The 56,407-nt window shown below is 72.7% G+C and carries 48 protein-coding genes and 1 tRNA gene (2 of these 49 only partly in view); 25 read left to right on the top strand and 24 right to left on the bottom strand.

The window, feature by feature from the left end; genetic code table 11:
- Positions 1-662 carry the 3' portion of a class E sortase gene (locus R4Z62_RS16205; protein ID WP_491520138.1) on the top strand. The gene continues 85 nt to the left of window position 1, outside the view, so 662 of the gene's 747 nt are visible here — the last part of the coding sequence; the start codon falls outside the window, past its left edge; it ends in the stop codon at positions 660-662.
- 127 nt (positions 663-789) lie between these two features.
- Here the strand turns inward: R4Z62_RS16205 and pknB are convergent, their stop codons facing one another.
- The 7 genes from pknB to R4Z62_RS16170 all read right to left on the bottom strand — a co-directional run bounded on the left by pknB (position 790) and on the right by R4Z62_RS16170 (position 10,780).
- The gene (gene pknB, locus R4Z62_RS16200; RefSeq protein WP_491520137.1) at positions 790-2,796 is read right to left on the bottom strand and encodes a Stk1 family PASTA domain-containing Ser/Thr kinase; all 2,007 of its coding nucleotides are present in this window, start codon (positions 2,794-2,796) and stop codon (positions 790-792) included.
- A gap of 91 nt (positions 2,797-2,887) precedes the next feature.
- Positions 2,888-3,892: an RNA-guided endonuclease IscB gene (gene iscB / locus R4Z62_RS16195; RefSeq protein WP_382845628.1), complete on the bottom strand. Its 1,005-nt coding sequence runs from the start codon at positions 3,890-3,892 to the stop codon at positions 2,888-2,890.
- Between the two features lie 536 nt (positions 3,893-4,428).
- Positions 4,429-5,913 carry a penicillin-binding transpeptidase domain-containing protein gene (locus tag R4Z62_RS16190; RefSeq protein WP_382845626.1) on the bottom strand — a complete coding sequence of 495 codons (1,485 nt, stop codon included), beginning with the start codon at positions 5,911-5,913 and terminating at the stop codon, positions 4,429-4,431.
- Between the two features lie 235 nt (positions 5,914-6,148).
- Positions 6,149-7,609 (bottom strand): FtsW/RodA/SpoVE family cell cycle protein, encoded by a 1,461-nt coding sequence (locus R4Z62_RS16185; protein ID WP_064534127.1) that lies wholly within the window; start codon positions 7,607-7,609, stop codon positions 6,149-6,151.
- A 27-nt stretch (positions 7,610-7,636) separates the two neighbouring features.
- Positions 7,637-9,226, bottom strand: a complete 1,590-nt coding sequence (locus tag R4Z62_RS16180) for a Stp1/IreP family PP2C-type Ser/Thr phosphatase (RefSeq protein ID WP_355476601.1) — start codon at positions 9,224-9,226, stop codon at positions 7,637-7,639.
- Positions 9,227-9,366: 140 nt separating this feature from the next.
- Positions 9,367-9,891, bottom strand: coding sequence for an FHA domain-containing protein FhaB/FipA (locus R4Z62_RS16175; RefSeq protein ID WP_018569163.1), 525 nt, complete (start codon positions 9,889-9,891; stop codon positions 9,367-9,369).
- A gap of 10 nt (positions 9,892-9,901) precedes the next feature.
- Complete coding sequence (locus R4Z62_RS16170; protein ID WP_064534131.1) at positions 9,902-10,780, bottom strand: FHA domain-containing protein; 879 nt, start codon at positions 10,778-10,780, stop codon at positions 9,902-9,904.
- Between the two features lie 710 nt (positions 10,781-11,490).
- Between R4Z62_RS16170 and R4Z62_RS16165 the strand changes: the two genes are divergently transcribed.
- Together R4Z62_RS16165 and R4Z62_RS16160 are read left to right on the top strand one after the other, a co-directional pair.
- Positions 11,491-11,574: transfer RNA gene (locus R4Z62_RS16165), tRNA-Leu, on the top strand.
- 271 nt (positions 11,575-11,845) lie between these two features.
- Complete coding sequence (locus tag R4Z62_RS16160; protein ID WP_385490598.1) at positions 11,846-13,267, top strand: FAD-dependent oxidoreductase; 1,422 nt, start codon at positions 11,846-11,848, stop codon at positions 13,265-13,267.
- On the opposite strand, the gene R4Z62_RS16155 is transcribed toward R4Z62_RS16160, so the two are convergent.
- Genes R4Z62_RS16155 through R4Z62_RS16140 form a run of 4 tightly spaced genes read right to left on the bottom strand, consistent with a single transcriptional unit; the run spans position 13,254 to position 17,284 of the window.
- Complete coding sequence (locus R4Z62_RS16155; protein ID WP_385490601.1) at positions 13,254-14,663, bottom strand: NAD(P)/FAD-dependent oxidoreductase; 1,410 nt, start codon at positions 14,661-14,663, stop codon at positions 13,254-13,256. The genes R4Z62_RS16160 and R4Z62_RS16155 overlap by 14 nt on opposite strands.
- Positions 14,656-15,903, bottom strand: a complete 1,248-nt coding sequence (locus tag R4Z62_RS16150) for an MAB_1171c family putative transporter (RefSeq protein ID WP_385490604.1) — start codon at positions 15,901-15,903, stop codon at positions 14,656-14,658. Before R4Z62_RS16150 ends, R4Z62_RS16155 begins: the two co-directional genes overlap by 8 nt.
- Positions 15,904-15,953: 50 nt before the next feature.
- A complete protein-coding gene (locus R4Z62_RS16145; RefSeq protein WP_064534139.1) occupies positions 15,954-16,634 on the bottom strand; it encodes a hypothetical protein in 681 nt (226 codons plus the stop codon).
- 17 nt (positions 16,635-16,651) lie between these two features.
- A complete protein-coding gene (locus R4Z62_RS16140) occupies positions 16,652-17,284 on the bottom strand; it encodes a hypothetical protein (protein ID WP_079158991.1) in 633 nt (210 codons plus the stop codon).
- A gap of 382 nt (positions 17,285-17,666) precedes the next feature.
- Between R4Z62_RS16140 and R4Z62_RS16135 the strand changes: the two genes are divergently transcribed.
- Positions 17,667-17,972 carry a hypothetical protein gene (locus R4Z62_RS16135; protein WP_355476592.1) on the top strand — a complete coding sequence of 102 codons (306 nt, stop codon included), beginning with the start codon at positions 17,667-17,669 and terminating at the stop codon, positions 17,970-17,972.
- 97 nt (positions 17,973-18,069) lie between these two features.
- Here R4Z62_RS16135 and R4Z62_RS16130 read toward each other — a convergent pair whose 3' ends face one another.
- On the bottom strand, positions 18,070-18,939 hold the full coding sequence (locus R4Z62_RS16130) for a carbohydrate-binding protein (protein WP_385490609.1): 870 nt from the start codon (positions 18,937-18,939) through the stop codon (positions 18,070-18,072).
- Between the two features lie 490 nt (positions 18,940-19,429).
- Here R4Z62_RS16130 and R4Z62_RS16125 point away from each other — a divergent pair, with 490 nt between their 5' ends.
- The 3 genes from R4Z62_RS16125 (at position 19,430) to R4Z62_RS16115 (ending at position 22,440) form a co-directional block, all read left to right on the top strand.
- Entirely contained in the window at positions 19,430-20,902 is a 1,473-nt protein-coding gene (locus R4Z62_RS16125; RefSeq protein WP_385490612.1) for a DUF2252 domain-containing protein, read from the top strand.
- 222 nt (positions 20,903-21,124) lie between these two features.
- Positions 21,125-21,979 (top strand): hypothetical protein, encoded by an 855-nt coding sequence (locus R4Z62_RS16120; RefSeq protein ID WP_064534145.1) that lies wholly within the window; start codon positions 21,125-21,127, stop codon positions 21,977-21,979.
- A 113-nt stretch (positions 21,980-22,092) separates the two neighbouring features.
- Positions 22,093-22,440 carry a rhodanese-like domain-containing protein gene (locus tag R4Z62_RS16115; protein ID WP_355476586.1) on the top strand — a complete coding sequence of 116 codons (348 nt, stop codon included), beginning with the start codon at positions 22,093-22,095 and terminating at the stop codon, positions 22,438-22,440.
- A 142-nt stretch (positions 22,441-22,582) separates the two neighbouring features.
- Here R4Z62_RS16115 and R4Z62_RS16110 read toward each other — a convergent pair whose 3' ends face one another.
- Genes R4Z62_RS16110 through paaA form a run of 5 tightly spaced genes read right to left on the bottom strand, consistent with a single transcriptional unit; the run spans position 22,583 to position 26,223 of the window.
- Positions 22,583-23,653 (bottom strand): 2Fe-2S iron-sulfur cluster-binding protein, encoded by a 1,071-nt coding sequence (locus R4Z62_RS16110; protein ID WP_385490615.1) that lies wholly within the window; start codon positions 23,651-23,653, stop codon positions 22,583-22,585.
- On the bottom strand, positions 23,653-24,201 hold the full coding sequence (paaD, locus tag R4Z62_RS16105) for a 1,2-phenylacetyl-CoA epoxidase subunit PaaD (RefSeq protein ID WP_385491074.1): 549 nt from the start codon (positions 24,199-24,201) through the stop codon (positions 23,653-23,655). Before paaD ends, R4Z62_RS16110 begins: the two co-directional genes overlap by 1 nt.
- Positions 24,198-24,932, bottom strand: coding sequence for a 1,2-phenylacetyl-CoA epoxidase subunit PaaC (paaC, locus tag R4Z62_RS16100; RefSeq protein ID WP_355476582.1), 735 nt, complete (start codon positions 24,930-24,932; stop codon positions 24,198-24,200). Before paaC ends, paaD begins: the two co-directional genes overlap by 4 nt.
- Complete coding sequence (paaB, locus tag R4Z62_RS16095) at positions 24,929-25,216, bottom strand: 1,2-phenylacetyl-CoA epoxidase subunit PaaB (protein WP_018569147.1); 288 nt, start codon at positions 25,214-25,216, stop codon at positions 24,929-24,931. The genes paaC and paaB overlap by 4 nt, the downstream gene beginning before the upstream one ends.
- Positions 25,213-26,223 (bottom strand): 1,2-phenylacetyl-CoA epoxidase subunit PaaA, encoded by a 1,011-nt coding sequence (paaA, locus tag R4Z62_RS16090; protein ID WP_385490619.1) that lies wholly within the window; start codon positions 26,221-26,223, stop codon positions 25,213-25,215. Before paaA ends, paaB begins: the two co-directional genes overlap by 4 nt.
- A 957-nt stretch (positions 26,224-27,180) precedes the next feature.
- On the opposite strand from paaA, the gene R4Z62_RS16085 reads away from it, so the two are divergent.
- The 3 genes from R4Z62_RS16085 to R4Z62_RS16075 are packed head-to-tail and all read left to right on the top strand — an operon-like array spanning position 27,181 to position 29,788.
- A complete protein-coding gene (locus tag R4Z62_RS16085) occupies positions 27,181-27,819 on the top strand; it encodes a DUF5819 family protein (protein WP_491520136.1) in 639 nt (212 codons plus the stop codon).
- On the top strand, positions 27,816-29,030 hold the full coding sequence (locus tag R4Z62_RS16080) for an HTTM domain-containing protein (protein WP_491520135.1): 1,215 nt from the start codon (positions 27,816-27,818) through the stop codon (positions 29,028-29,030). The genes R4Z62_RS16085 and R4Z62_RS16080 overlap by 4 nt, the downstream gene beginning before the upstream one ends.
- On the top strand, positions 29,027-29,788 hold the full coding sequence (locus R4Z62_RS16075; RefSeq protein ID WP_385490623.1) for a TrmH family RNA methyltransferase: 762 nt from the start codon (positions 29,027-29,029) through the stop codon (positions 29,786-29,788). The genes R4Z62_RS16080 and R4Z62_RS16075 overlap by 4 nt, the downstream gene beginning before the upstream one ends.
- 38 nt (positions 29,789-29,826) lie before the next feature.
- On the opposite strand, the gene paaN is transcribed toward R4Z62_RS16075, so the two are convergent.
- A complete protein-coding gene (paaN, locus tag R4Z62_RS16070) occupies positions 29,827-31,518 on the bottom strand; it encodes a phenylacetic acid degradation protein PaaN (protein WP_491520134.1) in 1,692 nt (563 codons plus the stop codon).
- A gap of 193 nt (positions 31,519-31,711) precedes the next feature.
- Between paaN and R4Z62_RS16065 the strand changes: the two genes are divergently transcribed.
- Together R4Z62_RS16065 and R4Z62_RS16060 are read left to right on the top strand one after the other, a co-directional pair.
- Positions 31,712-33,226, top strand: a complete 1,515-nt coding sequence (locus R4Z62_RS16065) for a 3-hydroxyacyl-CoA dehydrogenase (protein ID WP_491520133.1) — start codon at positions 31,712-31,714, stop codon at positions 33,224-33,226.
- Positions 33,223-33,813: a TetR/AcrR family transcriptional regulator gene (locus tag R4Z62_RS16060; RefSeq protein ID WP_064534161.1), complete on the top strand. Its 591-nt coding sequence runs from the start codon at positions 33,223-33,225 to the stop codon at positions 33,811-33,813. Before R4Z62_RS16065 ends, R4Z62_RS16060 begins: the two co-directional genes overlap by 4 nt.
- 48 nt (positions 33,814-33,861) lie before the next feature.
- Here R4Z62_RS16060 and R4Z62_RS16055 read toward each other — a convergent pair whose 3' ends face one another.
- A complete protein-coding gene (locus tag R4Z62_RS16055; protein ID WP_064534163.1) occupies positions 33,862-34,362 on the bottom strand; it encodes an Lrp/AsnC family transcriptional regulator in 501 nt (166 codons plus the stop codon).
- Positions 34,363-34,553: 191 nt separating this feature from the next.
- On the opposite strand from R4Z62_RS16055, the gene pdhA (R4Z62_RS16050) reads away from it, so the two are divergent.
- The 7 genes from pdhA (R4Z62_RS16050) to R4Z62_RS16020 all read left to right on the top strand — a co-directional run bounded on the left by pdhA (R4Z62_RS16050) (position 34,554) and on the right by R4Z62_RS16020 (position 43,357).
- Entirely contained in the window at positions 34,554-35,693 is a 1,140-nt protein-coding gene (gene pdhA, locus R4Z62_RS16050; protein ID WP_064534165.1) for a pyruvate dehydrogenase (acetyl-transferring) E1 component subunit alpha, read from the top strand.
- On the top strand, positions 35,690-36,694 hold the full coding sequence (locus tag R4Z62_RS16045; protein WP_064534167.1) for an alpha-ketoacid dehydrogenase subunit beta: 1,005 nt from the start codon (positions 35,690-35,692) through the stop codon (positions 36,692-36,694). The genes pdhA (R4Z62_RS16050) and R4Z62_RS16045 overlap by 4 nt, the downstream gene beginning before the upstream one ends.
- The gene (locus R4Z62_RS16040; protein WP_491520132.1) at positions 36,694-38,211 is read left to right on the top strand and encodes a dihydrolipoamide acetyltransferase family protein; all 1,518 of its coding nucleotides are present in this window, start codon (positions 36,694-36,696) and stop codon (positions 38,209-38,211) included. Before R4Z62_RS16045 ends, R4Z62_RS16040 begins: the two co-directional genes overlap by 1 nt.
- 387 nt (positions 38,212-38,598) lie before the next feature.
- Positions 38,599-39,678 carry an NTP transferase domain-containing protein gene (locus R4Z62_RS16035; protein ID WP_491521884.1) on the top strand — a complete coding sequence of 360 codons (1,080 nt, stop codon included), beginning with the start codon at positions 38,599-38,601 and terminating at the stop codon, positions 39,676-39,678.
- Positions 39,675-41,174, top strand: a complete 1,500-nt coding sequence (locus tag R4Z62_RS16030) for a molybdopterin molybdotransferase MoeA (RefSeq protein WP_491520131.1) — start codon at positions 39,675-39,677, stop codon at positions 41,172-41,174. The genes R4Z62_RS16035 and R4Z62_RS16030 overlap by 4 nt, the downstream gene beginning before the upstream one ends.
- Positions 41,171-42,268: a potassium channel family protein gene (locus R4Z62_RS16025; protein ID WP_491520130.1), complete on the top strand. Its 1,098-nt coding sequence runs from the start codon at positions 41,171-41,173 to the stop codon at positions 42,266-42,268. The genes R4Z62_RS16030 and R4Z62_RS16025 overlap by 4 nt, the downstream gene beginning before the upstream one ends.
- A 108-nt stretch (positions 42,269-42,376) precedes the next feature.
- Positions 42,377-43,357, top strand: coding sequence for an NAD(P)H-quinone oxidoreductase (locus R4Z62_RS16020; protein WP_491520129.1), 981 nt, complete (start codon positions 42,377-42,379; stop codon positions 43,355-43,357).
- 51 nt (positions 43,358-43,408) lie between these two features.
- Here R4Z62_RS16020 and R4Z62_RS16015 read toward each other — a convergent pair whose 3' ends face one another.
- Positions 43,409-44,074 (bottom strand): hypothetical protein, encoded by a 666-nt coding sequence (locus R4Z62_RS16015; protein ID WP_491520128.1) that lies wholly within the window; start codon positions 44,072-44,074, stop codon positions 43,409-43,411.
- Between the two features lie 221 nt (positions 44,075-44,295).
- Between R4Z62_RS16015 and R4Z62_RS16010 the strand changes: the two genes are divergently transcribed.
- On the top strand, positions 44,296-44,838 hold the full coding sequence (locus R4Z62_RS16010; protein WP_018569131.1) for a bacterial proteasome activator family protein: 543 nt from the start codon (positions 44,296-44,298) through the stop codon (positions 44,836-44,838).
- A gap of 111 nt (positions 44,839-44,949) precedes the next feature.
- Here R4Z62_RS16010 and R4Z62_RS16005 read toward each other — a convergent pair whose 3' ends face one another.
- Positions 44,950-46,623 (bottom strand): protein kinase domain-containing protein, encoded by a 1,674-nt coding sequence (locus tag R4Z62_RS16005; RefSeq protein ID WP_491520127.1) that lies wholly within the window; start codon positions 46,621-46,623, stop codon positions 44,950-44,952.
- A 402-nt stretch (positions 46,624-47,025) separates the two neighbouring features.
- Between R4Z62_RS16005 and R4Z62_RS16000 the strand changes: the two genes are divergently transcribed.
- Positions 47,026-48,642, top strand: a complete 1,617-nt coding sequence (locus R4Z62_RS16000; protein ID WP_491520126.1) for a protein kinase domain-containing protein — start codon at positions 47,026-47,028, stop codon at positions 48,640-48,642.
- A gap of 101 nt (positions 48,643-48,743) precedes the next feature.
- Here the strand turns inward: R4Z62_RS16000 and R4Z62_RS15995 are convergent, their stop codons facing one another.
- Entirely contained in the window at positions 48,744-49,760 is a 1,017-nt protein-coding gene (locus R4Z62_RS15995) for a phosphotransferase (protein WP_491520125.1), read from the bottom strand.
- A gap of 538 nt (positions 49,761-50,298) precedes the next feature.
- On the opposite strand from R4Z62_RS15995, the gene pdhA (R4Z62_RS15990) reads away from it, so the two are divergent.
- The 3 genes from pdhA (R4Z62_RS15990) to R4Z62_RS15980 are packed head-to-tail and all read left to right on the top strand — an operon-like array spanning position 50,299 to position 53,967.
- Entirely contained in the window at positions 50,299-51,525 is a 1,227-nt protein-coding gene (gene pdhA / locus R4Z62_RS15990) for a pyruvate dehydrogenase (acetyl-transferring) E1 component subunit alpha (protein ID WP_491520124.1), read from the top strand.
- A gap of 1 nt (position 51,526) precedes the next feature.
- Positions 51,527-52,504, top strand: a complete 978-nt coding sequence (locus tag R4Z62_RS15985) for an alpha-ketoacid dehydrogenase subunit beta (protein WP_491520123.1) — start codon at positions 51,527-51,529, stop codon at positions 52,502-52,504.
- Positions 52,505-52,515: 11 nt separating this feature from the next.
- Entirely contained in the window at positions 52,516-53,967 is a 1,452-nt protein-coding gene (locus R4Z62_RS15980; protein ID WP_491520122.1) for a dihydrolipoamide acetyltransferase family protein, read from the top strand.
- Between the two features lie 83 nt (positions 53,968-54,050).
- Here the strand turns inward: R4Z62_RS15980 and R4Z62_RS15975 are convergent, their stop codons facing one another.
- The gene (locus R4Z62_RS15975; RefSeq protein ID WP_491520121.1) at positions 54,051-55,007 is read right to left on the bottom strand and encodes a BRO-N domain-containing protein; all 957 of its coding nucleotides are present in this window, start codon (positions 55,005-55,007) and stop codon (positions 54,051-54,053) included.
- 215 nt (positions 55,008-55,222) lie between these two features.
- Positions 55,223-56,125, bottom strand: coding sequence for a D-alanyl-D-alanine carboxypeptidase family protein (locus R4Z62_RS15970; RefSeq protein WP_064534188.1), 903 nt, complete (start codon positions 56,123-56,125; stop codon positions 55,223-55,225).
- Positions 56,126-56,334: 209 nt separating this feature from the next.
- Between R4Z62_RS15970 and R4Z62_RS15965 the strand changes: the two genes are divergently transcribed.
- Positions 56,335-56,407 carry the 5' portion of a GntR family transcriptional regulator gene (locus tag R4Z62_RS15965; RefSeq protein ID WP_064534190.1) on the top strand. The gene runs 578 nt beyond the window's last position, so only the first 73 of its 651 coding nucleotides appear in the window; it begins with the start codon at positions 56,335-56,337; its stop codon lies off the right edge, out of view.

Raw genomic sequence — 56,407 nt, 5'->3', positions numbered from 1 at the left:
CGCTCGCCGTCAGCGTGTTCGGTGAACTCCTCATCACGGCCGGCCTGGTGCTCGGCCTGTTCGTCGTCTACTCCCTGTGGTGGACGAACGTCATAGCGGACCGCAAGGCCGACCGGCAGGGCCACAAGGTCCGCGACCAGTGGGCGCATTCCGCGCCCGGCCCCGGCGCCCTGGACACCAAGGACGGCATCGGCTTCCTGCACGTCCCGGCCATGCACAACGGCGAGGTGCTGGTGAAGAAGGGCACCTCGACCGACATCCTCAACGACGGCGTGGCCGGCTACTACACGGACCCCGTCGCCGCGACCCTGCCGGTGACCGGCAAGAAGGGCAACTTCACCCTCGCCGCGCACCGGGACGGGCACGGCGCGAAGTTCCACAACATCGACAAGATGCGCGAGGGCGACCCGATCGTCTTCGAGACCCGGGACAAGTGGTACGTCTACAAGGTCTTCGACATCCTCCCGGAGACCTCGAAGTTCGACGTCGGCGTCCTGGACCGGGTCCCGGAGAAGTCCGGGGTGAAGAAGCCGGGCCACTACATCACGCTGACCACCTGCACGCCCGTGTACACCTCCCGCTACCGGTACGTGGTCTGGGGCGAGCTGGTCCGCGTGGACCCGGTCGACGGCAAGCGCACACCGCCGAAGGAACTGGACTGAGCCCGGTCTCTCCCCCCTCCCGCGGTCTCTCTCCCCCTCCCCCTCCCCGGCTTGCCGAGGCGGCACAACGGAGCCCCGGCCCTCATGGACGAGGGCCGGGGCTCCGTTCACGGGACGGGCCGGTCGATCAGGGGAAGAAGCCGCCGTGGTCGCCGCCGTTCCCGCCGTTGCCGCCGTTCCCGCCGCCCGGACCGCCGACGGTGGTCAGCGTGATCTGCGTGCCGCCCGGGTTGTCGGTCTGCTGGCCCGGCTGCGGGTCCTGGTTGATGACGAACGCGTTGTCGTCGCCGCCGCTGCCCGCGAACTGGATGTTGGTGAAGCCGGCCGCGTTCAGGAGCTGCTTGGCCTCCGAGACCTTCTTGCCCCGGACAGAGGGCACCTGGGTCTGCTGCGGCTGCTCGACCTGCTTGCCGATCTGGATCGTCACCTTCGAGTCCTTGTCGACCTGCTGGCCGGCGCCCGGGACGGTGTTGATGACCTTGCCGGCCTGGTCGGGGTCGCTGTTGTCGACCTCGACGCAGTCGCCCTGGAGGCCGTTGGCCTGCATCTGCTGCTTGGCGGCGTCGCAGCTCTGGCCGTTGACCTGGGGGACGGTGGCCTTCGCGACGGGCTTGGCGACCGTCAGGGTGATCGTCGCGCCCTTCTCGACCTCCTTGTCGCCGCCCGGGTCCTGCGAGATGACGACGCCCTCGGGGCGGTCGGCGGACTCCTGCTCCCGCTTCTCGACCTTGAGGTCCTTGTCGGTCAGCTGCGCGGAGGCCTTGTCGAAGGTGAGGCCGGTGACGTCCGGGACCGTGACCTTCGGCGCCCCGGTCGACATGACCAGGTTGACCGTGTCGCCCTTCTTGACGTCGCTCTTGGGCGCGGGGTCCTGCGAGCAGACATGGCCCTTGGGCTGGTCGTCGCACTCCTTGTCGGTGAACGCCAGCTTCAGGTTGACGTTGTCCGCCGAGGTCTGCGCCTCGGTCTTGGTCTGGCCCACGAAGTTCGGCGCGGGGATCGAGTCACTGGTCGCCCCGTGGCCGGTGAAGACGTACTTGCCGATCAGGATGGCGCCGATCAGGACCAGCACGGCGGCGACGATCAGGAGGATCGTCGAGGTGTTGGACTTCTTCGGCGGCCGGCTGCGCCGGTCGGGCCGGTCGTCGTAGCCGTAGCCGCCGTCGTCCGGGTTCATGGGCGGCAGCATCGTGGTGGCGGGGGCCCCGGCGTCGGAGCGCAGCGCGGTCGTCGGCTGGTCGTCCGGGTAGCCGCCGTAGCCCACCGCGCCCATCGCGGCGGTGGCCGCGACCGGCTGGCCGTCGAGGCACGCCTCGATGTCGGCGCGCATCTCGTCGGCCGACTGGTAGCGGTAGTCGGGGTCCTTGACCAGCGCACGCAGCACGATCGCGTCCATCTCGGGCGTGATCTCGGGATCGAAGACGCTCGGCGGCTGGGGGTCCTCGCGGACATGCTGGTAGGCCACCGCCACCGGGGAGTCGCCGACGAACGGCGGCCGGACGGTCAGCAGCTCGTACAGCAGGCAGCCCGTCGAGTACAGGTCGGAGCGGGCGTCGACCTGCTCGCCCTTGGCCTGCTCCGGGGAGAGGTACTGGGCGGTGCCGATGACCGCGGCCGTCTGCGTCATGGTCATACCGGAGTCGCCCATGGCGCGGGCGATGCCGAAGTCCATCACCTTGACCTGGCCGTTGCGGGTCAGCATGACGTTGGCCGGCTTGATGTCGCGGTGCACGATGCCGCTGCGGTGGGCGTACTCCAGGCCCTGGAGGATGCCGATGGTCATCTCCATGGCCCGCTCGGGCAGCAGCTTGCGCCCGCTGTGCAGCAGCTCACGGAGGGTGGAGCCGTCGACGTACTCCATGACGATGTACGGGATCGAGACCCCGTCGATGTAGTCCTCGCCCGTGTCGTAGACCGCGACGATCGCGGGGTGGTTGAGCGAGGCGGCCGACTGGGCCTCCCGGCGGAACCGGGCCTGGAAGGAAGGGTCGCGCGCCAGGTCGGCGCGCAGCGTCTTCACCGCCACGGTGCGGCCCAGGCGGGTGTCATGCGCGAGGTACACCTCCGCCATGCCACCACGGCCGAGCACATGGCCCAGCTCGTACCGGCCGCCGAGGCGACGTGGCTCTTCCATCAGAATCCTTGCGCGGTTGCCTCTCGCCGTCAGGCTGGAGGCCGATGGCTCCGTGTTCCGTGCTCAGACGTAGAACACCCACGGAACCCTTCTAAGGCCGCGCGTCCTCCTTCCTCATGGTGTAGGCGTATCCGTCGCCTCGTTGAAGAAGGCGCAGGTTGCTGTGGCTGGTGTCGGCGTACCCGCCAGGGATGGAGATGCGGTGGGTGCCGGAAGCACGCACAGCAACGCGACCGGTGTGTGTACCTCGGTACTTGCCGCGCGGGATGTGGGCCCGGACGAGATCGCCAGTCGCAAAACCGTGGTGCTGCTTCTGACGTGGCAGGTAGAGCCTGGGGAAGCCGTGCTTGTCCGAGCGCGTGCGTGCGTAGGAGCCGCGCCCACACGCTGAGGTGACCAGTACTGTGCCGGGGTATCGGACAACCCGGGTGCTGGGGCCGGCCTCGCCGACCGCGAGGGCATCGAGTGTGTGCGACTTCGCGAGGCCCTGCATCGACCGGTTGTACTTGGTCCGCCCGCCGGACCACGCGGACAGAGGCAGCCCCAGGCTCTCGAGATCAAGGCCCAACGCCGCGGTGTCGAAAGCAGCACGCTCGACATGGAGTTCAGTGACCGGGAACCATCTTGTGAGCCGAGCGACGGTACTCAGGGTCGTGTCCACCCGGTGCTGCAGGGACGGGGCAAGCCATCCCTTGGGACGTGACCGGTTGAGAAATCGGGGCGCCCGGAAGCGTAGATTCGCGCCGCGTCGCCTGCGGCGGTGATCCGCCCGCTGTCGCATGCTCTTGTGGATCTGTGCGCCACGGTGCTGGAGTTCCGTTGCGTGCAGCCCCCGGCGACTTGTCGTGACCTCACCGCTGACCCGGTCGGAGCACTCGACATCGGCGGTGACGGCGATGCCCGTACCCTTCGAACCGGGGTCGATGCGTACCGCAACGCCGGATACCTCGGAGCTCTCCGCAACGCGGTCTTTCAGACGGATGACGAACGGTGCGGTTTTCACTACGACCGCCCGGCCACCGGCCATGAGTCTGCGGGCTCGAGCGGGATGGCAGGGCATCAGCGGACACCCGTTCCTGTCGAGGACGGCGACCATTTGTGCCCCTGCCCTCGGTTGACTCGCTCCTGCCTGCGGAATGCTGCTCTCACGAACAGCCTCTCCTCCCTTCACTACCGCGGACGCGGCAGCGTCGGGGTGTCGCCGTACGCCGGGAGGTGACGTGCGTACGGTCTCCCCTCGCCCATGTTCCATACCGGCTGCATCACCCTGGCGGGTGATGCGCTCACGGCCCGTTTCGTCCCAGCTCCCGGGGTTGTCTGCAGCCGTGGGTTCCAGAGCCTGCCGCTGAGGAAGTACGGCAGGGTGGGTCTGCTCACCTGTATGAAACGTAGTCATCGAACACCTCCGTTCACCGATGACTCGGGCTGGTCAACCAGGGACTCGCCCACTAGGGGCGGGCGGACCCCGGCCTCTTCGGCCGGGGAGCGGCTGACAGCTACCTACCAGCCCTTTCGATTGGTGTTGTCCGGGCCTACCGTACCCGGCTGGTTCTGTGGGATCCGGCCAAGCCCGTCACCCGATACAGGACCGGTACCGCACCATGCACCGTTGTGAAGGACCCGTGACGGAGATCACCGCTTGGAGTTGATGACCGCCTGCATGACGCTCTTCGCGATGGGCGCCGCGAGGCCGCCGCCGGAGATGTCCTCGCGGCTGGCCTGCTCGTCCTCGACGACCACGGCGACGGCCACCGGCGCGCTGCCGTCGCTCGTCTTGGCGTAGGAGATGAACCAGGCGTACGGCTTGCCCTTGTTGTCCACGCCGTGCTGGGCGGTACCGGTCTTGCCGCCGACGGTGACGCCGCCGCCGATCTGCGCGTTCTTGCCGGTGCCCTTCTCGACGACCGTCTCCATCATGTCCTGGAGGATCTGGGCGTTCTTGGAGGTCAGCGGCCGGCTCAGCTCCTCGGGCTGGGTCTGCTCCAGCGTGTCCAGGTTCGGCGACTGGAGCTTGTCCACCATGTACGGCTTCATCAGCTTGCCGTCGTTGGCGACCGCGGAGACGACCATGGCCATCTGGAGCGGGGTGGCGGCGGTGTTGAACTGGCCGATCGAGGACTGCGCGACCTGCGAGGGCTCCATGTTGTCGGAGAACACCGAGGCGTTGGAGCGCACCGGGGTGAACTGCTCGCTGGTGAAGCCGAACTTCTTCGCCTCGTCCAGCATCTTCTTGTTGCCCAGGTCGGCGCCGATCTTGCCGAACACGGTGTTGCAGGACCAGCGCAGCGCCTCGCGCATATTGGCGTTCTTGCAGGGGATCGGGCCCTCGTTGGGCAGCGGGGTGGTGGTGTGCGGCATGATCCACGGGTCCGGCGAGTTGGTGTTCTGGTCGGCCGAGGTGTACAGCCCGTTCTCCAGCGCGGCGGCGGCGGTGACCACCTTGAAGGTGGAGCCCGGCGGGTAGGTCTCGCGCAGCGCCCGGTTCAGCGTCGGGTCGTCGGGGTTGTTCTCCTTCAGGAGCTTGTTACGGGCCGCCGCGTCCGCGTTGGAGGCGCCGGCGAAGGAGCCGGGATCGTAGGACGGGAAGGAGGCCAGCGCGAGGATCTTGCCGGTGGACGGTTCGAGCGCGACGACGGCGCCCTTGCCGCGGCCCTTGAGCCCGTCGTACGCCGCCTTCTGCGCGGCCGCGTTCAGCGTGGTGACGACGTTGCCGCCCTGCTTGGGCTTGCCGGTGAGCATGTCCAGGGTGTTGCGGAAGAAGAGCCGGTCGTCGTTGCCGGTGAGGATCCCGTCCTCGACCTTCTCCAGCAGGTTGGCGTCGAAGGCCTGCGAGGCGAAACCGGTGACGGGCGCCCACATGGGGCCGTCCTTGTACGTCCGCTTGTACTTCAGGTCGTCGATCGCGCTGGTCTTGGTCTCCACCGACCCGGTGATCGGCGAGCCGCCGACGATGATGTCACCGCGCGGGTGCGCGTAGCGGGCGATGGTGACGCGACGGTTGTTGTCGTCGTTCTTCAGGCTGTCGGCCTTGGCGTACTGGAGCCAGTTGTCGCGGATGAGCAGCGTGAGGACCAGCAGTCCGCAGAAGATCGCGATCCGGCGCAGGGGCTTGTTCACATCCGGCCTTTCCACAAGCTGACAGGTGCGCCTGCCGCTTCAGTCTCTCGGTGCCGTCGGTGCTGGCGCTCATCCATGGCCGGCCCCAGTTTAGAGGCAGTGCCTGTGCCTCCCGGACGGGGCCGTCCGCTACCACTGGTCCATAGACGCGGCCGCGGCACGGCGGGTTCCGGAAAACCGCGGACGGCTTCCGGAACGGGGCGGGTGCCGGTTCCGGAAGCCGTGGCGGGCGAGGTCACTCCACGGGCCCGGCGCCGCCGGGGCGGACCACCTGGGTCATCTCGGCGTCCGAGTTGGAGGCGGGCGCGGGCGCCGGGCGGCGGGCGGTGTCGCTGATCCTGATCAGGATGCCGATCAGGGCCCAGTTCGCGATGACGGAGGAGCCGCCGTACGCGAGGAAGGGCATCGTCATACCGGTCAGCGGGATCAGGCCCATCACACCGCCGGCCACCACGAAGACCTGGAGCGCGAAGGCACCGGACAGGCCGACGGCGAGCAGCTTGCCGAACGGGTCGCGGGCGGCGAGCGCGGTGCGGATGCCGCGTTCCACGATCAGGCCGTAGAGCAGCAGGATCGCCATGACGCCGGCCAGACCCAGCTCCTCGCCGAAGGTGGCGAGGACGAAGTCGGAGTTGGCGGCGAACCGGATGAGGTCGGAGTGGCCCTGGCCGAGGCCGGAGCCGAGGGTGCCGCCGGAGCCGAACGCCCACAGGGCCTGCTGGAGCTGCTCGGAGTGAAAGCCGGGAGCGCCGGAGCGGCTGAGCCGGTACTCGTTCATCGGGTCCAGCCACGCCTGCACGCGCTGGTGCACGTGCGGCTCGAAGCTGGCCACGCCGAACGCGCCGGCCCCCGACATCAGCAGACCGAAGACGATCCAGCTGGTGCGCTCGGTGGCGACGTACAGCATGACGACGAACATGCCGAAGAACAGCAGCGAGGTGCCGAGGTCCGTCTCGAAGACCAGGATGAGGATCGAGATGACCCAGACCACCAGGATGGGGCCGAGGTCGCGGCCGCGCGGCAGGTACAGGCCCATGAAGCGGCGGCTGGCCAGGGCGAGCGCGTCCCGCTTCACCATAAGGTAGCCGGCGAAGAAGAAGGCCAGCACGATCTTGGCGAACTCGCCGGGCTGGATGGAGAAGCCGCCGACGTGGATCCAGATCTTGGCGCCGTAGACGGGCAGCGCGAGGCCGGGGACCAGCGGCAGCAGCAGCAGGACCAGCGCGCCGACCATGGAGATGTACGTGTAGCGCTGAAGGACGCGGTGGTCCTTGAGAAAGATCAGCACGACCGCGAAGAGCGCGATGCCCATCGCGGTGTACAGCAGCTGGGTGGGCGCCTTGTCGCCGGCCGCCTTGATGTACTGGAGCAGTTTCGATTGGTCCAGCCGCCAGATGATGACCAGGCCGAGCCCGTTGAGCAGTGTGGCCAGCGGGAGCAGCAGCGGGTCGGCGTAGGGCGCGAACTTGCGGACGACGAGGTGGGCGACGCCCGCCATCAGGCCGAGGCCCAGTCCGTAGCTCAGCAGGCCGGCCGGGATCTCGTTGTTGATGGCCAGGCCCACGTTGGCGTAGGCGAACACCGGGATGGCGACCGCGAAGACCAGCAGCGCCAGTTCGGTGTTGCGGCGGCTGGGCGCTCCGATGGCGCCGATCGTGGACGTGTGGTGCGTCGGTGAGTTGGTAGTACTGCTCATCGTGTGACAGGGCCTCTCACGGCTTGCCTACTGCTTACCGCACAGCGAGACGACCTTCTGCTCTTCCTCCGAGAGAGTGGGGCCGGGGCTGGACGTGGACGCGGTCGCGGTCGTGGACGTGGACGGAGCCTGGGACGAGGGGGACGACGGGGTGCCGGACGTCGAGGGGTTCGGCGTCGACGCCGTCCTGGACGTGAAGGCGGCCGGGGTGGTTCCCGAGGTGCCGCCCTTCTTGCCGTCGCCGCTCTTCCCGCTGCTCCTGCCCTGGTCGGCCTTGTCGCCGTTCTTGGCCTCGGCGGCGCGGCGCTCGGACTCCTTGCGGCACGCGGAGGCCTGCACCGACAGCTCGTCGACCTTCTTCTGCGCCTCCTGGAGGCCGCCCTCGGCGATGGTCGCGGTGACCTGCTTCTGCTGGTACGGCGGCAGGTCCTTGAGCGCGATCTCGGGATGGTCCTTCTCCACCTCGGACAGCTTCACCCAGGCCAGGTCCTGGCTGATGCCCCGGTAGAGCGCCACGTGGTCGTCGTTGGTGCCGACGTAGTACTGCGTCTGCGTCCAGCGGTAGCCGCCGTACAGACCGCCGCCGATGACGGCGAGCGCGAGCACGGTGTACAGGGAGACCTTCAGCCACCTGCGGCCCCGGCGCGGCTTGACGAAGTCGTCCTCGTCGTAGTCCAGGCCGTCGGTGGAGATGAAGCCGGTGGTGTCGCCGGAGCCGGGCGGGCCGAACTCGCCGCCCCCGCCGCCCTGGCCGGGCACCTGGCGGCCGAGGCCGGAGGCGCGTCCCGCCGGGGTCTGCATGATGCCGTTGTCGTGCAGGTGGTGCTGGTTCTCGGCGACCGCGCCGACGACCACCGGGGTGTCGGAGAGCTGTCCCGCGAGGGTGTCGCCGGTGTCCAGGTCGAGGACGTCGGCGACGATGACGGTGATGTTGTCGGGGCCGCCGCCGCGCAGCGCGAACTGGATCAGCTCCTGCACGGTCTCCTGCGGGCCCTGGTAGCTGGCGAGGGTCTCCTCCATCGTCTGGTGGGAGACCACGCCGGACAGGCCGTCGGAGCAGATCAGATACCGGTCGCCGGCCCGCACCTCGCGGATGGACAGGTCGGGTTCGACGTGTTCGCCGCTGCCGAGGGCGCGCATCAGGAGGGCGCGCTGCGGGTGGGTGCTGGCCTCCTCCTCGGTGATGCGTCCCTCGTCGACGAGGCGCTGCACCCAGGTGTGGTCCTGGGTGATCTGGGTGAGCACGCCGTCGCGCAGCAGATACGCGCGCGAGTCGCCGACGTGCACCAGGCCGAGGCGCTGACCGGTCCACAGCAGGGCGGTGAGCGTGGTGCCCATGCCCTCCAGCTGGGGGTCCTCCTCGACCATGGCGCGCAGCTGGTCGTTGGCGCGCCGCACGGCCGTGCCGAGCGAGGTGAGGACGTCGGAGCCCGGGATGTCGTCGTCGAGGGGCACGATGGTGGAGATCACCTCGGAGGAGGCGACCTCGCCGGCGGCCTGGCCGCCCATGCCGTCGGCGATGGCCAGCAGCCGGGGACCGGCGTAACCGGAGTCCTCGTTGCCCTCGCGGATCATGCCCTTGTGCGATCCGGCGGCGAAGCGCAGTGACAGACTCATGCGCACCTCGCCCGACGGCTCCGGGTACAGCCGATCGTGTCGAGCCACACTGCCCACCCTCCGGTCGGGAGCGCGCCGCGGCCCTGGGGGCCGGCCGCCGCCGCGTGCTCGCTCCGCTCGCGCTCATTCATGACGTAGCACTACTTCCGCAGCTCGATGACGGTCTTGCCGATGCGGATCGGCGCGCCCAGCGGGATCGGTGTGGGGGTCGTCAGCCGGGACCGGTCCAGGTACGTGCCGTTGGTGGAGCCGAGGTCCTCGACGATCCACTGGCCGTTCTGGTCCGGGTAGATCCTGGCATGACGGCTGGAGGCGTAGTCGTCGTCCAGCACGATCGTGGAGTCGTGCGCGCGGCCCAGGGTGATCGTCTGTCCCTGGAGCGCGACCGTGGTGCCCGTGAGGGTGCCTTCGGTCACCACGAGTTTGGCGGGGGCGTTGCGGCGCCGACCGCCGCCCTGCTGGCCGCGCTGCTGCGGCGGTGCGGCCTGCTGGCGCGCGGCCTGCCGGCCGGTCTGCTGGGGCCGTGCGGCCTCCCGGCGGGACCCCCGCTGGGTGACGCGCGTACCGAACAGGTCGCTGCGGATGACCTGCACGGCCACGATCACGAACAGCCACAGTACGGCCAGGAAACCCAGCCGCATGACCGTGAGGGTCAGCTCTGACATTGCCCCCGGTTCACCCTTCGGCTTGCCTATAGATAACGGTGGTGCTGCCCACGACGATCCGCGAGCCGTCGCGGAGCGTAGCGCGGGTGGTGTGCTGCCCGTCCACCACGATGCCGTTGGTGGAGCCGAGATCCGCGATCGTCGAGGGCGTTCCGGTCCGGATCTCACAGTGCCGGCGGGAGACGCCGGGGTCGTCGATCCGCACGTCGGCGTCGGTGCTGCGGCCCAGCACCAGCGTCGGGCGGGAGATCTGATGGCGGGTGCCGTTGATCTCGATCCAGTAGCGGGTGCGGCCGCCGGCCGCCGGGGCCTGCGGGGGCCGCTGGGCGGCGGCGGGCGGGTAGCCGTGGCCGCCGGGCGGCGGTGCCGCGGGCATGGGGGGCGCCGCGGCGGGCGGTGCGGCCGGCGGGTAGCCGTAGCCGCCCGGCGCGCCGGGGCGGCCGGGTGCCGCGGCGGGACCCGGCGGGGGTCCCTGCGGCGGGGCCGCCTGGGGCGCCTGGCCCTGCTGGCTGCTGGAGGAGGCGAGCGTACGGCTGCGCACCCGGTACAGACCGGTGTCCAGGTCGTCCGCCTTCTCCAGGTGGACCTTGATCGGGCCCATGAAGGTGTAGCGCTGCTGCTTGGCGTAGTCGCGCACCATGCCGGCCAGCTCGTCGCCGAGCTGTCCGGAGTAGGGGCTGAGCCGCTCGTAGTCGGGCGCGCTCAGCTCCACGATGAAGTCATTGGGTACGACCGTGCGGTCGCGGTTCCAGATGGTCGCGTTGTTGTCGCACTCGCGCTGCAGCGCGCCCGCGATCTCCACGGGCTGGACCTCGGACTTGAAGACCTTGGCGAAAGTGCCGTTGACCAGACCTTCGAGGCGCTGCTCGAACTTCTTCAGGACTCCCATGGGGCACCTCCTCCGTCGTGGCCGTCGCTTCTGGTCCTGCCGGTGTTGCGGATGTTGCGGGTCTTGCCGTCGTGCTGATGCGTCCTGCTTACCTGGTACTGCTTACTGATCGTATCCACGCGCCGGTAAATCGGCTGGTTCCCCCTGTCGGGCCCGTCGACGGGTCGTCGACACCTGGTGGTCGGCTCGTACCGCTGAGTACTCCTTCGGGTCCTTCGGGGGAGTACCCCTCCGTACTTCTGCTCCGTACTCCTGCCCAGGATCGTAGAGGCGGCCACGGACCAGTGTCCCGCACCCGGCGCCGCTCGGCCCCGGCTCCTTGGGAGACGGGCCGGACCGGTACGAGGTTGATACGCGAACAAGCACTGGTCGATACGGACGGACGGGCGGGCGGATGGACGGGCGGGCGCTACCGGCTGCCCGGGGCGGCGACACGGCGGTGCGGCGAGGGTGCCGTGGGGCTGGGCTCGTCCGGGTCGTGGCCACGCGGGGGCAGTGGCGGTGCGGGAGGGGCGGTGGTCGGCCGTCGGGCGGGCGGGGTCCGGGGCAGGGCCGTCGGCCCGAGGTCTCTGACCTGGTGGTCCCCCGGCCCGGCAGCCCCGTCTGCCCCCGGGAAAGGGATGTGAAACCACCCGGCGCGGCGTGCTAATGTTCTGCATGTCGGAAGGCGCCGGGCCCGCAAGGGAGCGGAGCCGGAGGACACACCCAATGCGCGGGTGGCGGAATAGGCAGACGCGCTGGATTCAGGTTCCAGTGCCCGAAAGGGCGTGGGGGTTCAACTCCCCCCTCGCGCACAGCTGAAAGCCCCACAGGTCTCGGACCTGCGGGGCTTTCGCATTGCCTGGGAAGTTCCGTGGGCGGGGCCGGGGTTGCGGCCGCGCTGTGAGGAAGGTCTCAGGTCCGGCGGGCGCGGTGCGCGTCGCCGGGGCCGCCTCCGGCCCGCCGCCCGGTGGCTGACGAGCGCTCGTTGAAGCGAGCCGAAGCCTCTCGCTAGCGTGGCGTGAGCACCTCATGATCACGAACGTCCCCTCCAACAGGCCCGCGCGGCCCGGAAGGCAGTGCGTCATGACGGAGACCTGGCGTCCGGGCCGCGCCCGTGTCGTCGTCATCGGAAGCAGCATCGCCGGCCTGCTCGCGGCTGCGGCCGTCAAGGACCGCGCCGAGGCGGTCGAGATCATCGAGGCCCAGGACGCACCGGTGGGTCCCGGACCGCGGGCGGGTGTTCCCCAGGCCGCCCACATCCACCTCCTGCAGACCGGTGGGGCCGAGGCGCTCGACGCGCTCCTTCCCGGCTGCACGGACCTGCTGCTGGCCGCGGGCGCCCACCGCATACCGGTGACCACCAACATGGTCGTCTGCTCCCCCGAGGGCTGGTACCGGCGCTGGAAGCGCTCCACGCACCATGTGATCACCGCTGGCCGGGACCTGACCGACTCCGTCGTCCGGGAGCGGGTCCTCGCGGACCCCCGGGTCGGGGTGCGTGCCAGGACCAGGGCCGTGGGGCTGCTCGGCGACCGCGGAAGGGTCACCGGAGTGCGGGTGCGCGGAGCGGACGGCACGGAGTACGCGCTCGGCGCCGATCTGGTCGTCGACGCCTCCGGGCGCGGCACCCGCATGCCCCAGTGGCTCGCCCGGCTGGGTGTCCGCGGCCTCGAAGAGGCCACGATCGACTCCGGCCTGGCCTACGCCAGCCGTGTCTACCGCGCCCCGGTGCCCACCCGCGGCTGGCCCGTCGTCGCCGTGCAGGCCGACCCGCGCCCGGACCGGCCGGCCACCTCGGGAGGCATCCTGCCCATCGAGGACGAGCGCTGGCACGTCAGCCTGATGGGCGCACCCGGTGCGCGGCCCGGCCGGGACCCGGCCGAGTTCGAGGCGTTCGCGCGCGGTCTGCGCCACCCGCTGATCGCGGATCTCCTGGCCCGCGCCGAACCGCTCACCGACGTCACCGTCACCCACAGCACGGTCAACCGCCGCCACTACTACGAGCGCCTGGGCACCTGGCCCGAGGGCCTGGTCGCGCTCGGCGACTCCGTGGCCTGCTTCAATCCCGCGTACGCGCAGGGCATCACGGTGGCCGCCCAGGGCGCCGTCGCGCTGCGCGAGGCGGCCGCGGCCGGGCCGGGGCCGGGGTGGGCGCGCCGCGTCCAGCGGGCGATCGCCCGCCCCGTCGACGGCGCGTGGGCCCTGAGCACCGGCCAGGACATCCACTTCCCCACCACCCGGGGCAGGCGGCCGAACCCCGCCGACCGGCTGCTGCACCGCTACGTCAGCAGGCTCTCCCGTACGGCGACAGGGTCCTTCCGCGCGGCCACGGCCCTGACCGACGTCCTGGCCCTCCAGGCGCCGCCGGCGTCGCTCGTCAGGCCGAGTGTGCTGCTGGCGGCTCTGGCCGGGCCCCTGCGGACGCCGCTGAGCGGGCCTCAGTTCACCCGGGCCGAACGCGAACTGCTCGCGGGCGCCGGCGTCTTCGGGGTCAGGGCGCGGTGAGCGATATGCCCGCGTCGCGCAGCAGCCGGTGTTCCCCCTCGGTGAACACCGGGCCGTCCACCGGCGGACGCAGGGGCCCTGTCACGGCCGCCAGGAGGATGTCCGGGCGGAGCAGGACGGGCGGCGCGGCCTGGAGGGTGAGGACCTCGGTCAGGGCCGTGGCGACGCGGAAGCTGCCGACCGCGGTACGGGAGAGCCGGCTCACGTAGTGGTGCAGCAGCCGGTCCGCGGGGCTCGGCCGCCTGCCCCGCACGTCCGGACGGTGGATGTCCTGCCCGACGGCGAGGGACCACGCGAGGCCGACCGGCCGGGCGACGGCGCGCTGGGCCCGCCGGGACAGGCCGTCGGAGAGCCCGCCGGACGTGAGCCGGTGCAGTGCGAGGGCGCCCTGGGCCGCCGCCGACATGCCGTGGCCGTAGACGGGGTTGAAACCGGCCACGGAGTCGCCGAGCGCGACCAGGCCCTCGGGCCAGGCGCCCAGGCGCTCGTAGTAGTGGCGCCGGTTGACCGTGCTGTGGGTGACGGTGACGTCGGTGAGCGGTTCGGCGCGGGCCAGGAGATCCGCGATGAGCGGGTGGCGCAGACCGCGCGCGTACGCCTCGAACTCGGCCGGCTCCTTGCCGGGTTGGGCGCCCGGAGGGCCGAAGAGGCTGACGTGCCAGCGGTCCCCCTCGATGGGGACGATGCTGCCCGCCCCGCCCGGCCGCCGGGGATCGGCCACGATGTTGACCACGGGCCAGCCGCTGGTGGAGAACGGGGCGCGGTAGATCCTGCTGGCGTACGCCAGACCGGAGTCGATGCGGTCCTCGGACAGGCCGGTGATGCCGAGTTCGGCCAGCCAGTGCGGGGTGCGGGTCGAGCGGCCCGAGGCGTCGACGACGAGGTCGGCGCTCAGCTCCGTCTCCGTGCCGTCGGCGTCGCGGAGGCGGACTCCGGTGACCCGGCCGGCGTCGCCGAGCAGGCCGGTGGCCCGGCAGTGCGGGCGGACCGTGACCCGCGGGTCCTTGAGGACCCGCTCGCGGACGACGGAGTCGGTCAGGTCGCGGCTGGCGGCCACCAGGTACTGGGTGTGCCTGCGCCAGCGCCGGTACCAGCCCTCGGGAGAGAGGTAGACCATGTTCGTCGTCATGGGCACCCGGTGCGCACCGGAGGCCACCAACTGGCCGATCGTGCCCGGCAGCAGGGCCTCGATCGCGTCCGCGCCGCCCGAGAGCAGGGGATGGATGTGAGCGGCCTGGGGGACGCCGGCGCGCGGCTCCGGGCCGCTCGGCAGCGCGTGGGCCTCGATGACCTCGACGGTGTCGACGCCGTCCTTGACGGCGGCCGCGGCGAGCATGCCCGCGAGACTGCCCCCGATGACGACGGCACGGGTGGATGTTCTGAGGCGGTCAGTCATGGGGGCTGCTTTCTGCGGGGATGCCGGGGTGCTCTCGAAGGCCCGCCACGACGGGCGACGACAGCGCCCGGGACAGCGGAACCAGGTCATGCGGGCGCCAGGGGGCCGGGACCGGTGCCGTGTCCGGTCCCGGCCCCGGTCCCGTTCCCGCGCTGTGCTGCCGCGTCCGCGCCACGACGACCATCGCCGCGTCCGCGGTGGCGTCCGCGGCGGCCCGGTCCTCGCCGCGGCCGAGCGCGGCGCGCAGGGCGCGCTCGCGCACGCCGGCGTCGCAGTACGGGGCCAGGGCGAGCAGCGCGTCGTAGATGCGGGTCTTCTGGCGGGTGAGCCGTACGGCCGGCGAGGACCACCAGGGCAGGGAGGTGCGGATCGCGCCGGGGGTGGGCACCTGGCGCAGTTCGCGCCACAGCGGGGACAGGTCGCGCAACTGCCGCAGCGAGCCGGTGGTGTGGGCCAGCCGCGGCCCGGCCAGCGGGAGCAGGAAGCCGCAGACGACGAGCGCCGCGGACGGCGCCGCGGTCTGCGGAGCCACCCGGTCGATGAGGAAGTCCCACCGGTGCCCCGTCCACAGTCCGGCGATCGCGACCAGCTTGACGACGTCGTAGCCCACGTGGAGCAGATAGCCGGGGGCCAGCAGGCGCAGCCCCGCGCGCAGGGAGCCGTGGACCTCCGTCGACCAGCGCCAGCACAGGACGCTGGTGGCCATGGTGCCCACGCCGTGTGCCACGAGGTAGGTCAGGATCATCTCCCGGATGAAGGGAGTGCGGGCGTAGTAGCCGTCGAAGAGGGTGAGCTGCTCCACCGGGGCGTGTCCCAGCCAGAACAGGACGTTGATGGCGGCGACGACGAGCAGATAGGCCGCGATGCACACCCGGGAGGCGCGCCGTGTCTGCTCCGGCGGCGCCGGCCGCCAGTTCGTGATCAGCAGCAGGCTCGCGCCGGCGAAGGTGACGATCGCCGAATACGCGACCGGGGCGGCGAAGTTGGGGATACCGGTGGCGCGGTTGAGCGCGGCCAGGGAGTCGGGCGCCGCGAAGAAGAAGACCAGCGCGCCGTCGAAGAGCAGCAGGACCACGGCGCCCAGCAGCAGGTCGCTGCGGCGGCGCAGCAGCGCGGGGACCTTCAGCAGGCAGATGAGCAGCAGTGACACACCGCAGACGTAGAAGACGGTGTTGTCGGGTCCGGGTCCGGGTCCGGGTCCGGGCCCGGATCCTGGTGCGTGGCTCGCGGCGAGGTGCACGGCGGGGGCTCTCCTGGGAGGTGTCGGCGGGCGGCGTGGTCGCTGCCGGGTCAGGAGCGGCGGATGCGGTGCGCCATGGAGACCTGGATGCGGCCGGCGAGGTGCGCGGGGTCCGCGGCGGTGCGCGCCTGGGCCAGGGCCTCGCGCACTCCGGTGGCGAACCGGTAGCCGAAGTACTCGGCCTCTTCCTCGTGCCGGCCCGCGGCGGTGTGCCCGGCGTTCTCGGCGGCCCGGGTGCGCGGGGTGCCCTGGATGTTCTCGGTGGCCCGGGTGCTCTGGGGGGTCCGGGTGTTCTGGGTGCGCTCGGCGCGGAGGGCGATGTGCAGCCGGAGGTCCGTCCTGGTCCCGGGCGGCTCCCCGGCCGGGTCGTCGGCGCAGACCGCCGCCACCAGGGCCCGCACGGCGTCCGGCACCCGCTGCTCGGCGGCGCGCGAGGCGGCGGGACCGTGCGCGGTGGGGGCGCCGTCGTGCTCCTCGAACATGTGCCAGATCTCGTGCCCGATGATCACCAGCTGGTGTTCCAGGTCGGTGTGCCGCTCATAGGCGATCACGTCGTGGGTGGCGCGGTCTATCCATAACCCGCTGGCGATGCCGGGCGGGAAGGGCACCGCGTGCAGCCGGACCGGACGCCCCCGGACCCGTTCGAGGGCCGCGCCGATGGCCGGGACGACGCCGGCCTCGCTGTCGGGCAGTTCCAGGGCCGACAGCAGGCGGGCGCTGAGCCGCCTCATGGCCCGCGCTCCCGCGCTCACCGCTGCGCCTCGGCGTCGTCGAGTTCCAGCAGCGCCTTCAGCGTCGCGTTGAGCACGTGCCACCGCTCCGGTGGCAGGTCGTGCGCCTGCCGGAGGGCGACGCCGCGTACGTCGCCGTACCGCGACAGCGCCCCGGCCAGCACTCCGGCCAGTGGGTCGGCCAGCGGGTCGGCCGACGGATCGGCCGGGCTGCGCGCGGGCCGCAGTGCGGCGAGCACGGGCAGCAGCGCGCGGTTGAGCGCGTCGGGCGCCGGGGCCGTGAAGAACGCCTCGCCGCCCTCGACGCCGAAGAACCCCACCAGCCCGTGCAGCAGTTCCACACTGGGGACCTTCTCGCCGGAGCACACCTGCCGCGCCCAGAACGCGGAGACCCCCAACTGCCGCGAGATGTCACCGGCCAGGTCCGACATGCGGGTGCCGGTCCGCTGCAGACGGGCGTCCGCGAGGGCCTTGATACGGGTGCGCACCCGCTCGTTGACGGTGTCGGCGGGCGGTTCACCGCCGTCGAGCAGCGTGCGGACGGTGGCTTCCGGCAGGGCTGTCCCGGCGGCCAGCGCTTCGGGGTCGAGCGGGTCCGGATGGGCCGCGCCTCGCTCCAGGACGAGCGCCCGGAGCCGTTCGAGCGTCACGGGCAGAGGCGGGACAGGATCCACCGGGATGCTCCAGGGTGCGAAACCGATCATATTGGCGTGCCCATGGCACTGTACCGCCCGGCCGCACCGGCATCAATGATCGTTTACCGCGGACTCGGCGATCGCTGCCGACGGTGCTCAACGAACGGTGAACAGCTGAAAACGATCGTTGACGAACGGGGCTCCGCGGAGCACGATCGGTCGCGGCGAGGGGCCGTACCCGCGGCACCGGCCGTACCCACAGCACCGGCTGTACCCGCGGCATCGGCCGTACCCACAGCACCGGCCGTACCCGCGGCCCCGCCCGCCCCGATCGCCCCGGGCGCCCGGCGGCCCCGCCGTCCGTGTCCGCCCCGACGAACCCATGGAGATTCCCGGTATGCGCGTCCCAGTCGCACGGCGTGCGGGTCAGCTCACCGATTCCGACTTCTCCGAGGAGGACGTGGCCCGGTTCCACCGTCTGATGACGGAGCTGGTCGATCTGTGCGGCGAGATCGGGGCACGCCGCACTCCGGACGGCGCGTGGGCCCCGGCCTCCTCCGGTCTTCTTGAGCAGTTCGGTGAGTCCACGCAGCTGATCGCGGAGATCTCCAGGAAGCTCAACAGGACGCGCGGCGGCATCCGCAGGATCCATGGCAGGGCGCGGGAGCGCGGGTGGCTCAGAAGCCACGGCAGAATCAGGTGAACGCCCGGCCGGGAAGCCCGGCCGGGCGTTCTGCGCGGTGTCGTGCCTGTGCGGTCCCGCGCCCGTACGGGCCCGAGACGTCCTGGGAGGCGTGGGGTCAGCCCGCGCGCCACAGGGCGGGGACGTTCGGGGGCTCCCAGCCGGCCATGGAGGTGTGCGCCTGAACGCAGGTGTAGCTGGTGCCGTTGTAGGTGACCCGGTCGCCCGCCGTGTAGGAATGCCCGGCGGCCCAGGTGCCGCTCGGCGGGTCGGTCGGCGGCGGGTCGCTGGGGCCGCCGGGGGTTCCGTCGACGTTCAGGACGAAGTCGAAGGTGCCCTCCTTGCCGCTGCCGGCGCCGCGGACGTTCATCAGCAGCGCGGGGTCGTAGAGGGTGTCCGTGTTGTTGCGGGGCTCACCGGGGAAGTACAGCTGGGTGGTGAGCACGGGCTGGTTGGGGGCCTGCACCTTGACGTGGATGTGCCGTGTGCGGCCCGGGTAGAGCCCCGGCACGATGGTGGTCAGGGAGAAGGCGCCCTTGGCGTCCGAGAACTGGTGCCCGCGCAGCGTGAAGCCGGACATGTCGTAGTTCCCGGCGTCGTCCGCCTGCCAGAAGTCCAGCAGGACGCCGGATATCGGGACGCAGTTGCGGCCGAAGACATAGCCGCTGACCGTCAGCGGGGTGCCGTTGATGCCCGAGGTCACCAGATTGGTGCGCAGCGGCGAGTTCGGCTTGAAGTACGGGCCCTCGATCTGGTCGTGGGTCGGGCCGTCGCCGTCGTCGCAGTCGGGGGTGGCGGGCAGGGCGCGTCCCTGGCCCGCGGCGTCCCGGGCGAGGGCCACCGTGCCCGTGAGCAGCGGGATGGCGGCACCGGCGGCGACGGCCGCCCTCAGCAGGCTCTTGCGGCTGATCCCGCGGCCGGCCGCGGAGTCGGAGTCGGGGCTGGAGCCGGAGCCGGAGCCGGGGCCGTCCGGAGCGGTTGGTGTCATGGCGGGTTCCTCGGTCTCCTCGGTGGGGGAAGAAGGACGGGACGTGCATGACACGGAGCGCGCCCGCCGCGCGGGGCAGGCTGATGTCGGGCGGACGCGCTCCGGTGGTGATCGCGGACGACTGTAATCGCGCTGGTGACGGGCGTGCAGATACCGTCCGGCCCCCTGCACGGCGTTATGTACGACGTTCTGTACGAGGTCATGTACGAGATGGCGTACGAGGTGGCGTACGGGGTGGCGTAAGGAATGGTGTGTGGTGCGGTATGCGATCCGGCGGGATGTGGCGCGTGAAGTCGTGTGCGATGTGACCCCCCCGGGACGGCGTGCGAGGTGGTGTACGGAGCGAGCCGCGCCGGGAAGCGGGCCGGGTGCGGCGGGGTGGCGGGTCGGTGTACGCGGGGTGCGGGGCGCTGTAGCGTCGGGGCGCGTCGCGGCGGGGGTTCGCCGCGCGCGGAAACAGCGTGGACTGGGCGGGGAGGGGCGGTTCTTGATGGCCGAGGTCACCGAGGTCGGTGCGGGGACGGGCGCGGGTGCGGACGTGGGTGCGGCGGACGGCGGGCGCGGGGGGCGTGCCGGGCGGGTGCCGTCGGTGCCCGGGTTCGCGCGGTGGCCCGTCGCGGGGTCGCCCAAGGCGGAGGGCAAGGCGCTGCGCGGGCGGGTCCCGCGCTCCGCGCACGCCGGGTTCACGCCGGACGCGGGGCGGCCGGACGCGGTCGGCGCCGTCGAGGAGTCCAACCACGGCCGGATACCCGAGCTGATACCGATCCGGGTGGGGCGGATGGCGGCGACACCGTTCGCCTTTCTGCGCGGTTCGGCGGGCCTGATGGCGTACGACCTCGCGCGCACCCCCGTGACCGGCGTCGCCGCCCAGCTCTGCGGTGACGCCCACGCGGCCAACTTCGGTCTCTACGGCGACGCCCGCGGCGGCCTCGTCATCGACCTGAACGACTTCGACGAGACGGTGCGCGGCCCCTGGGAGTGGGACCTCAAGCGGCTCGCGGCCTCCCTGGTGCTGGCGGGCCGGGAGGCGGGCTGCGACGAGGACGACTGCCGCGAGGCCGCGGGGGACGCGGTGGGCGCCTACCGGCGGACCATGCGGCTGCTGGCCCGGCTGCCGGTGCTGGACGCCTGGAACGCCATCGCCGACGAGGAACTCGTCTCCCACACCGACGCCCACGACCTGCTCGGCACCCTCGAACGCGTCTCGGAGAAGGCGCGCGCCAACACCAGCGGGCGGTTCGCGGCCAAGTCGACCGAGCGCACCGAGGACGGCGGACGCCGCTTCGTGGACGCCCCTCCGGTGCTGCGGCGGGTGCCGGACGCGGAGGCCCGTGCGGTGGCGGCCTCGCTGGAGCAGTATCTGACCACCCTCTCCGAGGACCGCCTTCCGCTGCTGGCCCGGCACGCGGTGCACGACGTGGCCTTCCGGGTCGTCGGCACCGGCAGCGTCGGCACCCGGTCGTACGTGGTGCTGCTGCTGGACCACCGCGGTGAGCCGCTGGTGCTCCAGGTGAAGGAGGCCAGGCCGTCGGCGCTGCTGCCGCATCTGGAGACCGCGGGGTTCACGGTGCCGGCGCCGGGGGCGGAGCACGAGGGGCGCCGGGTGGTGCTCGGGCAGAAGCGCATGCAGGTGGTGAGCGACATCCTGCTGGGCTGGACGACGGTGGACGGACGGCCTTACCAGGTACGCCAGTTCCGCAACCGCAAGGGCAGCGTCGACCCGGCCGCTCTGCCCGCCGACCAGATCGACGACTACGGCCGGATGACCGGCGCGCTGCTGGCCCGCGCCCACGCGCACAGCGCCGACCCCCGGCTGATCGCCGGCTACTGCGGCAAGAACCAGGAACTGGACGAGGCGGTCGCCGCGTTCGCCGTCGCCTACGCGGACCGCACCGAGGCGGACCACGCGGACCTGGTCACGGCGGTGCGGGCGGGCCGGGTCGCCGCGGAGATGGGGGTGTAGGGACGCGGGTCGCCGCGGAGATGCGGGTGTAAGGACGCGGTCGCAGGGCCAGTGCCCCCGGTCACGGTCGCAGCGGGTCGCCGTCCCGGAGGATGTCCGGGGACGCCGGGGGGCGCCGGGGGACGCCGAGGAGCGCCGGGGAGCGCCGGTCACCGGCGTGCGGGCGGGGCGCGGCGGGGCGCGGCGGGCGGGGTGCCGGTCGCCGTGGCCTACGCTGGTCGGGTGACGACCCCGGAAGCTGAGCAGGGTGGTGTCGCCGGAGCGGACCGGGCGACGTCCGAGAGCGCCGCGCCGCGGCCCGAGGAGCGGCTGGAACGGGCCGTGCGCGCCGCCGAGCAGGCACTCATCGAGTACGAGATCGCGGTGGAGACCTTCCGGGTCGAGATCGAGAACTTCTCCCGGCTGCACCACCAGCGCCTCGGCCCGCTCTACGCCCGCCTCGACGAACTGGACGCGCTGATCGCCGAGGCCCGCGCGGCGCGCACCGGCGACCCCGGGGATCTGCGCGCGGCGCAGGAGGCGCGGGCCCGGGTGGCGCCGATCCCCGGCGTCGAGGAACTGCTGCACGGCTGGATGGACGGCGACGGGCTCTTCCCGGAGGCCGCGGCGATGCTCACCGGCCAGGCGGTGCGGCCCCCGCAGCGGGTACGACCGAGCGAGGAGGCCCGCGGGCTCTACCGCGAGCTGGTGCGCAAGGCCCACCCCGACCTGGTCCAGGAGGACGGCGAGCGCAAACGGCGCGAGGAGTTCCTCACCCGGGTCAACGCCGCCTACGCCCGGGGCGACGAGAAGGAGCTGCGCGAGCTGGCCGAGGAGTGGGCCGCCGGGCCGCTCCCCGCGGAACAGGCACCCAGCCGCGCCGAGGAGCTGTACGAGCGGCTGGAATGGCTCGCCCGGCGCAAGGAGATGCTCACCCTGGTCGCCAAGGAGCTGGAGGACGGCGCGATCGCCGGGATGCTCCGGCTCGCCCCGGACGACCCCGACAGCCTGCTCGACGAGATCGCCGCACAGCTGCGCACCGACCTGGCGGAGCGGGAGTCCCAGCTCGCGGTGTTGCAGGGCGGCGCCGACGCCTGAGGCCGCCCGGCGGGCCCTGGACCGGTCCGGCGGCGGCCGGAAGTGACCGGGGCTCTGGCCCGCGCGCCCCTCGCGGCGACTGCTCCGGGGGAGTGTCGGGTAGCGTCGGATCCATGCGTTTCGGAGCGGGTGTACCCACGGTCGAGGTCACGGACCTCAAGGACGGCGACTTTCTGCTGGACGTCCGCGAGGACGACGAATGGCAGGCGGGACATGCCGAGGGGGCGCTGCACATCCCCCTCGGCGACTTCGTCGCCCGCTACGGCGAGCTGACCGAGGCGGCCCCGCAGGACGGGCGGGTCCATGTGATCTGCCGCTCCGGCGGCCGCTCGGCCCAGGTGACGATGTACCTGGTCCAGCAGGGCGTCGACGCGGTGAACGTCGACGGCGGCATGCAGGTGTGGGCCGCCGCGGGCCGCCCCGTGGTGACCGACGAGGGACAGCCCGGCCACGTCCTCTGACAGCGGCCCGGCCACGTCCTCCGACAGCGACCCGGCCACGTCCTCCGACAGCGGCGCGCCCGCCGGGTGCGGGCGGTCGGGCACCCGGGGGTGCGGCGCCCGGGGCGGGGTGCCCGGGAGGCGGGGCGTCCGTCGGTGGGCGTCAGCGGTCGAAGTCCAGCTCCACCTGCTCCGTCGCCGGGTGCGACTGGCAGGCCAGGACGTATCCCGCGTCCGTCTCCTCCGGCTCCAGCGCGAAGTTGCGGTCCATCCGCACCTCGCCCGTGACCAGGAACGCCCGGCACGTCCCGCACACGCCGCCCTTGCAGGCGTACGGCGCGTCGGGCCGGTTGCGCAGCACCGTCTCCAGCAGGGTCTCGCCCTCCTGGACCGGCCAGGTGCCGCCGCGGCCGTCGAGCCGGACGGTGACCGTGCTGTGCGCGGGTGCCGTCGCGGACGGCGCAGGACCGGGCTCCGTACCGGCGTCCACATGGAAGATCTCCTCGTGGACCCTGGCCCGGGGCACGCCCAGGGCGCGCAGCGCCTGCTCGGCGCCCTGCACCAGCCCGAAGGGGCCGCACAGGAACCAGCCCGCCACCTCGGACACCGGCAGCAGCGCGGGCAGCAGCTCGCCGAGCCGCGACCGGCCCAGCCGCCCGGAGGGCAGCCCCGCCTGCTGCTCCTCCCGGGACAGCACCGTCACCAGCTGCAACCGCTCGGGGTAGCGGTCCTTCAGGTCGGCGACCTCCTCCAGGAACATCGTCGACGCCGTCGTGCGGTCGCTGCGTATCAGACAGAAACGGGCTTCGGGGGCGCGGGCCAGCAGGGTGGTGGCGATGGACAGCACCGGTGTGATGCCGCTGCCGCCGACGACCGCCGCGTACAGGCCGGGTGCGGGCTCCAGGGTGAAGCGGCCCGCCGGGGTCATCACCTCCAGCTCGTCCCCGAGGTTGATCTCCTTCAGGGCGTACGTGGAGAAGGCGCCGCCCTCCACCAGCCGCACGCCGACCCGCAGGGTCCGCGGTCCCTCGCCGCCGGGGTCGGGGGCCGGGGAGCAGATCGAGTACGTCCGCCGGACTTCGGTGCCGTCGGCCGACCGGCGCAGCGCGAGGTGCTGGCCCGCCGCGTGCCGGTACTCCTCGCGCAGCTCGGGCGGCACCGCGAAGGTGAGGGCCACCGAGTCGTCGGTGAGCCGCTCGACCGCCGTCACGGGCAAGGGGTGGAAGCGGGCCATCACACCTCCTTGAAGTGGTCGAACGGTTCCCGGCAGGACAGGCAGCGGCGCAGCGCCTTGCACGCGGTCGACGAGAACCTGCTGAGCAGCTCGGTGTCGGCCGATCCGCAGTGCGGGCAGTGGACCGGGTCCGCGGGCGTCCCCTGCGCGCCGGCCGGGGCCGGGTGGGTGCGGGTCGGGCCCAGCTCCAGCGGGACGGGGGTGGAGGGGGTGCGGACGCGCGGGGGCGCTATGCCGAACTCCCGCAGTTTGCGGCGGCCTTCGGCGGTGATGTCGTCCGTCGACCAGGCCGGGGCGAGGACGGTGCGCACGGTGACCTCCCGCACGCCGTGTTCGCGCAGCACCCGCTCGATGTCCAGCGACATGGCCTCGATCGCCGGGCAGCCGGTGTAGGTGGGGGTCAGCTCGACCTCCACCGCGTCCGTGCCGTGCAGGTGGAGCGCGCGGACCACGCCCAGCTCCGCGAGGGTGAGCACGGGCAGCTCGGGGTCGGGCACCGAGCCCGCCAGGCGCAGCAGTTCCGTCTCCAGCGGGGTCGTGGTGGTCACCATGTCGCCCCCGGGTGGCTGCGGTGCAGATGCTGCATCTCGGCGAGCATCGGCCCGAACGGCTCGGTGTGCAGGCCCTGCCGGCCCGCGCCCGCCGACCACGCCCCGGAGCGCGGGCCCTCGGGCAGCTCCAGCGTGGCCCGGTCCAGCACGGCGGTGACGGACTCCAGCCAGGCGGCCTCCAGGGCGGCCAGGTCGACGTCCAGGCCCTCCACCGGCTGGAACATCTCGCCGGTGAACCGCCACAGCGCGGTGCAGGCGCGCCGCATGCGCTCATGGCTGACGTCGGTGCCGTCGCCGAGCCGCAGCGTCCACTGCTCGGCGTGGTCGCGGTGGTAGGCGACCTCCTTGACGGCCTTGCCGGCGAGCGGGGCGAACACCCCTGATCCCGTCGCCAGTTCGGCGTACAGGAGGTGCTGGTAGGTGGAGAAGTAGAGCTGGCGGACGATCGTGTGCGCGAAGTCGCCGTTGGGCTGCTCGACGAGCTGGAGCTGGGTGAAGGCGCGCTCCTCGCGCAGATACGCCAGCTCGTCCTCGTCACCGGCCATCGACAGCAGGACGCGGGCCTGGCCCAGCAGGTCCAGGGCGATGTTGGAGAGGGCGACCTCCTCCTCCAGGACGGGCGCGTGACCGACCCACTCTCCCAGGCGGTGGGAGAGCACCAGGGCGTCGTCACCCAGGGCCAGGGCGGCGGTGGTGGCGGGGGCGGGGGCGGGGGCCGTGGCCGTCACAGGTGCTGCACCCCTTCCGGGATCTCGTAGAACGTCGGGTGCCGGTAGGGCTTGTCGGCGGCCGGTTCGAAGAAGGGGTCCTTCTCGTCCGGCGAGGAGGCGGTGATCGCGGCGGACGGCACGACCCAGATCGAGACGCCCTCGCCGCGCCGGGTGTACAGGTCGCGCGCGTTGCGCAGGGCCAGCTCCGCGTCCGGGGCGTGCAGGCTGCCCGCGTGGGTGTGGGAGAGGCCGCGCCGGGAGCGCACGAAGACCTCCCACAGGGGCCAGTCGGTGCTTGTCATTCCTGTCCCGCTCCTGTCGTGCCGGTGTGCTTGGCGGCGTGGGCGGCGGCCGCCTCCCGCACCCAGGCGCCCTCGTCGTGGGCCCGTCGGCGCTGGGTGATGCGCTGTTCGTTGCAGGGGCCGTTGCCCTTGAGGACGCCCTGGAACTCGGTCCAGTCGATGGCGCCGAAGTCGTGGTGGCCCCGCTCCTCGTTCCACTTCAGGTCGGGGTCGGGCAGGGTGAGGCCGAGGGCCTCGGCCTGCGGGACGCAGATGTCGACGAAGCGCTGGCGCAGCTCGTCGTTGGAGTGGCGCTTGATCTTCCACGCCATCGACTGGGCGGAGTGCTGGGAGGCGTCGTCGGGCGGGCCGAACATCATCAGGGACGGCCACCACCAGCGGTCCACGGCGTCCTGCGCCATCGCGTGCTGCTCGGGTGTGCCCCGGCTCAGGGTGAGCAGCAGCTCGTACCCCTGGCGCTGGTGGAAGGACTCCTCCTTGCAGACGCGGACCATCGCGCGGGCGTACGGGCCGTAGGAGCAGCGGCACAGCGGGACCTGGTTGGTGATCGCCGCGCCGTCCACCAGCCAGCCGACCGCGCCGACGTCCGCCCAGGTGAGGGTGGGGTAGTTGAAGATCGAGGAGTACTTCTGCCGACCGCTGTGCAGCTTGTCGAGCAGCTCCTCGCGGCTGACGCCCAGGGTCTCGGCCGCGCTGTACAGATACAGGCCGTGGCCCGCCTCGTCCTGGACCTTGGCCATGAGGATGGCCTTGCGGCGCAGGGACGGCGCGCGCGTGATCCAGTTGGCCTCCGGCTGCATGCCGATGATCTCGGAATGCGCGTGCTGGGCGATCTGCCGGACCAGTGACGCGCGGTAGGCGTCGGGCATCCAGTCCCGTGGTTCGATGCGCTCGTCGGCGGCGACCGCGGCGTCGAACGCACGCTGGAGGGCGTCGGCTCCCGCCGCTGCGCCCGCTGTGTCGCTCGCCAGGACGCCTGCCGTCTGCTGCGCGGCTGCTGTCGCCATGCGGTCCCCCTCGACCTCGGCTCTCGGGATTCTCCCGACCGATCGTTCGGTTCGGTGAATTCCATGGTGCGGTCCGCCGCCGTAGGGTGTCAACCGCTGTGGACAACTGCGGGCGCCTCCTGTGGACAGACCGCGGAAAGGCCACGGAAAGGCCCCGGAAAGGCCCCGGAAAGGCCGTGGAAAGGCGGGGGAAAGCCCGCGAGAGGGCCGCGGACCGGTCGCGGAGGGCCGCGGACGGGGCGGACCGGCCGGGCGGGCGACGGCTCGGAGGCGGCCGGAGCGCGAACGGTCCTCGGTACCGGCGTCGGCGGGGCGCACACTCCCGGGCGCCGAACGGGCGAAGGGTGACAGAGCGGCATGAAACCCGGCCGGGCCGGGCAGCCCGCGGGACCGGGGTCTGTGCCGTGCGGGTGGCCCTGGGTACCGTTCCGTGCGGCGCCCGGGAGCGGGCGACACGGGCAGGTGCCGCGGCGGCGCCGGGCGGCCTCCGGTGGGCCGGGCGGGTGACGGCGGCCGGTCGTGCAGCCGGGACAGGACCGGAATCGGGAACGGGGCGGAATGGAAGCGTACGACGGGGATGCGAACGCCCCGGGCGGACCGGACCGGACGGTCGGCTCCGCGAGGCCGGGCCCGGACGGACCCGACACATCCGAGGGGGCGGGTACGTCCGAGAGGCCGGATACGCCGGGCGGGCCGGGTGAATCGGACGGCCCGGATGGGGCGGACGGTCCGGGTGGGGTGGACGGATCCTCCGTGCCGGGTCCGCGAACGGGCGTGCACGGCTCGGCCGTTCCCCCGTTCCCTCCCCTCCTCTCTCCTGGATCGGCTCCTTCCCCTCCCTTCCCGGGCTCCCCGGTCGCTTCCCTTCCGGGCTCCCCGGCCGCCCCCGCGTCCCCGGGCTCTCCGGATCCGGATGCCTCCGCGGAAGGCGGCGGCGACGGCGATCCGCCCGGCCGGGTGGCCGGGCTGTCCCTGCCGTACCAGGTGGGGGCGGTGCTGGCGCTGGCCGCCGTGGTGGTGGTCGCCTGCGTGCACGTCACGATGGTCTTCCTGCACGTCGCCCCTTCGAACACGGTGACGAAGCAGCACGGCAAGGCCGTCGACCAGTGGATCTACCCGGAGTTCGAGCAGAACTGGAAGCTGTTCGCGCCGAACCCGCTCCAGCAGAACGTCGCCGTGCAGGCGCGCGCCGAGACCCTCGGCGCGGACGGCACCAGCCGCACCACCGGCTGGTACGACCTGTCCGCGCAGGACGGCCGGGCCATCGACGGCAGCCTGCTGCCCAGCCACACGCAGCAGAACGAGCTGCGCCGCGCCTTCGACTTCTACGCCGCCTCCCACGACCGGCAGAACCGCGCGATCGGGCTGCGCGGCACGCTGTCGGAGCAGTACGTGCGCCGCATCGTGGTGATGCGCCTGGACCGTGACCGGGTGGCGGGTCCGGGCGGGACCGTCGAACGCATCCAGCTGAGGGTCCGCACGTCAGCGGTGGCCCCGCCCGCGTGGAGCGGGGAGAAGGCGTCGAACTCGGTCTCGTACCGCACGCTGCCCTGGTGGACGGTCCCGGCCGGCGAGGCCGGCGGAGGTGTGAAGTGAACGGTTTCCCGCGCTCCGTCTCCCGGGGCGTCACCCGGGTCACCGAAGCGGCACTCGGTCCCTACCAGACGGCCGTGATACGCATCGGCTTCGCCGGGACCTGGCTGCTGTTCCTGCTGCGCGAGCTGCCGAACCGCCAGGAGCTGTACGGGCCCGACGGGCCGTGGAACTGGGACCTCGGCCGGCAGCTGACCGAGAGCAACGGCGCCTTCACGGCCCTGATGTGGTTCCGGGGCCAGTTCTGGTTCGAGACCGTCTATCTGCTCGCCGTGCTCTCCAGCCTGCTGCTGTTGCTGGGCTGGCGCACCCGCACCGTGTCCGTGCTGTTCATGCTCGGTGTGCTCTCGCTCCAGAACCGCAGCGTCTTCATGGGCGACGGCGGGGACAACGTCCTGCACCTGATGGCGATCTACCTGGTCTTCACCCGGTGCGGGCGGGTGTGGTCGCTGGATGCGCGGCGGGCCGGACGGACCGAGGCGGCACGCGCGCGTGGGGAGCGGGTGGCCGACCGGATCGGGCCCGTCCTGTGGGGCGTGCTCGGCGCCGCGCTGATCGCGGTCACCGCGGCGGGCCGGGTCCAGGGCGAGTGGCTGGTGCCCGCCCTGCTGTGGTGCGTGTGGGTGGCGCAGGGGCTGTACTGGCTGGTCGGACAACGGGCGCGGTCGGCCGGGCCGCGGGTCCTGCTCGACGTCGTCGCCGACTTCACGCACAACGCCGCGCTGTTCGTGATCATGGCCGAGGCGTGCCTGATCTACTCGACGGCCGGCTGGTACAAGATCCAGGGCTCGCGCTGGCAGGACGGCACCGCCGTGTACTACCCGCTCCACCTGGACTACTTCTCGCCCTGGCCGGCGCTGTCGGATCTGCTGTCCGCCAGCGGCACGATGATGACGGTCGTCACCTACGGGACGGTGATCGTGCAGGTCGCCTTCCCGTTCACGCTGTTCAACCGGCGGGTGAAGAACGTCCTGCTGGTGGCGATGATGACCGAGCACGCCGTGATCGCGGTCGTGCTGGGGCTGCCGTTCTTCTCGCTGGCGATGATCGCGGCGGACGCGGTGTTCCTGCCGACGGCGTTCCTGCGCAGGCTCGGCGGCGCGGCGGCACGCGCGCGTGCCCGGCTGCCGCGGCGCCCGGACCACCGCCCGGTGGCCGAGCCGTCCGGCGCCGCGGAGGAGGGCGAGCCCGCGGGCGTAGGCTTCCCCGCATGAACGACCCCGTGGCCGCCGTGTCCGCCTGGCACCGGCTCGCCGGTGGCGCCGTGCTCCTGGACGGCTTCCACGCCCTCAAGCACGCCGTGCGTTTCGGGGCCGAGGTGCCGGTGGCGGTCGCCGCCGACCGGCGGGCGGCGCTCGCCCTCGCGCAGGAGCTGGCCCCGGACGTGCGGGACGCGCTGGACGCCCTGCTGACCGAGGTGCCGCACGGGACGTACGCCTCGCTGGTGCCGCGCCCGCATCCCACGGCCGTGGCGGCGCTGGCCGTACGGCCCTCCCGCGAGGCGGGGCTGCGGGCGCTGGCGCACACGCCCCGCGGCGCGCCCGTCGTGGTCCTGGACGAGCCGCGCAACCTGGGCAACGCGGGCGCGGTGATCCGGCTGGCGGCCGGTTTCGGTGTGACCGGGGTGGTCACCACGGGCACCCTGGACCCCTGGCACCCGACGGTGGTGCGCGGCGGGGCGGGGCTGCACTTCGCGACCGTCGTGGAGCGGCTGAGCGTGGAGACGCTGCCGGGCGGCCCGCTGTTCGCGCTCGACCCGGAGGGCGAGGACATCCGCGGGCTGAAGCTGCCCGACGACGCGGTCCTCGCCTTCGGCTCCGAGCGCAGCGGGCTGAGCGCCGCGCTGCGGGAGCGCACCGACCATCTGGTGGCGCTGCCGATGCGCCCCCAGGTCTCCAGCTACAACCTGGCCACCAGTGTGGCCATGACGCTGTACCACTGGAGTCTCACCGGGGGCGCGCCCGTGGCCTGAGGGCCCCGGAGCGGCCGGGGCCCTCGGCAGCCCCGGGATCACGCGTCGCGGCGGACCTCCACCACCCGGAAGCGGTCGGCCACGAACGCGCCGTCCGTGAGGGCCGCGTTGGCCGCGGGGTTGCCGCCCGAGCCGTGGAAGTCGGAGAAGGCCGCGGTCTGGTTGACGTACACCCCGCCGGTGAGGTTCAGCGACAGCTGGGCCGCCTCCTCCAGACACACCTCTTCGATCGCCCGCTCGACCTCGTCGTCGGTCGTGTGGGCGCCCACCGTCATCGCGCCCTTCTCACGGACGGTGCGCCGCAGCAGCTCCACCGCGTCGGCGGCCGAGTCGACGGCGACCGCGAAGGAGACCGGCCCGAAGCACTCGCTCAGGTAGGCGGCCTCGGCCTCCGGCTTGGCGCCGTCCAGCTTCACGATCACCGGGGTGCGCACCACGGCGTCCGGGAAGTCGGGGTTGGCGATCTCGCGGGAGGCGAGGGCGACCTCGCCGAGCGCCGCCGCGGCCTCGAGGCGGGCCTTGACGTCCGGGTTGACGATCGCGCCGAGCAGGGCGTTCGCCCGAGCGTCGTCGCCGAGCAGGCTGTCCACCGCCTTGGCGAGGTCGGCGGCCACCTCGTCGAAGGACTTGGGGCCCTGGTCGGTGCGGATGCCGTCCCGGGGGATCAGCAGGTTCTGCGGGGTGGTGCACATCTGGCCGCTGTACAGGGACAGCGAGAAGGCCAGGTTGGCGAGCATCCCGTTGTAGTCGCCGGTCGACTCCAGGACGACCGTGTTGACCCCGGCCTTCTCCGTGTACACCTTGGCCTGGCGGGCGTTGGCCTCCAGCCAGACGCCGAAGGCCGTGGAGCCGGTGTAGTCGATGATCCGGATCTCGGGGCGGGTGGCGAGGGCCTTGGCGATGCCCTCGCCGGGCCGCTCGGCGGCCAGCGCCACCAGGTTCGCGTCGAAGCCGGCCTCGGCCAGCACCTCGCGGGCGGTGCGCACGGTGAGGGCGAGCGGCAGCACCGCGCGCGGGTGCGGCTTGACCAGGACCGCGTTACCGGTGGCCAGGGAGGCGAACAGGCCCGGGTAGCCGTTCCACGTCGGGAAGGTGTTGCAGCCGATGACCAGGGCGGTGCCGCGGGGGACCGGGGTGAACGTCTTGGTGAGGGCGAGCGGATCGCGCTTGCCCTGCGGCTTGCTCCACTCTGCGGTGCCGGGGGTGCGCGTCTGCTCCGCGTACGCGTACGCCACCGCTTCCAGGCCGCGGTCCTGGGCGTGCGGGCCGCCCGCCTGGAACGCCATCATGAAGGCCTGTCCGGAGGTGTGCATGACCGCGTGCGCGAACTCGTGCGTCCGGTCGCTGATCCGGTGCAGGATCTCCAGGCAGACCGCGGCCCGCAGCTCCGCGCCCGCCTCGCGCCAGGCCGGCTGTCCGGCGCGCATGGCGGGCAGCAGCACGTCGAGGTCCGCGTGCGGATACGTCACGCCCAGCTCGATGCCGTACGGCGAGATCTCGCCGCCCACCCAGTCGTCGGTGCCGGGCTGGCCGAGGTCGAGGCGGGTGCCCAGCAGGGCATCGAAGGCGGCCTTGCCCGCCGCGGCGTCCAGGCTGCCGTGCTCCCCGTAGGCCTTGGGGTGCTCGGGGTGGGGCGACCAGTACGCGCGCGTGCGGATGGCCTCCAGCGCCTGGTCGAGAGTGGGCCGGTGGCGGGCGATCAGCTCGTGCGCGGTCGGTGCGGCGGCCATGCGGGACCAACTCCTTGTCCGGAGGACTCTTCGTCGAGCTCATGACCTGGCGGAACCATGGGCGTGGACGGCCGGTCAGGGTTAGAGTAACCGAACGATCGGTCGGGACAAGGGGGTCCGCCGCATCTGTGGAAAAGTCGGGCCAGGGGGGTCCGCCGCGTCCGTGAAAACGCCGTGCGGGAGGATCGCGCACATGACAGCACTCGACCTCAGCAGCCCCGTGGCCGTCGTCGGCACCGGCACCATGGGCCAGGGCATAGCCCAGGTCGCGCTGGTCGCGGGCCACGTCGTACGTCTGTACGACGCTCTGCCCGGGAAGGCCGCCGAGGCGGCCGCCGCGATCGGCGCCCGGCTCGACCGGCTCGTCGAGAAGGACCGGCTCACCGGCGCCGAACGGGACGCGGCCCGCGCCCGGCTCGCGCCCGCGGAAGGCCTCGCCGAGCTGGCCGACTGCGCCCTCGTCGTCGAGGCCGTCCTGGAGGACCTGGACGCCAAGCGGGCCCTGCTGACGGAGCTGGAGGGCATCGTCGCCGACGACTGCCTGATCGCCACCAACACCTCGTCCCTGTCGGTCACCGCCGTCGGCGGTGTGCTGCGCAGCCCCGGCCGCTTCGTCGGCCTGCACTTCTTCAACCCGGCGCCGCTGATGCCGCTGGTCGAGGTGGTCTCCGGCTTCGCCACCGACGTCACCTCGGCCACGCGCGCGTACGAGACGGCCCGCGCCTGGGGCAAGACCCCGGTCGCCTGCGCCGACACCCCCGGCTTCATCGTCAACCGCATCGCCCGCCCCTTCTACGCCGAGGCGTTCGCCGTCCACGAGGGGCAGGCGGCCGACCCCGCCACCATCGACGCCGTGCTGCGCGAGTCCGGCGGTTTCAGGATGGGCGCCTTCGAGCTGACCGATCTCATCGGCCAGGACGTCAACGAGTCCGTCACGCACTCCGTATGGCGGTCCTTCTTCCAGGACGTGCGCTTCACCCCCTCGCTGGCCCAGCGGCGCCTGGTGGAGTCGGGCCGGCTCGGCCGCAAGAGCGGCCACGGCTGGTACGAGTACGGGGAGGGCGCCGAGCGCCCCGAACCGCACACCGCCGAGCCCGCGCAGCCGCCCGCCTACGTCGTCGCCGAGGGCGACATGGGACCGGCGGCGGAGGTGCTCACCCTCGTCCGCGAGGCGGGCATCCAGGTCCGCGGGGAGGACGAGGACCACGGCACCCGCCTGGTGCTGCCGAGCGGCGGACAGCTGGTCCTCGCCGACGGTCAGAGCTCCGTGGAGTTCCGCGACGTCGTCTACTTCGACCTCGCCCTCGACTACCGCCGCGCCACCCGGATCGCGCTGTCCGCCTCCCAGGACACCTCCCCACGGACCCTGTCCGAGGCCATCGGCCTCTTCCAGGCGCTCGGCAAGGCCGTCAGCGTCATCGGGGACGTCCCCGGCATGATCGTGGCGCGCACGGTCGCACGGATCATCGACCTGGCGCACGACGCCGTCGCCAAGGGAGTGGCCACCGAGGAGGACATCGACACCGCGATGTGCCTGGGCGTCAACTACCCCCTGGGCCCCTTCGAATGGAGCCGCCGCCTCGGCCGCACCTGGGCCTACGGACTCCTGGACGACCTGCATCTGCGCGATCCGTCCGGACGCTACGCCCCGTCCCTCGCGCTGTACCGCCACGCGTACGCCACCGACAAGCGGGAGGCCGCCTCATGACCACGGCCAGACGCGACACGTACACGCCCCAGACGCTGCTGTCGGTGGCCGTGCGGGTCTTCAACGAGCGCGGCTACGACGGCACCTCCATGGAGCACCTGTCCAAGGCCGCGGGCATCTCCAAGTCGTCGATCTACCACCATGTCGCCGGCAAGGAGGAACTGCTGCGCCGGGCGGTCACCCGGGCGCTCGACGGGCTCTTCGGGATCCTCGACGAGGAGCACGCGCGCGTGGGCGGCGCCGCCGAGCGCCTGGAGTACGTCGTACGGCGCATGGTCGAGGTGCTCACCGCCGAACTGCCCTATGTGACGCTGCTGCTGAGGGTGCGCGGCAACACCGGGACCGAGCGCTGGGCGCTGGAGCGGCGGCGCACCTTCGACCACCGGGTGGCCGAGCTGCTGAAGGCGGCGGCCGCCGAGGGCGATGTGCGCACCGACGTGGAGGTGCGGCTGGCGACCCGGCTGGTCTTCGGGATGATCAACTCGATCGTGGAGTGGTACCGCCCGGACGGCGGCGGGGCGAGCGAGCAGGACGTGGCCGACGCCGTGGTGCGGCTCGTCTTCGGCGGGCTGCGCAGGTCGGGCTGACCGGCCGGCGCGGCTGCGTGAGCGGCTGTACGGGCGCGGTACCTGTGGTCACCCCTGCGGTTCCAGGTCCTCCTCCTCGAACACCAGCAGGGTGCGGGTGCTGAGCACCTCCGGGATGGCCTGGATCCGGGTGAACACCACTTCGCGCAGGGCCCGGTTGTCGGGGGTGTGCACCAGCAGCAGGACGTCGAAGTCCCCGCCCACCAGGGCGATGTGCGAGGCCCCGGGCAGTCGCCGCAGCTGTTCGCGCACCGTGCGCCAGGAGTTCTGCACGATCGTCAGCGTGATGTAGGCGGACGTGCTGTGCCCGGCGCGCTCATGGTCGACGCGGGCGCCGAAACCGCGGATGACCCCGTCCTCGACGAGGCGGTTGATGCGGGCGTAGGCGTTGGCGCGCGAGACGTGGACCCGCTCGGCGACCGACCGTATCGAGGCGCGGCCGTCCGCCTGGAGCATCCGCAGGATGTCCTGGTCGACGGCGTCCAGCGGACGTGCGGGCGGCGGGGCGGACTCGCCGCCGTCCTCCGTGCGCCCGGCGTTCTCGGCCATTTGTTCAGATGCCATGTCCCCCCACCTCTCCGTCATGGACGTACTGCGTCCATAGCAAGCTGTGGAGAACCGTTTGTCCACAGCCTGGGGCCGCATGTAGCCAAAATGTGCCGACGACCGAACAATCGGTAGGTGGGGCGAGTCACAGCCGACGCGCCTCCCGTAGCCGCTCCCACGAGGAGGTGCCCGTCATGACGGTCATGGAGCAGCGGGGTGCGTACCGGCCATCGCCGCCGCCCGCCTGGCAGCCCCGAACCGACCCCGCGCCGCTGCTGCCGGACGCGGAGCCCCATCGCGTCCTGGGCACCGAGGCGGCCGCGCAGGCCGACCCCGAGCTGCTGCGCCGTCTGTACGCGCACCTGGTGCGCGGTCGCAGGTTCAACGCGCAGGCCACCGCCCTCACCAAGCAGGGCCGCCTCGCCGTCTACCCGTCCAGCACCGGCCAGGAGGCGTGCGAGGTCGCCGCCGCGCTCGTCCTCCAGGACGACGACTGGCTCTTCCCCAGCTACCGCGACACGCTCGCCGTCGTGGCCCGCGGGGTGGACCCCGTCGAGGCCCTCACCCTGCTGCGCGGCGACTGGCACACCGGCTACGACTCCCGCGCGCACCGCGTCGCCCCGCTCTCCACCCCGCTGGCCACCCAGCTCCCGCACGCCGTGGGCCTCGCCCACGCCGCCCGGCTCAAGGGCGACGACGTGGTCGCGCTGGCCCTGGTCGGCGACGGCGGCACCAGCGAGGGCGACTTCCACGAGGCGCTGAACTTCGCCGCCGTCTGGCAGGCACCGGTCGTCTTCCTGGTGCAGAACAACGGCTTCGCCATCTCCGTCCCGCTCGCCAAGCAGACGGCGGCGCCCTCTCTGGCGCACAAGGCCGTCGGCTACGGCATGCCGGGCCGCCTGGTCGACGGCAACGACGCGGCGGCCGTCCACGAGGTCCTCGCCGACGCCGTACGGCACGCGCGCGCGGGCGGCGGCCCGACCCTGGTCGAGGCGGTGACCTACCGCATCGACGCCCACACCAACGCCGACGACGCCACCCGCTACCGGGACGACGCCGAGGTGGCGGCCTGGCGCGACCACGACCCCGTCCTGCTGCTGGAGCGGGAGCTGACCGGGCGCGGACTGCTCGACGAGGACGGCATCGCGGCCGTCCGCGAGGACGCCGAGGCGATGGCCGCGCGGCTGCGCGAGCGGATGAACCAGGACCCGGCACTCGACCCCGCGGACCTGTTCGCCCATGTCTACGCCGAACCGACCCCGCAACTGCGCGAGCAGCAGGCCCTGCTGCGGGCGGAGCTGGCGGCCGAGGCCGAGGAGGGCACCGCCCGATGACCACCGTCGCGCTCAAACCGGCCACCATGGCCCAGGCCCTCACGCGCGCGCTGCGCGACGCCATGGCCGCGGACCCGGCCGTGCACGTCATGGGGGAGGACGTCGGCGCCCTGGGCGGGGTCTTCCGGGTCACCGACGGCCTCACCGCCGAGTTCGGCGAGGACCGCTGCACCGACACACCGCTGGCCGAGGCCGGCATCCTCGGCACTGCCGTCGGCATGGCCATGTACGGACTGCGCCCGGTCGTCGAGATGCAGTTCGACGCCTTCGCCTTCCCGGCGTTCGAGCAGCTCGCCAGCCATGTCGCGAAGATGCGCAACCGCACACGCGGACGGCTGCCGCTGCCCCTGACCATCCGTATCCCCTACGGCGGCGGCATCGGCGGCGTCGAACACCACAGCGACTCCTCCGAGGCGTACTACATGGCGACCCCGGGGCTCCATGTCGTCACGCCCGCCACCGTCGCCGACGCCTACGGACTGCTGCGCGCCGCCATCGCCTCCGACGACCCCGTCGTCTTCCTCGAACCCAAGCGGCTGTACTGGTCGAAGGACACCTGGAACCCGGAGGAACCACCGGGCGTCGAGCCGATCGGCCGCGCGGTGGTGCGGCGCACCGGCCGCAGCGCCACCCTCGTCACCTACGGCCCCTCCCTGCCCGTCTGCCTCGAAGCCGCCGAGGCGGCCCGTGCCGAGGGCTGGGACCTGGAGGTCGTCGATCTGCGTTCGCTGGTGCCGTTCGACGACGAGACGGTGTGCGCCTCGGTCCGGCGCACCGGGCGCGCGGTCGTCGTCCACGAGTCGCACTCCTTCGGCGGACCGGGCGGGGAGATCGCCGCCCGCGTCACCGAGCGCTGCTTCCACCACCTGGAGGCGCCGGTGCTGCGCGTGGCCGGGTTCGACACCCCGTACCCGCCGCCGATGCTGGAGCGGCACCACCTGCCCGGTGTCGACCGGATCCTGGACGCCGTCGCGCGTCTGCAGTGGGAGGCCGAGGGCTGATGGCACAGGTGCTGGAGTTCAGGCTGCCCGACCTCGGGGAGGGGCTCACCGAGGCGGAGATCGTCCGCTGGCTGGTCGAGGTGGGCGACGTCGTCGCCGTCGACCAGCCGGTGGTCGAGGTCGAGACGGCCAAGGCCATGGTCGAGGTGCCCTGCCCCTACGGAGGCGTGGTCACCGCGCGCTTCGGCGAGGAGGGGGCGGAGCTTCCGGTGGGGGCGCCGCTGCTCACCGTCGCGGTCGGGGAGTCGGCGGCGCCGTCCGGACCGGCCGCGGCGAGCGGCACCGGTGGCACCCGTGGCGTCGACGGCAGCGGCGGTGTCGACGGCACCGGCGCTCCGGCGGGCTCGGGCGACGGCTCCGGCAAGGTGCTGGTGGGCTACGGCACGGCGGAACCCCCGGCGCGCCGCCGCCGGGTGCGTCCGGTGGCCGGCGGCGGGTCCGCCGTCACCACCGCCGCGCGGGCGACGACCACCAGGGACTCCGGGACTTCCGGGACCTCCGTGACTTCCGGGACCTCCGTGACTTCCGGGGCCTCCGAGGACTCGGTACCCGCGGTGGACGAGTCGCCGGTGGCCGTGGGCGGCGCTTCGCGGCCGGTCGACGGGCCGGTGCCCGTGATCTCACCGCTGGTGCGCAGACTCGCCCGCGAGCACGGGCTGGACCTGCGGCGGTTGCCGGGCTCCGGGCCCGACGGGCTCATCCTGCGCGCGGACGTGGAGGAAGCGCTCCGCAGGACGGGGGAGGCGGCGTCGTCCGGCGCGTCGGTACCGTCCGTGTCCGCCGAGCCGGTCGTCGCCGCCCCTCCCGCGGGGCTGTCCGCAACCGGCGCGGAGACCCGTGTCCCGCTCAAGGGCGTCCGCGGGGCCGTCGCCGACAAGCTGTCCCGCAGCCGCCGGGAGATCCCCGACGCGACCTGCTGGGTCGACGCCGACGCGACGGAGCTGCTGCGCGCACGGCAGGCCATGAACGCCGCGGGCGCGCCGAAGATCTCCCTGCTCGCCCTCCTCGCGCGGATCTGCACGGCCGCGCTCGCCCGGTACCCGGAGCTGAACTCCAGAGTCGACACGGAGGCCCGGGAGATCGTCCGGCTCGGCCACGTCCACCTGGGCTTCGCCGCACAGACCGACCGCGGGCTGGTCGTCCCCGTCGTACGGGACGCGCACGCGCGGGGTGCCGAGGCGCTGACGGCCGAGTTCGCCCGGCTGACCGAGGCGGCCCGGACCGGCGCGCTCACGCCGGGGGAGCTGACCGGCGGGACCTTCACGCTGAACAACTACGGCGTCTTCGGCGTCGACGGCTCCACACCGATCATCAACCACCCCGAGGCGGCCATGCTCGGTGTCGGCCGTATCGTCCCCAAACCCTGGGTGCACGAAGGCGAGCTGGCCGTCCGGCAGGTCGTCCAGCTCTCGCTCACCTTCGACCACCGGGTGTGCGACGGCGGTACGGCGGGCGGCTTCCTGCGCTACGTGGCCGACTGCGTGGAACAGCCGGCGGTGCTGCTGCGCACGCTGTGAGGGCCGGTCGGGCAAGGGCCGGTCTGTGCGAACCGCCCGGCCCGGGGCGGCCGGCGGGTCCGGCGCGCGCCCGCGTTCCGGGCCCGCGCGGGCGGGACGCATACTCGGAGGGTGACCGCTCACGAGCCCGTCGGCGCCCAGGACGCCCCAGCCGGTGATCCGCCTCCGGCCGGTGACCCGTCCGCGACCGGGGATCTGTCGCAGGCCGGGGACCCACCGCCGGACGGTGAACCGCCTTCATCCGGGAACCTGCCTCCGGTAGGTGGCCCTTCTCCGTCCCCGTCCCCGTCCCCGTCCCCTTCTCCGTCCCCTTCTCCGTCCCCGTTCCCGTCCCGGGCAGACGCCCGGCCTTCGCCCGGCGCCGCATGCCTGTCCGGCGCCGCACCCCTGTCCAGCGCCGTGTCTCCGTCCAGCGTCCCGTCCTCCCCCGCCCACGACGTCGTCGTCCTCGCCGGGGGTGCCGCGCGGCGGCTGGGCGGGGTGGACAAGCCGGGGGTGCGGGTCGGGGGCAGGGCCCTGCTCGACCGGGTGCTCGGCGCGTGCGCCGACGCGTCCCTCACCGTCGTCGTGGCCGATCCCCGGCCCACCGCGCGGCCCGTGCGATGGGCGCGCGAGGAGCCGCCCGGCGGCGGCCCGCTCGCCGCGCTCGCCGCGGGACTGGCCCGCACCACCGCTGATCTCGTCGTCCTCCTCTCCGCCGACCTGCCCTTCCTACGGCCGGACGCGGTACGGCGGCTGCTCGCCGCCCTGCGGGCGGGCCGCGCCGACGGCGCGCTGCTCACCGACGCCGACGGCCGCGACCAGCCGCTCGTGGCGGCCTACCGCGCGTCCGCGCTGCGCCGCGGGCTGGCGGGGCTCGCCCAGGAGCACGGCACGCTCGACGGGCTGCCGCTGCGCCGGCTGACCGCGGTGCTCGACCTCACCCGTGTTCCGGACGACGTCGCCTCGTTCGACTGCGACACCTGGGACGACATCGCCACCGCCAGGGCACGCATCAGGGAGCATGGGCATGTGCTGGATGAATGGATTTCCGCAGTCAAGGACGAGCTGGGCATCGACCTGGACGTCGACACCGGAGTACTGCTCGACCTCGCCCGCGACGCCGCGCACGGCGTGGCCCGGCCCGCGGCGCCCCTGACCACCTTCCTCGTCGGCTACGCGGCGGCGCGGCAGGCCGGGGCGGGCCCCGAGGCGGTCGCCGAGGCGGCCCGCAAGGCGGCGGCACTGGCGCTGCGCTGGGCGGACGAGGACAGCGCGGCGGGCGAACCCGACGTGGCGCCCGACGCCACGCCCGACACCCGCCCGGACGCCGGCCGCACGCCCGACACCCGCCCGGACGCCGGCCGCACGCCCGACACCCGCCCGGACGCCGGCCGCACGCCCGACACCGGCCCCGACGTCGGCCGCACGCCCGACTCCCCCTCGGACACCGGCCGTACCCGTCGCACCGGTCCGGACGCCGGATGACGGCCCGCGGCGCGCAGACCGGCGAGGACGCCGGTAAGGCAGCCGGCGCCCGGGACACCGAGGACCTCGACGTCGAGGAGGCGCTCGCGCTCGCGAACGGCGGCGCGGGTCACCTCACGGGCAGCGGCGACCTCTGCGGTGGCGGCCACCTGCCCGGCCCCGGCGGCGGCTTCGGGCCCGGTCACCGGACCGGCGGCGGCCCCGCCTCCGCAGCGGACGGCGCCGCCTCCCCCGGACACGGGACCGGTTCCGGTCCGATCCCGTACGGCACCCCGTATCCCTCGCAGACCGACCCGCGCACGACGTCCTGGCCCGCGGCCCGGGAGATCGCCGGCCGGGCCGCGCGGGGCACCGCCCGTCGCTCCCCCGTCTCGGTCGCCCTGGACGCCGCCCTGGGCCTGGTCCTGGCCGAGCCCGTCGCCGCCCTCACCGATCTGCCCTCCTTCGACACCTCAGCGATGGACGGCTGGGCGGTCGCCGGACCCGGGCCGTGGGACGTCCGCGAGGGCGGCTCCCTGGCCGGGGACGCGCAGCCCGAGCCGCTGACCGACGGCACGGCGGCCCGCATCGCGACCGGCGCCCGGATCCCGCAGGACACCACCGCCGTGCTGCGTACCGAGCACGGCCGCACGGACGCCAAGGGCCGGCTGCACTCGGTCCGGGAGCTGAGCCACGGCCAGGACATCCGGCCCCGTGGACAGGAGTGCCGTTCCGGTGAGCACCTGCTGCCCGCCGGGACCCTGGTCACCCCGGCCGTGCTGGGCCTGGCGGCGGCGGCCGGGTACGACACGCTGACCGCCGTACCCCGGCCGCGCGTCGACGTGTTCGTGCTCGGCGACGAACTGCTCACCGAGGGCCTGCCCCGCGAGGGCCGGATCCGGGACGCGCTCGGCCCGATGCTGCCGTCCTGGCTGCGTGCGCTGGGTGCCGAGGTGGCCTCGGTCCGCCGTATCGGAGACGACGCCAAGGCGCTGCAGAAAGCCCTGAGCCGGTCCGCCGCCGATCTCATCGTCACCACCGGGGGCACCGCCGCCGGGCCCGTCGACCATGTCCGCCCCACCCTGCGCAGCCTCGGCGCCGATCTCCTGGTGGACGGTGTCGATGTACGCCCCGGCCATCCCATGCTGCTGGCCCGCACCAAGGAGGACCAGCACCTCGTCGGGCTGCCCGGCAACCCGCTCGCCGCCGTCTCCGGGCTGATCACGCTCGCCGAACCGCTGCTGCGCGTCCTGGCCGCGCGCCCGGCCCCGGAGCCGTACACGCTGCCGCTGCGGGACGCGGTGCACGGCCATCCGCACGACACCCGGCTCGTGCCCTCCGTACTGCGCGGCGACCATGCGGTCCCGCTGCGCTACAACGGGCCTGCCATGCTGCGGGGGGTCGCCGCGGCCGACGCGTTGGCCGTCGTACCGGCGGGCGGCCTTCGCGCGGGCCAGGAGGCCGAACTGCTCGATCTGCCCTGGGCCGCCGCCGGAATCGGAGTGTGTTTCACGTGAAACTTCCGGGCCATGATGCGATCGCCCGCCAGGCGGACGAGCATCTCGTGACCCATCGGGTGAAACTCCCGAGGAAACTCGTCGACCGTCCCATACGCCAGGTCGCGAAGCGGCTTGCCATGGCACTGCTGGTGCTGGTGGCGACCGTCGTGGTCGTCTACGTCGACCGCGAGGGCTACCACGACAGCGCCGACCAGACCGTGGACCTCCTCGACTCGGCGTACTACGCGACGGTGACGCTCTCCACCACCGGGTACGGCGACATCACGCCTGTCAGCGACAGCGCCCGGCTCACCAACATCCTCGTCATCACGCCGCTACGCGTGCTGTTCCTGATCATCCTCGTCGGCACCACGCTCGAAGTCCTCACCGAGCGCACCCGTGAGGAATGGCGCCAGAGCCGCTGGAGGTCCACCTTGCGCGATCACACCGTCGTCGTCGGCTTCGGGACGAAGGGGCGGTCGGCGATCCAGACCGTCTGCGCGACCGGACTGAAAAAACAGCAGGTCGTCGTGGTCGACCCCAGTTCCAAGGCGATCGACGTGGCCACGGCCGAGGGGTACGCCGGGGTCATCGGCGACGCCACGCGCAGCGAGGTGCTGAAGCGGGCGGAGGTCCACCGGGCGCGGCAGATCATCATCGCCACACAGCGGGACGACACGGCCGTCCTGGTGACGCTGACGGCCCGGCAGCTCAACCGCAGCGCGAAGATCGTCGCCGCGGTGCGCGAGGAGGAGAACGCCCCGCTGCTCAAGCAGTCCGGCGCGGACGCCGTGATCACCAGCGCGAGCGCGGCCGGACGGCTGCTGGGCCTCTCGGTGCTCAGCCCGGCCGCCGGCATGGTCATGGAGGACCTCATCCAGCAGGGCAGCGGGCTGGACATCGTCGAACGGCCCGTCATAAAGGCCGAGACGGGCCGCAGTCCGCGCGAGATCGACGACCTGGTGGTCAGCGTCGTCCGCGGGCACCGGGTGCTCGGGTACGACGACCCGGCCGCCGCCTCCCTCCAGTTGACGGACCGCCTGATCACCATCGTGCGGGCCACGCCCGGCACGCAGGTCACCCCGGACATCCGCCCGCTGCCGCAGGACTGATCGCCTGGGCCCTGGCGCCCGTGCGTCACCGGCCCGGCCCGGCCCGGCGCGGCACGCGGATGCCTCCGCCCGGTGGTGCGGGACGGGGCGAGGAGTAGCGTCGGCCCCATGCATGCGATCACGATTCCCGAACCCGGTGGCCCCGAGGCGTTGGTGTGGGACGAGGTGCCGGATCCCGTGCCCGCCGAGGGGGAGGTGCTGGTCGAGGTGGTGGCCGGCGCCGTCAACCGGGCCGACATCCTGCAACGCCAGGGCCACTACGACCCGCCGCCCGGCGCCTCCCGCCACCCCGGCCTGGAGTGCTCCGGACGGATCGCCGCGCTCGGCCCCGGGGTGTCCGGCTGGGCGGTCGGCGACGAGGTGTGTGCCCTGCTCGCGGGCGGTGGCTACGCCGAGAAGACCGCCGTACCGGCCGGACAGCTGCTGCCCGTCCCGCAGGGCGTGGACCTGCGGCAGGCGGCGGCCCTGCCCGAGGTGGTCTGCACCGTGTGGTCGAACGTCTTCATGGTCGCCCATCTGCGCCCCGGCGAGACCCTGCTCGTGCACGGCGGCTCCAGCGGTATCGGCACCATGGCGATCCAGCTGGCGAAGGCCGCCGGTGCGCGGGTCGCCGTCACGGCCGGCACCCGGGAGAAGCTGGACCGCTGCGCCGAGCTGGGCGCCGACATCCTGATCAACTACCGCGAGCAGGACTTCGTCGAGGAGATCCGGCGGGCCACGGACGGGGCCGGCGCCGATGTCATCCTGGACAACATGGGTGCCAAGTACCTGGACCGCAATGTCCGGGCGCTCGCCGTCAACGGCCGGCTCGCGATCATCGGCATGCAGGGCGGCGCCAAGGGCGAGCTGAACATCGGCGCCCTGCTGGCCAAGCGGGGCGCGATCAGCGCGACCTCGCTGCGGGCCCGCCCGCTCGACGAGAAGGCGGCGATCGTGGCCGCCGTACGCGAGCACGTCTGGCCGCTGATCGCGGACGGGCACGTCCGTCCGATCGTCGACCGCGAGGTGCCCATGCGCGACGCCGCGACCGCGCACCGGATCGTGGAGGGGAGCGGCCACATCGGCAAGGTGCTGCTGGTCGCCTCCTGACCGGCCGCGCACGGCCCGACCCGCGCTCCGGCCCGACCCGGACGGACGTCTCTAGGTCCGGCGCACCCGCAGGGCGATGAACGCCAGCCCCAGACCGAGCCCGATCAGGACCAGTCCGCTGCCGAGCGGCAGCATCTCCAGGACCGGACCGGCCGCGGTACCGCCCGGCTGCCGGGGAGCGGACGGCCGGGCGGACGCGGACGCCAGGGGGGCGGCGGACGCCCCGGGCGAGCGGGAGGCGGCCGTCGGCGTACCGGGCGAGGAGGCATCCCGACGGCCCTCCCCGTCCTGCCACGGCGGTCGGCGGTCGCCGTCCTTCACCCCGCCCTCGTGCCGGTGCGCCCGCCCCGGGCGCCGCCCCTCGTCCTCGTCGTCCTCGCCGGACGGCTCGTGGCGGGAGGGCGGCGCCGCCGGGGAGGCGGCCTGGAGGAGGACCGGGGCGGCGGGCGCGGGGGGCGAGGCGTGTACCGGGTGTTCCGGGGCGGGCGGACGCGCCGGAACCGTCGAATGTGCGGCGCGCGTCGCCGTCGCGGAGGGCATGGGTACGGGCGTCCCGGGCACCGAGGCGGAGGGCGACGGGCCGGGCGGCTGCGGGTGCGGCTGCGGCTGCGCCGAGGCGGCGCCGCCGGACAGGACCAGCGCCGCCAGCAGGACCGGTACCGGCGCGATCAGCCGTCCCGCCGTCCCCGGCGCGGTGCGCGGCAGCCATGGAGTCACCCCGGGGACCCCCTCACGGTGGCCGGTCAGTGGTTCAGTGCCACCACAGTCACATCACCGGAGCGATCCGGCATTCCGGGTTCGGCCGCCGGGTCGAATCCCCGGTGCGGCCCGGCCGGGGCGACCGCGCCGCCGGCCGACGCCCCGGACGCGGCACGGTGGATCACCGTCCGCGGGGGGCACCGGGGAGGTGAAGGGTACGGGTGCGAGAGAATGGCGGTATGGAGATGCCGAGGAACGAACGGTCGCCGGAGAATCCGCAGATCCTGGTCGTGGGCCAGGACGGCATGGCGCTCGGAGGCGGCGGGGACGACGACTCGCACGAGACCCCGGTCACGGCGCAGGTGGAGCAGCCCGCCAAGGTCATGCGGATCGGCAGCATGATCAAACAGCTGCTGGAAGAGGTGCGGGTCGCCCCGCTGGACGACGCCAGCCGGGCCCGGCTCAAGGAGATCCACGCCAGCTCGGTCAAGGAGCTGGAGGACGGCCTGGCGCCGGAACTGGTCGAGGAGCTGGAGCGCCTCTCGCTGCCGTTCACCGACGAGGGCACCCCCAGCGACGCGGAGCTGCGGATCGCGCAGGCGCAGCTGGTGGGCTGGCTGGAGGGCCTCTTCCACGGGATCCAGACCACCCTGTTCGCCCAGCAGATGGCCGCCCGCGCCCAGCTGGAGCAGATGCGCCGCGCCCTGCCGCCGGGCGTCGGCCACGAGGGCGTCGTCGAGGACCCGCGCACGGGCGGCCGCTCCGGCGGCCCGTACCTGTAGACCGCGCACCGGCCGCCTCCGGCCGCACGCACACGGACATGAGCGGAGGAGGGCCCGGCAGCCAGGCTGCCGGGCCCTCCTCCGTGTCCGTTCGCCGAGCGAGGCCGCCGGTCAGGACGTCGCCGGGTCGCCCGTCGACACGTAGAGCTGGATCGTCGGCATGTTCTTCGGGTCGACGTCCGTGTCGGCGGCGGGGAACTGGCTCATGACCGTGCCCTGGCCGTAGGTGTTCTCATCCTGCTTGACCTCCTTCAGGTGCCAGCCGGCCGCCTGGAGGCACTCCTTGACCGAGCCGATGTACTTGAACTGGAAGTTCGGCACCTTGATCAGCTTGGGGTCGTTGTACGACTCCTGCGGTTCCTTGCAGGCGCTCGCGCTGATCGTCTTCGAGGTGTCGGGGCCGCGGTGTCCCTCGACGGGGGCCGAGGAGGATCCGGGGCTCGCGCTCGTGCCGGTGTCGTCGCCCTTGGCCTTGTCGTCGTCACCGCCGCCGTTCAGGAGCAGCGCGGCGATCAGACCGGCGACGGCGATCACGGCGACGGCCGCCGAGGCGAGGATGACCACCTTGTTGTTCCCCCGGCCGCCCGGCGAGCCGCCCGAGAAGGCCGGCGGGGACTGCGGGGAGAGGTTGTACGGCGGGGGCGTCGACGCCTGCTGCGGGGCGTACGGCGAGGCGGCGGGCGGGGTCTGGTACCCGGCCGCCTGCTGCGGATAGCCGTACGACGGCGTGGGGGCGGGGCCCGGGGCCGGGGTGCCGTACGGGTGCGGCGCCGGGGCGGGCTGGTACGGCGTGTGCACCTGGCCGGCGACCGGCGGCGCGGCGTCGACCGGCGGGAACACCGCGGAGCCGACGCCCGCGCCGCTCGGCGCCTGGGAACCCGGGACGATGCTGGGCGGGGCCGCCTGGAAGGAGGCCGCCACGCGCAGGCACTCGTCGCGCATCGACTCGGCGCTCGGGAAGCGCTCGTTGGGGTTCTTCTTCAGCGCGCGGGCGACCAGCGCGTCCACCGCCGGGGGCAGCGCGCGGTTGACCGAGGAGGGCGCGACCGGCTCCTCCTGCACATGCGCGTACGCGATGGCCAGCGGCGAGTCGGCGTCGAACGGCAGCCGCCCGGTGACCAGCTGGAACAGCATGATGCCGACCGAGTACAGGTCGGAGCGCGCGTCCACGCCACGGCCCAGGGCCTGTTCGGGCGAGAGGTACTGCGGGGTGCCGACGACCATGCCGGTCTGGGTCATCGAGGTGACGCCGGACTGCATGGCGCGGGCGATGCCGAAGTCCATGACCTTGACGACGCCGCGCTTGGTCACCATCACGTTGCCCGGCTTGATGTCCCGGTGGACCAGGCCCATCTCGTGGCTGATCTCCAGGGCGGCCAGCACATCGGCGGTGACCTTCAGCGCCTGGTCGGCGGGCATCGCGCCCTGCCGGCGCACGTCCTCGTCGAGCACCGAGCCCAGCGGCCGGCCCTCGACGTACTCCATGACGATGTACGGCGTCGTCATGGAGTCCAGCGTGTCCTCGCCGGTGTCGAACACCGAGACGATGTTGGTGTGCGTGAGCTTGGCCACCGCCTGGGCCTCGCGGCGGAACCGCTCGCGGAACGCCGGTTCCCGGCCCAGCTCGGTGTGGAGTGTCTTGATCGCGACCTGGCGGTCGAGCACGGAGTCGTAGGCGAGATGGACCGAGGCCATGCCGCCCTCGCCGAGCAAGTCGCGCAGCTGGTACCGGCCGCCGGCCAGCGCCCGCCCCGCGAACCGGCTCTGTGCGCCGTCCTGGCTCATCTTCTGCGTCCCCCATGTAGCGCGCGGCGGCAGCGGCTGCCTCGCGCGCGATCGGCTGTCCGTCGACGGTCCCCGGGACCGGACGTGACCTGACCTCATGTCCGGATCTCGATGATCGGAAGTGTTATTCCCGGCCAAGTCTGCCCCAGGGCACCGACACGTCAAGCTCGGTGCCCGTTCCGTGACCGTACGCGAAAGAAGCGTCGCGCAAGCGTTACAGCGGTCGTACGGCCGGTACACGGGATTTGCACGACGGCGGCCGCTCGCGGTTTGATGGCCGGTCCGTCCCGGACCGGTCCCCGCGGTGAACCCGGACCGGCGGCTTGCGCCGAGCCTGTAGCGTGGCCGACGAAGACCGTGACAACACCGCGCACCCGCGGGCAGAAACGACGGCGAGGACTGATGGACCAGACGCAACGCGCCCAGGGCCCGTCCGACCCCGAGGCGTCTGGCGGCGGCGGTATGTCGGACATGCCGGAGATGTGGGGCAACGGCGGTCTGGTCGGCGACGGCCGGTACCGGCTGACGCACCGGCTCGGCCGGGGCGGCATGGCCGAGGTGTTCGCGGCCGAGGACGTACGGCTGGGCCGCACGGTCGCCGTCAAGCTGCTCCGCGCGGACCTGGCCGAGGACCCCGTCTCCAAGGCCCGCTTCACGCGCGAGGCGCAGTCCGTGGCCGGTCTCAACCACCACGCGATCGTCGCCGTGTACGACTCCGGCGAGGACGTCGTGGGCGGCCAGTCCGTGCCGTACATCGTGATGGAGCTGGTCGAGGGCCGCACCATCCGCGACCTGCTGCTCAACGCCGAGGCACCGGGCCCCGAGCAGGCGCTGATCATCGTCTCCGGAGTCCTCGAGGCGCTGGCCTACTCGCACCAGCACGGCATCGTGCACCGCGACATCAAGCCCGCCAACGTCATCATCACCGACCACGGCGCCGTGAAGGTGATGGACTTCGGCATCGCCCGCGCCCTGCACGGGGCGTCCACGACGATGACGCAGACCGGCATGGTGATGGGCACCCCGCAGTACCTCTCCCCTGAGCAGGCCCTCGGCAAGGCCGTCGACCACCGCTCCGACCTGTACGCCACCGGCTGCCTGCTGTACGAACTCCTCGCGCTGCGTCCTCCGTTCACCGGCGAGACCCCGCTGTCGGTGGTCTACCAGCACGTCCAGGACATGCCGGTGCCGCCGTCGTCGACCTCGGGCGGCGCCTGCCCGCCCGAACTCGACGGCCTGGTCATGCGCTCGCTCGCCAAGGAGCCCGACGACCGGTTCCAGACCGCCGAGGAGATGCGCGGCCTGGTCCAGTACTCCCTCCAGATGCTCTACGAGCAGGGCGGCCACACCGGCACCTGGAACACCGGTCCGGTGGCGGCCCCCGACGCCCGGCACACCCCGGCGTCCGGATTCGCCGGCACGACGGTGATGCCGCACCACGGCGAGGCCCACGCCGGCACCACGCAGATCCCGCAGCCGATCCTGCCCTCCGGGTACGGCAACCGCGACGACGGCGGCTTCGAGGGGCACGGCAACCGGCGCGAGGGCGGCCGGGGCAAGCTGTGGATCCTCGCCGTGCTCGCGGTGGTCGCCATCGCGGCGGGCGTGGCGCTGGCCCTGCACAGCACCGGCGGCAAGGGCGGTGACGACGGCACCACCGGCACCACCACCTCGCCCTCGGCCACCCAGTCCACCCAGGACGACCAGCCCAGCTCCAGCCCGACCGACGACTCGACCGGGCAGCCCTCGGACTCGTCCACCGACACCGGATCGGGTTCGGCGGGCTCCGGCTGGGACCACAAGCCCTCGCAGCGGCCGTCGTGGTCGCCGTCCCAGAAGCCCACGGACGACACGAGCGACGAGCCCTCGGAAGAGCCCTCCCACGAGGCATCCAGCCCGTCGGCGCAGACGACGCCGCCCGGGGACGGGAGTGGTGGTACCGACTCCCCGCCGCCGCCCGGCGCGAACGGGGGCGCCAGCGGCACTCCCGGTACGTCGGACGGCGACACGGGCAACTGAGCACACCCGCACGCGCGCGCGTGGAACCCCGACAGGGCTCCACGCGCGCGTGCGTGTGTCCGCCCGCTGTCCCGGGCCCCCGCACGGCCTCTGGGCCCGTCCTACTGCGCGAACGCCCCGCACACCGCGTCGTACTCCTTCGTCCACCACACCACCAGCGCCGAGGCGGCCGGGAACTGGGGATCGGCGCGGGTGTCGCCGCGCTCGTAGTGCCAGCGCAGCATCCAGAAGTCGTTGAGGCGCTCCCACCACACCCGGTGCACGGCGGCGGCCAGCTCGGCGGCCGTGGCCCCGGCCGCGCGCCGGTACGCGCGCGCGTAGGCCGTGATCTTGGGCAGGTCCAGGGTGCCGCCCGGCCGGACGAAGAAGATCGCGGCGGCGCGGACCGCCTCCTCCGCGCGCGGCTGCACACCGAGCCGGTCCCAGTCGACGATCGCGGCGGGCGCGTCCCCCTGGTAGAGCACGTTGAAGGGGTGGAAGTCGCCGTGCACCCAGCCCACCGGGCCGCCGGGCGGCGGGCGCCGGGCCGCGTGCTGCTCCAGCAGGGTGCGGCGCTCCAGGAGCCGGTGCCGGGCCAGCTCGTCGAAGGCGTCCGGCGGCCGGTGGCGGCGCACGTGTCCGAGCAGGTCGTCGATCAGGGTGAGGGTGTCGGCCGGGTCGGCGCTCTCGACCGGGTGCGGTCCCCGCGCGGGCCGGGTGCGCGCCTTGGGGGGCATCACGCGCTCCAGGCAGGCGTGCACGGCGCCCAGCAGCGCGCCCAGGCGGGTGCACTGGCCGGTGGTGAGCTGGCCGCCGTGCCGGTGCCTGCCGTCGATCCACGGGTACAGGGCGTAGGCGTGGCCGCCGACGACGGCGACCGTGCGCCCGTCCCGGCCCGCCAGCGCGGGCGCCACCGGGACGCCGAGGTCGGCCAGGCGCTGGGTGGCGCGGTGCCGGCGGGCGATCGAGGCGGGGTCGGCGGTGTCGGGGTCGAAGTGGTGCTTGAGGAAGTACCGTCCGCGGGTCGTGCACAGCCGGTATCCGCGGTTGAGCAGCCCCTGGTCGACCGGTTCGCAGGCGACGGCGGAACCGGCGGCGTACCGGCGCAGCAAAGCGTTCAGAGGGGGCGCGAGGGGCACAGAGGGTGGTACACATGGGCGCTGCACGCGGCAGATGCTAGGGCAACGGCCGGGCCGGTGAGCTGGGGCTTGTCACAGACAGTCATCGAAAGTCGCTTTCGGTCACATGAGATCACCGGGGTGTTCTCCCTTCGTCCTCCCTTCGTCCCGATTTCTGGGCCCTCGGCCGCGTGGAGGCGTGGACGGTCAAGAGCGGTTCCGGCCACTCGTGAACTCTTCCCGACTACGGGGTGACCGGGATAACGTGCCGGTGTTCCGGCCCCCTGCAAGGCTGTGACCAGCGGCTGCCCCCCGTGCCCGGCGAGGTACTTGGACGTCCAAGCGAAAATACTTGGAAATCCAAGGAAACGCGCAGGTCAGGAGGGGTTTCCCAGAAATGTGGAGCACTGGGTAACGTGGCTGTTGCAGGGCGCTCGCCGGGGCACCTGTCACGCCTGTTCCCGGCCGAGTGGCACCCACCCCGTGCCCCGTGGTCGAAACAGGTGAGCCGCACTGGCCTACCGGCAACCCCGGGGGCCGGACCGACGGAGGAGCACACGTGACCGTGGAGAGCACTGCCGCGCGCACATCGCGACGCAGCGCCGGAAGCAAGGCCGGCACGTCCGGCACCAAGGCGGCCGGCACCACCGGCACCAAGGGCACCACCCGCATGACCGCCAGGAAGGCCGCAGCCGCGAAGGGTGCCGAGCCCGGCCTCGTGCAGCTGCTCACGCCTGAGGGCAAGCGCGTCAAGAACCCCGAGTACGACAAGTACGTCTCCGGCATCACCGCCGACGACCTGCGCGGCCTGTACCGCGACATGGTGCTCACCCGCCGGTTCGACGCCGAGGCCACCGCCCTCCAGCGCCAGGGCGAGCTGGGCCTGTGGGCCTCGCTGCTCGGCCAGGAGGCCGCCCAGATCGGCTCCGGCCGCGCCCTGCGCGACGACGACTACGTCTTCCCGACCTACCGCGAGCACGGCGTCGCCTGGTGCCGCGGGGTCGACCCGACCAACCTGCTCGGCATGTTCCGCGGCGTGAACAACGGCGGCTGGGACCCGAACGGCAACAACTTCCACCTGTACACGATCGTCATCGGCTCGCAGACGCTGCACGCCACCGGCTACGCCATGGGCGTCGCCAAGGACGGCGCCGACAGCGCGGTGATCGCCTACTTCGGCGACGGCGCCTCCAGCCAGGGCGACGTGGCGGAGTCCTTCACCTTCTCCGCCGTCTACAACGCCCCCGTGGTGTTCTTCTGCCAGAACAACCAGTGGGCCATCTCCGAGCCGACCGAGAAGCAGACCCGGGTGCCGCTCTACCAGCGCGCGCAGGGCTACGGCTTCCCCGGCGTCCGGGTCGACGGCAACGACGTGCTGGCCACGCTCGCGGTCACCCGGTGGGCGCTGGAGCGCGCCCGCGCCGGCGAGGGCCCCACCCTGGTCGAGGCGTACACGTACCGCATGGGCGCCCACACCACCTCCGACGACCCCACCCGCTACCGCCACGACGACGAGCGGGCCGCCTGGGAGGCCAAGGACCCGCTCCTGCGCCTGCGCCGCCACCTGGAGGCGGCACACCACGCGGACGAGGGATTCTTCGCGGAACTCGAAGCCGAGAGCGAGACGTTGGGCAAACGAGTGCGCGAGGCGGTCCGTGCCATGCCGGACCCGGACCACTTCGCCATCTTCGAGAACGTGTACGCGGACGGGCACGCGCTCGTCGACGAGGAACGCGCCCAGTTCGCCGCCTACCAGGCGTCGTTCGCGGACGCCGAGGGGGTCTGAGATGGCGGAGAAGATGGCCCTGGCCAAGGCGATCAACGAGTCGCTGCGCCGCGCCCTGGAAGCGGACCCCAAGGTCCTCGTGATGGGCGAGGACGTCGGCAAGCTCGGCGGTGTGTTCCGGGTGACCGACGGCCTCCAGAAGGACTTCGGCGAGAGCCGCGTGATCGACACCCCGCTGGCCGAGTCCGGCATCGTCGGCACGGCGATCGGCCTGGCCCTGCGCGGCTACCGCCCCGTGGTGGAGATCCAGTTCGACGGCTTCGTCTTCCCGGCCTACGACCAGATCGTCACCCAGCTGGCGAAGATGCACGCCCGCTCGCTGGGCAAGGTCAAGATGCCGGTCGTGGTCCGCATCCCCTACGGCGGCGGCATCGGCGCGGTCGAGCACCACTCGGAGTCCCCCGAGGCGCTCTTCGCGCACGTGGCGGGCCTGAAGATCGTCTCCCCGTCCAACGCGTCGGACGCGTACTGGATGATGCAGCAGGCCATCCAGAGCGACGACCCGGTGATCTACTTCGAGCCCAAGCGGCGCTACTGGGACAAGGCCGAGGTCGACACCGAGGCCATCCCCGCCCCGCTGCACAGGGCGCAGGTCGTCCGCGAGGGCACCGACCTCACGCTGGCCGCCTACGGCCCGATGGTCAAGCTCTGCCAGGAGGCCGCCGCGGCGGCCGCCGAGGAGGGCAAGTCCCTGGAGGTGCTGGACCTGCGTTCGGTCTCCCCGCTGGACTTCGACTCCGTGCAGGCGTCGGTGGAGAAGACCCGCCGCCTGGTCGTCGTCCACGAGGCCCCGGTCTTCTTCGGATCGGGCGCGGAGATCGCCGCCCGGATCACCGAGCGCTGCTTCTACCACCTGGAGGCCCCCGTCCTGCGGGTCGGCGGCTACCACGCGCCGTACCCGCCGGCGCGCCTGGAGGAGTCCTATCTGCCGGACCTCGACCGGGTGCTCGACGCCGTCGACCGCTCGCTGGCGTACTGAGGGAGAGGGTCGTGACGACGATGACGGATGTTGCGTCCGTACGCGAGTTCAAGATGCCGGACGTCGGCGAGGGGCTGACCGAGGCCGAGATCCTCAAGTGGTACGTCCAGCCCGGTGACACGGTCACCGACGGCCAGGTGGTGTGCGAGGTCGAGACGGCCAAGGCGGCCGTCGAACTGCCCATCCCCTACGACGGCGTGGTCCGCGAGCTGCGCTTCCCCGAGGGCACCACGGTGGACGTGGGCACGGCCATCATCGCGGTGGCCGTCGCGGGCGCGGCCCCGGCCGAGCCCCAGGCCGAGGTGCCCGCCCAGGCGGCCCCGGCCGCCGAGGACCGGCCGGCCGCCCAGGAGCCGAAGCCGGAGGGCCGCCAGCCGGTCCTGGTGGGCTACGGCGTCTCCACGTCCGCCAGCAAGCGCCGCCCGCGCAAGGGCGCCGAGACCGCCGGGGCGAACCCGGCGGCGACGGCGGTCCAGGCCGAGCTGAACGGCCACGGCGCCGTACCCGCCCCCGAGGTGCGGGAGCGCCCGCTGGCCAAGCCTCCGGTGCGCAAGCTGGCCAAGGACCTCGGCGTGGACCTCACGACCGTGGTCCCCTCCGGCCCGGACGGCGTCATCACGCGCGAGGACGTCCACGCGGCGGCCACGGCGACCCCGGCCGCGGCAGCGGCCCCGGCGACGGCGGAACCTGTGGCGCAGGCCCCGGCCGCCCCGGCCGCTGTCCCGGCCACCGCCCCGGCACCGGCCGCCTCCTACGACACCGGCCGCGAGACCCGCGTCCCGGTCAAGGGCGTCCGCAAGGCCACGGCGGCGGCGATGATCGGCTCCGCGTTCACCGCCCCGCACGTCACGGAGTTCGTGACCGTGGACGTGACGCGCACCATGAAGCTCGTCGAGGAGCTGAAGCAGGACAAGGAGTTCACCGGACTGCGCGTGAACCCCCTCCTGCTGATCAGCAAGGCGCTGCTGGTCGCGATCAAGCGCCACCCGGACATCAACGCGTCCTGGGACGAGGCCGCCCAGGAGATCGTCCTCAAGCACTACGTCAACCTGGGCATCGCCGCGGCCACCCCCCGGGGGCTGATCGTGCCGAACATCAAGGACGCCCACGCCAAGACGCTCCCGCAGCTCGCCGAGTCCCTGGGCGAGCTGGTCGCCACCGCCCGCGAGGGCCGGACGTCCCCGGCGGCCATGCAGGGCGGCACGGTCACCATCACCAACGTCGGCGTCTTCGGCGTCGACACGGGCACGCCGATCCTCAACCCCGGCGAGTCCGCGATCCTCGCGGTCGGTGCGATCAAGCTCCAGCCCTGGGTCCACAAGGGCAAGGTCAAGCCCCGCCAGGTCACCACCCTCGCCCTCTCCTTCGACCACCGCCTGGTCGACGGCGAGCTGGGCTCCAAGGTGCTGGCCGACGTCGCCGCGATCCTGGAACACCCCAAGCGGCTGATCAGTTGGGCCTGACGGCTCTGATCCGCTAGCCTCGGCGACCTGGAGGGGTCGGCCGCAACTCTGGTTTGCGACCGGCCCCTCCGCTGTGCCCGCGCTCAGGCGCGGTTCAGCACGTACACCGGGGCCCCGTCCTTCGCCGCGCCCCGCGACCGGATGCAGGCGTGCTTGCGCAGCATCCGCAGGCACTCGTTGACCCGCCGCACCGGCAGCCCGGTGCGCGCCGCGATCGATTCGAGCGGCCGGCGCAGCTCCCCCTCCTCGACGAGCACGGGGGCGATCACCACGGCCACCGTCCACACGTCCTCGGTGACGGACAACCGCCGCCGCCAGTCGGCCAGTACGGCTTCTGTGGTGGTCCGCCCGGCGGCGGTCGCCACCGGCGCGGGGCGCTCCAGGGCCGGGGTGTCCAGCCGGTCCGCGATGCGCTGCATGGCCTGGGCGATGACCTGCTGGGCGGCGAGCGTCGCCTGCTGCGCGGCCAGCATCTCCTTCTGCACGGCGAGCGATTCACGCTGTGCGTTCGCAATCTCCTCGTCCACCTGGAGGTTGTGCGACTCCAGCCGGACGATGGCGTCGGCGACCTGTTCGGGCATGGCGTAGGCGATCGGCGCCCCCGGTGCCGCGGGCTGCACCTCGGCCTCCTCCAGGGTGTAGGAACCCTCGCGCTGCACGGTCTCGATCACTTCCGCGACCCACTGCTTGAAGGGGGCGCAGGCCGGCTTGGTGCAGGCGTTGACGAGGAGGATCAGGCCCTGGAGAGTGATCAGATTCAGGTCTCGGCGCCACTGCCGACCTGCGGGAACGCTGAGACCGTAAGCTCCGGTGACGGTCTCGAGAATCTCTCGGTGCTCCTCGGGGACATGGTCGCTGAGCGCCTGCCGCGCGTTGCTGTGCCCCAATTGCCGGCACACGTCCACCGCCGGGAACCAGTGGCTTCCGTCCGGCATCGTGAGCCGCCGGATCCTCGATCCGGTCGAGGCGTACACGAAGTCATTGATGTCGATCGCCCCGTGGCGCTGGACCGGGTGGGGCTTCCTGCTGGGTTCGTTCATGCGAACCACCTCCGCTGCGGAAGGTAGAGCGCGCAAAACCGCATATGCCAGCCAGGAGCGGGATCTTCACGATTGCGAGGGAAGATGGCCGATACGCCCGCAAGGGGGCGGCCGGAGGTGTATGACGGGCGGGCCGGAGCGCGGGCGGACGGCCGGAGGGACGGAGAAGGGCCCCCGCCGGATGCCGGCGGGGGCCCTTCGCTTCGTCGGCCGGGTCAGCCCAGGCGGGCGAAGCCGTAGTTGAGGAGCTTGGTGGCGTCGGTTCCGCGCTGGTTGACGGAGGTGGAGGCCAGGACCGTGCCGATGACGGTCTTCTTGCCCTTGGTGGCGGCGAAGACGAGGCAGTACTTGGCCTCGGGGCCGGAGCCGGTCTTCACGCCGATGGCGCCCTTGTAGCTGCCGAGCAGGGTGTTCGTGTTGGTCCAGGCCGCCATCGTGCGCGTGGAGCCCGTCTTGGTGACGGTCTTGGCGCGGTACGACTTGGTCGCCACGATCGAGCGGAACGTGGAGTTCTTCATGGCGCTGCTCGCGATCTTCGTCAGATCGCGCGGCGTCGAGTAGTTCTTGCCCTTGCCGATGCCGTCGAACGAGTCGAAGTGCGTGTTCTTCAGCTTCAGGTCCTTGGCGGCGGCGTTCATCTTGCCGATGAAGGACGAGACGCGGGCGGAGCTGGTCTTGCCTGAGCCGAACTTGTCGGCCAGCGCGTAGGCGGCGTCGCAGCCCGAGGGCAGCATCAGCCCGTACAGGAGCTGGCGCACGGTCACCTTGTCGCCCACGATCAGGTGGGCCTGGGAGGCGTTGTTGCGCACGACGTAGTCGCTGTACGCCTTCTGGATGGTGACCTTGGAATTGAGGTCGAGGCCCCGCTGCGACAGCACGACCTTGGCGGTCATGATCTTCGTGGTGGAGCCGGTGGACAGCCGGGTGTCCGCGTTCTTCGTGTACAGCGAGGAGCCGTTCGCGTTGTTCATCGCGTAGCCGCCCTTGGCCGCGATCGAGGGCGTGGCGACGGCCTGCGCGGGGGCCGCGGTCAGCGCTGCCGCGGCGAGCACCGCGCCGGAGGTCAGGGCGACGGCTGCGGCTCTGCGGAGTCGGGTGGCCTGGATGCCGGTTTTCAAGTGAGATACCCCGATTATGTCGAAAGACCCTGTGGTGCGGCCGAGTTGTGGGACAACCAAAGAGGGGCCGCGTCTGTAGGACACGTAAGTAGCACAGTTGGTTGTTCACGGGACGAGGGGAAAACGAGGGGAAGCGTGCGGATCGCGGCGGCCGGTCCGCATGCTGGACGGCATCCATCGCGCGTACGTGTTGTATCTATGCTGTCGGCATGAGCCTGGCAGTGAAGCAGCCCCCCGCCGCCGACCGCGTGTACACCCATGTCAAGCAAGCGGTGCTGGACC

This window comes from Streptomyces sp. PL-25, from assembly GCF_058344915.1.
This window is presented reverse-complemented; position numbering and strand designations above follow the sequence as displayed.

Excerpts from the sequence above, each read along its gene's own strand:
- pknB (WP_491520137.1), bottom strand. The coding sequence starts at position 2,796 with ATGGAAGAGCCACGTCGCCTCGGCGGCCGGTACGAGCTGGGCCATGTG.
- iscB (WP_382845628.1), bottom strand. The coding sequence starts at position 3,892 with ATGGTCGCCGTCCTCGACAGGAACGGGTGTCCGCTGATGCCCTGCCAT.
- R4Z62_RS16185 (WP_064534127.1), bottom strand. The coding sequence starts at position 7,609 with ATGAGCAGTACTACCAACTCACCGACGCACCACACGTCCACGATCGGC.
- R4Z62_RS16180 (WP_355476601.1), bottom strand. The coding sequence starts at position 9,226 with ATGAGTCTGTCACTGCGCTTCGCCGCCGGATCGCACAAGGGCATGATC.
- R4Z62_RS16175 (WP_018569163.1), bottom strand. The coding sequence starts at position 9,891 with ATGTCAGAGCTGACCCTCACGGTCATGCGGCTGGGTTTCCTGGCCGTA.
- R4Z62_RS16170 (WP_064534131.1), bottom strand. The coding sequence starts at position 10,780 with ATGGGAGTCCTGAAGAAGTTCGAGCAGCGCCTCGAAGGTCTGGTCAAC.
- R4Z62_RS16160 (WP_385490598.1), top strand. The coding sequence starts at position 11,846 with ATGACGGAGACCTGGCGTCCGGGCCGCGCCCGTGTCGTCGTCATCGGA.
- R4Z62_RS16155 (WP_385490601.1), bottom strand. The coding sequence starts at position 14,663 with ATGACTGACCGCCTCAGAACATCCACCCGTGCCGTCGTCATCGGGGGC.
- R4Z62_RS16145 (WP_064534139.1), bottom strand. The coding sequence starts at position 16,634 with ATGAGGCGGCTCAGCGCCCGCCTGCTGTCGGCCCTGGAACTGCCCGAC.
- R4Z62_RS16135 (WP_355476592.1), top strand. The coding sequence starts at position 17,667 with ATGCGCGTCCCAGTCGCACGGCGTGCGGGTCAGCTCACCGATTCCGAC.
- R4Z62_RS16130 (WP_385490609.1), bottom strand. The coding sequence starts at position 18,939 with ATGACACCAACCGCTCCGGACGGCCCCGGCTCCGGCTCCGGCTCCAGC.
- R4Z62_RS16125 (WP_385490612.1), top strand. The coding sequence starts at position 19,430 with ATGGCCGAGGTCACCGAGGTCGGTGCGGGGACGGGCGCGGGTGCGGAC.
- R4Z62_RS16115 (WP_355476586.1), top strand. The coding sequence starts at position 22,093 with ATGCGTTTCGGAGCGGGTGTACCCACGGTCGAGGTCACGGACCTCAAG.
- R4Z62_RS16110 (WP_385490615.1), bottom strand. The coding sequence starts at position 23,653 with ATGGCCCGCTTCCACCCCTTGCCCGTGACGGCGGTCGAGCGGCTCACC.
- paaB (WP_018569147.1), bottom strand. The coding sequence starts at position 25,216 with ATGACAAGCACCGACTGGCCCCTGTGGGAGGTCTTCGTGCGCTCCCGG.
- paaA (WP_385490619.1), bottom strand. The coding sequence starts at position 26,223 with ATGGCGACAGCAGCCGCGCAGCAGACGGCAGGCGTCCTGGCGAGCGAC.
- R4Z62_RS16075 (WP_385490623.1), top strand. The coding sequence starts at position 29,027 with ATGAACGACCCCGTGGCCGCCGTGTCCGCCTGGCACCGGCTCGCCGGT.
- paaN (WP_491520134.1), bottom strand. The coding sequence starts at position 31,518 with ATGGCCGCCGCACCGACCGCGCACGAGCTGATCGCCCGCCACCGGCCC.
- R4Z62_RS16065 (WP_491520133.1), top strand. The coding sequence starts at position 31,712 with ATGACAGCACTCGACCTCAGCAGCCCCGTGGCCGTCGTCGGCACCGGC.
- R4Z62_RS16060 (WP_064534161.1), top strand. The coding sequence starts at position 33,223 with ATGACCACGGCCAGACGCGACACGTACACGCCCCAGACGCTGCTGTCG.
- R4Z62_RS16055 (WP_064534163.1), bottom strand. The coding sequence starts at position 34,362 with ATGGCCGAGAACGCCGGGCGCACGGAGGACGGCGGCGAGTCCGCCCCG.
- pdhA (WP_064534165.1), top strand. The coding sequence starts at position 34,554 with ATGACGGTCATGGAGCAGCGGGGTGCGTACCGGCCATCGCCGCCGCCC.
- R4Z62_RS16045 (WP_064534167.1), top strand. The coding sequence starts at position 35,690 with ATGACCACCGTCGCGCTCAAACCGGCCACCATGGCCCAGGCCCTCACG.
- R4Z62_RS16040 (WP_491520132.1), top strand. The coding sequence starts at position 36,694 with ATGGCACAGGTGCTGGAGTTCAGGCTGCCCGACCTCGGGGAGGGGCTC.
- R4Z62_RS16030 (WP_491520131.1), top strand. The coding sequence starts at position 39,675 with ATGACGGCCCGCGGCGCGCAGACCGGCGAGGACGCCGGTAAGGCAGCC.
- R4Z62_RS16020 (WP_491520129.1), top strand. The coding sequence starts at position 42,377 with ATGCATGCGATCACGATTCCCGAACCCGGTGGCCCCGAGGCGTTGGTG.
- R4Z62_RS16010 (WP_018569131.1), top strand. The coding sequence starts at position 44,296 with ATGGAGATGCCGAGGAACGAACGGTCGCCGGAGAATCCGCAGATCCTG.
- R4Z62_RS16005 (WP_491520127.1), bottom strand. The coding sequence starts at position 46,623 with ATGAGCCAGGACGGCGCACAGAGCCGGTTCGCGGGGCGGGCGCTGGCC.
- R4Z62_RS16000 (WP_491520126.1), top strand. The coding sequence starts at position 47,026 with ATGGACCAGACGCAACGCGCCCAGGGCCCGTCCGACCCCGAGGCGTCT.
- R4Z62_RS15985 (WP_491520123.1), top strand. The coding sequence starts at position 51,527 with ATGGCGGAGAAGATGGCCCTGGCCAAGGCGATCAACGAGTCGCTGCGC.
- R4Z62_RS15975 (WP_491520121.1), bottom strand. The coding sequence starts at position 55,007 with ATGAACGAACCCAGCAGGAAGCCCCACCCGGTCCAGCGCCACGGGGCG.